The sequence below is a fragment of the Runella sp. CRIBMP genome (assembly GCF_009905605.1).
Classification (GTDB): Bacteria; Bacteroidota; Bacteroidia; order Cytophagales; family Spirosomataceae; genus Runella.
Map to the genome: position 1 here is coordinate 1 of NZ_JAAAKZ010000016.1, position 57,671 is coordinate 57,671.

The 57,671-nt window shown below is 47.3% G+C and carries 24 protein-coding genes and 1 tRNA gene (1 of these 25 running past the window's edge); 2 read left to right on the forward strand and 23 right to left on the reverse strand.

From position 1 onward, the window contains the following. The 16 genes from GVN20_RS24495 to GVN20_RS24570 all read right to left on the reverse strand — a co-directional run. Positions 1 to 12,446, reverse strand: a 12,446-nt coding sequence (locus tag GVN20_RS24495; RefSeq protein ID WP_166560880.1) for a choice-of-anchor D domain-containing protein, incomplete at its 3' end; no start/stop codon positions are given. A gap of 12 nt (positions 12,447 to 12,458) precedes the next feature. Continuing rightward, positions 12,459 to 12,905 (reverse strand): LytTR family DNA-binding domain-containing protein, encoded by a 447-nt coding sequence (locus GVN20_RS24500; RefSeq protein ID WP_229599178.1) that lies wholly within the window; start codon positions 12,903 to 12,905, stop codon positions 12,459 to 12,461. Positions 12,906 to 12,938: 33 nt separating this feature from the next. Next, positions 12,939 to 17,552: an immunoglobulin domain-containing protein gene (locus tag GVN20_RS24505; RefSeq protein WP_166560881.1), complete on the reverse strand. Its 4,614-nt coding sequence runs from the start codon at positions 17,550 to 17,552 to the stop codon at positions 12,939 to 12,941. Between the two features lie 150 nt (positions 17,553 to 17,702). Next, positions 17,703 to 18,665, reverse strand: coding sequence for a cytochrome c (locus tag GVN20_RS24510; RefSeq protein ID WP_166560882.1), 963 nt, complete (start codon positions 18,663 to 18,665; stop codon positions 17,703 to 17,705). Positions 18,666 to 19,163: 498 nt separating this feature from the next. Further along, positions 19,164 to 21,971, reverse strand: coding sequence for an ATP-binding protein (locus tag GVN20_RS24515; protein WP_166560883.1), 2,808 nt, complete (start codon positions 21,969 to 21,971; stop codon positions 19,164 to 19,166). Positions 21,972 to 21,997: 26 nt separating this feature from the next. Then, positions 21,998 to 25,000, reverse strand: a complete 3,003-nt coding sequence (locus GVN20_RS24520) for an ATP-binding protein (protein WP_166560884.1) — start codon at positions 24,998 to 25,000, stop codon at positions 21,998 to 22,000. Between the two features lie 368 nt (positions 25,001 to 25,368). Then, complete coding sequence (locus GVN20_RS24525) at positions 25,369 to 28,140, reverse strand: ATP-binding protein (RefSeq protein ID WP_166560885.1); 2,772 nt, start codon at positions 28,138 to 28,140, stop codon at positions 25,369 to 25,371. Positions 28,141 to 28,354: 214 nt separating this feature from the next. Then, positions 28,355 to 28,729, reverse strand: coding sequence for a LytTR family transcriptional regulator DNA-binding domain-containing protein (locus GVN20_RS24530; protein ID WP_166560886.1), 375 nt, complete (start codon positions 28,727 to 28,729; stop codon positions 28,355 to 28,357). An 11-nt stretch (positions 28,730 to 28,740) separates the two neighbouring features. Further along, positions 28,741 to 35,016 carry a 3-coathanger stack domain-containing protein gene (locus GVN20_RS24535; RefSeq protein ID WP_166560887.1) on the reverse strand — a complete coding sequence of 2,092 codons (6,276 nt, stop codon included), beginning with the start codon at positions 35,014 to 35,016 and terminating at the stop codon, positions 28,741 to 28,743. 30 nt (positions 35,017 to 35,046) lie between these two features. Beyond that, the gene (locus GVN20_RS24540; RefSeq protein WP_166560888.1) at positions 35,047 to 36,468 is read right to left on the reverse strand and encodes a glycosyltransferase; all 1,422 of its coding nucleotides are present in this window, start codon (positions 36,466 to 36,468) and stop codon (positions 35,047 to 35,049) included. Positions 36,469 to 36,718: 250 nt separating this feature from the next. Beyond that, positions 36,719 to 37,183: a hypothetical protein gene (locus GVN20_RS24545; RefSeq protein WP_166560889.1), complete on the reverse strand. Its 465-nt coding sequence runs from the start codon at positions 37,181 to 37,183 to the stop codon at positions 36,719 to 36,721. A 294-nt stretch (positions 37,184 to 37,477) separates the two neighbouring features. Then, positions 37,478 to 40,243, reverse strand: a complete 2,766-nt coding sequence (locus GVN20_RS24550; protein ID WP_166560890.1) for a M14 metallopeptidase family protein — start codon at positions 40,241 to 40,243, stop codon at positions 37,478 to 37,480. Positions 40,244 to 40,421: 178 nt separating this feature from the next. Then, a complete protein-coding gene (locus GVN20_RS24555) occupies positions 40,422 to 40,784 on the reverse strand; it encodes a hypothetical protein (RefSeq protein WP_166560891.1) in 363 nt (120 codons plus the stop codon). Positions 40,785 to 40,912: 128 nt separating this feature from the next. Next, positions 40,913 to 42,565 carry a hypothetical protein gene (locus GVN20_RS24560; protein WP_166560973.1) on the reverse strand — a complete coding sequence of 551 codons (1,653 nt, stop codon included), beginning with the start codon at positions 42,563 to 42,565 and terminating at the stop codon, positions 40,913 to 40,915. A gap of 107 nt (positions 42,566 to 42,672) precedes the next feature. Then, complete coding sequence (locus tag GVN20_RS24565) at positions 42,673 to 44,220, reverse strand: arylsulfatase (RefSeq protein WP_166560892.1); 1,548 nt, start codon at positions 44,218 to 44,220, stop codon at positions 42,673 to 42,675. A 40-nt stretch (positions 44,221 to 44,260) separates the two neighbouring features. Continuing rightward, positions 44,261 to 45,043 (reverse strand): sugar phosphate isomerase/epimerase, encoded by a 783-nt coding sequence (locus tag GVN20_RS24570; RefSeq protein ID WP_229599179.1) that lies wholly within the window; start codon positions 45,041 to 45,043, stop codon positions 44,261 to 44,263. Between the two features lie 225 nt (positions 45,044 to 45,268). Between GVN20_RS24570 and GVN20_RS24575 the strand changes: the two genes are divergently transcribed. Both GVN20_RS24575 and GVN20_RS24580 read left to right on the forward strand, forming a co-directional pair. Further along, positions 45,269 to 45,355 (forward strand) — tRNA-Ser (locus GVN20_RS24575). 207 nt (positions 45,356 to 45,562) lie between these two features. Continuing rightward, a complete protein-coding gene (locus GVN20_RS24580; protein ID WP_166560893.1) occupies positions 45,563 to 46,843 on the forward strand; it encodes a phage integrase SAM-like domain-containing protein in 1,281 nt (426 codons plus the stop codon). A 127-nt stretch (positions 46,844 to 46,970) separates the two neighbouring features. On the opposite strand, the gene GVN20_RS24585 is transcribed toward GVN20_RS24580, so the two are convergent. The 7 genes from GVN20_RS24585 to GVN20_RS24615 all read right to left on the reverse strand — a co-directional run. Further along, positions 46,971 to 47,441 carry a hypothetical protein gene (locus GVN20_RS24585; protein WP_166560894.1) on the reverse strand — a complete coding sequence of 157 codons (471 nt, stop codon included), beginning with the start codon at positions 47,439 to 47,441 and terminating at the stop codon, positions 46,971 to 46,973. A gap of 190 nt (positions 47,442 to 47,631) precedes the next feature. Beyond that, the gene (locus GVN20_RS24590; RefSeq protein ID WP_166560895.1) at positions 47,632 to 49,212 is read right to left on the reverse strand and encodes an SBBP repeat-containing protein; all 1,581 of its coding nucleotides are present in this window, start codon (positions 49,210 to 49,212) and stop codon (positions 47,632 to 47,634) included. Positions 49,213 to 49,290: 78 nt separating this feature from the next. Continuing rightward, positions 49,291 to 50,703, reverse strand: a complete 1,413-nt coding sequence (locus GVN20_RS24595) for a hypothetical protein (protein ID WP_166560896.1) — start codon at positions 50,701 to 50,703, stop codon at positions 49,291 to 49,293. 2 nt (positions 50,704 to 50,705) lie between these two features. Beyond that, positions 50,706 to 54,557, reverse strand: a complete 3,852-nt coding sequence (locus GVN20_RS24600; RefSeq protein WP_166560897.1) for a tape measure protein — start codon at positions 54,555 to 54,557, stop codon at positions 50,706 to 50,708. A gap of 79 nt (positions 54,558 to 54,636) precedes the next feature. Next, positions 54,637 to 55,845, reverse strand: coding sequence for a tail fiber domain-containing protein (locus GVN20_RS24605; protein ID WP_166560898.1), 1,209 nt, complete (start codon positions 55,843 to 55,845; stop codon positions 54,637 to 54,639). A 133-nt stretch (positions 55,846 to 55,978) separates the two neighbouring features. Then, positions 55,979 to 56,503, reverse strand: coding sequence for a hypothetical protein (locus GVN20_RS24610; RefSeq protein ID WP_166560899.1), 525 nt, complete (start codon positions 56,501 to 56,503; stop codon positions 55,979 to 55,981). Further along, on the reverse strand, positions 56,500 to 57,671 hold the 3' portion of the coding sequence (locus tag GVN20_RS24615; RefSeq protein ID WP_166560900.1) for a DUF5977 domain-containing protein. Its footprint extends 826 nt past the window's final position; 1,172 of the gene's 1,998 nt are visible here — the last part of the coding sequence; its start codon lies off the right edge, out of view; the stop codon is at positions 56,500 to 56,502. The genes GVN20_RS24610 and GVN20_RS24615 overlap by 4 nt, the downstream gene beginning before the upstream one ends.

The window sequence follows — 57,671 nt, forward strand, 5'->3', positions numbered from 1 at the left end:
TTGCTTTGCAAACGGACGCTGAAAGTGTAGTTGGCAGGGGACAACAATGAAAATGTATTGCTCGTCTGCCAGTTCATGCCATCTTTCGAGTATTCCAAAGTGCCCGAACCCGTGGCGTTGACCACCGCCGTACCCGTCGGAACCCCGCAGGTCGGCTGAGTCAATGTCACATCCGTCAGCGTTGGTGCACCAGGTACGACATTGATCGTCTGAGAGGTAGACGTCGCTACGCAGGTAGGATTGCTTTGCAAACGGACGCTGAAAGTGTAGTTGGCAGGGGACAACAATGAAAATGTATTGCTCAATTGCCAGTTCATGCCATCTTTCGAGTATTCCAAAGTGCCCGAGCCCGTGGCGTTGACCACCGCCGTACCCGTCGGAACCCCGCAGGTCGGCTGCGTCAACGTAACCCCTGTCAGCGTTGGTGCACCAGGTACGACATTGACAACTAAACTCAAGGCTTCTGAAATACAACCTGAAGCAGTGTTTTTGGCCGTTACCGAATAGGTATTTGGTGCCAATCCACTGAAAGTACCACTAGATTGATACGTCCCACCTACGCTATATTGGATATTTCCACCAGTTGGAGCAGTTACCACAATCGTTCCCGTTGGCGTAGTACAATCAGGTTGAGCTGTAACCGAAGCCGTCGGTGCCGCAAAAGCAGGACAGACAACGGTAATAACCACATCATTTCCCGTTCCTCCCGTATAAGAAATTGTCGCATTCAAACCGCTTCCTAAGAAATTCGCAAGGGTGGCGCCTTCTGCCAAGCCGTTGAATGTACCTATGATGGCATCACTGCCATCGTTGTTGACAATCGTAAATGTTGCCCCACCTAGCGGAATAAACGCATTGATTGTACTAAGTACCAAATCTAAGCCAGTCAGATTCACACTGCCCGCTACGTTCAATTGGCGATAATCTGTATCTGCCGTGGTACCGTTAATAACAATATTGAGGTCATTCCCTGCGGTAAAGGCAACCGTTCCGGCACTGGCATCAATCCCGGCAGCAGTGGGACTAATCCCTCCGACTGCATTGATATTTAAAATTCCACCGTTGATATTGAGTGATGAAGCATTCAGATTAACTGTGCCGCCAGAAGTTAGATTGAAGGTAGTATTAACGGCGCGGCTGATGGCCGCGCTGACGGTAATTACTCCGCTGTTGGTATTACCTACGTTGATGGTTCCTGCGGTGATTCTGTCTAGTTCAGCATCAGTAAGACTAAGTGGACCGCCGAGGGTATTGCTGGATGCTCCAAGGTCAACGCCCACTCCGTTGGTATAAGGCCGCAGGGTTACGCTGCTCGCTGTATTGGTGCTGATGGCAGAAGTGCCTGACATATCGAGGCTATTGGTAATGAGGGTAATATTTCCACCGTTGGTGAGGGTAGAGATAGATCCTTCTGATTCCATTAATATGCCAGTACCGCTGCCTCCTTCGATTCCTGTCACCTGAATAGTACCGCCCGTAGTACTGCTGAGCGCGTCGGCCACGCCGATAAACACTCCGGCATTGAAAAGCCCCGTAGAACTTCCAGCCGTTCCTTGAACGATAATGGATTTACCGTTTCCTGCCGTAACCGTGCCAACAATTTCTACCCCATAACTGCCAAATTGGGCAGTAGCATCAGCACCGCCAACACCTATCAGCGTGATGTTGCCGTCATTGGTAGTAACAGGGCTTTCAATAATCACCCCATGACTGAACGGTTTGCTAGCTCCTGTGCCCTGTAAATGGATAGTACCCGTTCCACCGGCAGTGATGGGCCCCTCCACATTTATACCTGAATCTCCAGTAGCTGTTCCCGTACCGTTTCCACCCACCCCAACAAGCTGAATATTCCCGTTATTGGTGATAATTTGAGAATTACTGCCTTCTATATTAATTCCGTAATTAAACCCATCAGCGCTGCCCGAACCTGTTCCCTCCATGTATATACTGCCCGTACCACCCGCAGAAATACGACTTGCAAAGTCCAAAAGGATGCCTTCGTTGCTACCGGATTCACTCTCACCTCCTGCTTGCCCAGTCAGGCTGATATTGCCATTGGTAGAAGTAACAGAGCTTGCCGCTAAATAAATGCCGAAGTTATATCCTCCGCTGCCATTACCTCCCGTTCCCTGCACTGTGACGGTGCCGGTACCTCCGGCTGAAATTAAACCTGACGATGCTAAGTACACCCCATAATTATTAAAAGCGTTGCCGTTGCCGCCACCTTGGCCAGTTACGCTCACGTTTCCTCCCGACGAAGTGATTTTGGAGTTAGGGTCGGTTACTAACACGCCATAATTGTTACTGACAATGCCCCCGCCACCCGTTCCTTGGACGGTTAGAGAATTATTTCCTGCCTCAATCAGCCCTCCATTTTGCACCACAATGCCGTATCGGTCAGAATTAGTGGTACCTCCTTTCCCTTTTACAAGTGTAAGGCCACTGCCCGTTACTTTGAGTGTGCCACCATTGACATCAACTCCAACAAAATCCCCTGTCGTTGGCGTTGTCTGCTGATTGGCTTCTACGATAAGGTTGCCGTTTTGGGTAATCAGGCTAGCGCCGGTATTGACCGTCAGGTTTTTGCTCGCTTTCACCGTGGCCGTACCCGTGCCGGAGAGGGTCACGACGGCATTGGAAGCAATCAATACGGCGTCGGTGCCAGGGTTAGCGTCGTCGTTTTGTAGATCTAAGTCCAAGTTAGCATTGGCGGCCAAGGTAAGGTTGCCGTTGAAGTTCACGGCATCGTCGCCCGTACCGCCGTTGATGGTGAGCGATGGGAGATTGCTCGAAAACGCTCCTACGTTGATGATATCGTTACCGACTGCGGTATTGACCGTAATGCTTGTTTTCCCCGCAAGGGCTACGTCGGCGGGGAAGTTGGTGGCGATGCCGCCATTCAAACTAAACTTACGCCCAGTGACGTTGAAGCGAATATTGGTACTGTTTTGACTGATGTCCAATGTCTCTCCATTGCCCGATATGTCGGTGATGATGAGGTTGTTGCTGGTAGTGGTGATGGTATAGTCAGGATTAACAACCGCTACACTAATCACCACGTCATTTCCATCCCCTCCCGTATACGAAATCGTAGCGTTGAGGCCACTACCCAAGAAATTACTGATAGTAGCTCCCTGGGCCAAACCGTTGAAGGTACCCGTAATGGCGTCGCTGCCGTCGTTATCAACAATAGTGAAGGTTTCGCTGCCAGTAGGTGTATAAGAACCTGAAAAAACCAAATTTACGCCCGTAAGATTTACGGCCCCTACTATTTTGAGTTGAGAGTAGGTGCTGCTGGTACCATCCCCCGCCGTTGCGCCATTGATGGCGATGCTTAAATCACCCGCAAAAGAAAGGGTACTTACCGTTACGTCGGTGCCGTTAAAAGTAGGTTTCACTGCTTTGGGAGAGGTGCCCGGGTCGAGCAATAAGGTGCCTCCATTGGTATTAATATTTCCTCCACTAATGACTATATCACCACCACTCACGAACTGTATGTTAGTGACGGACGGGCGAGTGATTCCAATCGAAGACGTAATGTCGCCCGAGGTGGCATCACCGATGACAAGGGTTCCGGTGGTAATTCTGTCAAGTTCAAGATCTGAGAGCATGAGAGGGTCGGAGACCCCATCAAAACCCCCAAAAATACTGATCTCTTTGCCAGCGGTGAAAGGTTTGATGGTCACGCTGCCGGCAGCAGTGGTTCTGATGTCAGGTGCATCTACAATGTAAAAACTGTTGGTAATGATGGAGATATTGCCGCCGTGAACATTGGTTAGAATGCTTGATACGGGAGCCGACATTTGTTTGGACATGTATATACCATAGGTACCCAGGCTTCCGCCACCGAGCTTTCCGGTCAATGTAATATTTCCGCCTTTCGAAGTGACTAAGCCTTCAAGGGCTAATCCATTGTTGGAAATTCCGGTCCCCGCACCGCCTTGACCGGTGATATCGACCGTTCCGGAGCCACCAGCGGACAGTTCACCGTCCGCTAAAAAAATGCCTGCATTTAATGCACTTGCCCCCGAGCCTCCTCCTGTGCCGGTAATCGTTACATTGCCACCCGTATCATTGGAAGTAATTTTGCCTGAAGCCTGCACCGAAATTCCCGAATTGGAATTGCCAGTAGCATTTAATCCACCCTGTCCGACAACAGTAACGTTGCCCCCGGCAGAGGTAATCTCACCGGAGCTTGTCACTCGTACCCCCACATTCCCGCCGCTCGTTCCTGAGCCGCCACCGGTACCAGTTACGTTGACCGGTCCACCCAACGAAAATATACGGGAATTGGCATCGGTTAACCAAACACCATAATTACTGCTGCCGCTGGAGGCTCCACCGGTTCCCACGACCATAACGGCATTGGCCCCTTCACCGCCGAGAATTTTCCCTCCCGCCGCCAGTTTGACTCCCTGTTGGCTTCCTGACGCATCATCTCCGCCTTTGCCTTTCACCGTGAGGGTGCCGTTAATAGACGTTTGGAGTTGGGTATTTGTGCCCGTGATGAGCACTCCGATAAAATTACCAGCGGTAGGTATAGCCTGCTGATTGGCCTCGACAGTGAGATTACCGTTGACCGTAATAAGCGTACTTCCTGTATTGAAAGTGGTGTTTTTGCTTACTTTGACCGTAGCGGTCCCCGTACCTGAAAGTACCAAATTGGTACCAGACGCAAACGTGACGGCATCAGTGCCGGGGGTTGCATCATCATTTTGCAGATCAAGATCCAAGTTGGCGTTGACGGCAAAAGTAATGTCTCCGTTCATAAACACTTGGTCATCGCCAGTACCCCCATTGATTGTGAGCGATGGTAGATTGCTCGAAAACGCTCCTACGTTGATGATATCGTTACCGACTGCAGTATTGACCGTAATGCTTGTTTTGCCCGCAAGGGCTACCTCGGCGGGCGTAGTGAAGACCGTGGTAGGCCCTCCGTCGATGCTGTACGTTTTACCCGCGACGTTGAATCGAATGTTACCGCTGCTTTCACTGACGGCAAGGGTTTCACCCGTGCCGGTCACATCGGTAATGACTACGTTGCCGCCCGTGGTGGTGATGGTGTAGTCTGCTGATTGCACATTCAGCGTGATGGGAACCACGGTGGCGGTCGTGCATACATCCGAAGCAACGACCGTGATGGTGTAAATGCCAACCGGAATAGTGTTAGGAACAGACACTGCACCAGTTAAATTATTCACCGTAATGGTGGCCGGAGATGGGGAAGGAGAAACACTCTGCAGGCCAATATTAACCTCGCCATTATCAACCGGGCCAGTAGCCGGAAGAATAGTGCCGCCTACTCCCGGGCTAAAGAAAGCATTGTTGTAGGTCAACGTTGGTGCCGTATTTGCCGTCACATTGACCGTAAAGTTGGCCGTGGCCGTACCGCCGTTGGCATCGGTCACCGTCAGCACCACCGTTTTACTGCCAATTCCAGCGAAGCAATTAGCCGCTACGGTGGCGGTGACAGTACCAGAAACATTAGTGATGTTCGTAATAGTAATACCCTGCGGTAAAGTGGTGACCGTAACGGTCAGACTTCCGGCGGGAGTTTCCGCGTCGTTGACCGTGGCGATGGTAGCGCTTGAACCAGGACTACCCTCTTGACGGGTAACGGCGGCGGCTATAATGGTGGGGTTGGTATTATTGATCGCAATGACTACATCATTGCCCGAGCCACCAGTATAAGAAATCGTTGCGTTTCGGCCACTTCCCCTGAAATTGCTGAGGGTGGCTCCCTCCGCCAGACCAGTAAATGTTCCCGTAATGACATCGGAGCCATCATTGTCTACGATGGTGAACGTATTGCCCGCCACTGGTACATAAGTGCCTTCAAAAAGCAAATTTACGCCCGTCAAGTTCACCGAGCCTATCACTTTGAGTTGTGAATGGGTACCGCCAGTACCATCACCTGCCGTTGCTCCATTGATGGCAATTTGTAAATCGCTGGCAAAAGAAAGGGTACTTGCCGTGACGTCGGTGCCGTTAAAAGTAGGTTTCACGGCTTTGGGAGAGGTGCCAGGGTCGAGCAATAAAGTCCCACCGCCCGTATTGAATCCGCCGCCGCTGATGAGGACATCGCCACCGCTGACGAGCTGTACATTGGTGCTGGCGGGGCGGGTAATATCTGCTAAAACCGTGAGATCACCGCTGTTGCTATTGCCAAAGATGAGGGTTCCTGTGGTGACCTGATCCAACTCTGTATCGCTGAGACCAAGCGGCCCACTGATGGTATTTGAACTCGTACCCAAGTTGATTGGCACGTTGTTGGTGTACGGGCGCAAGGTGGTGTTGCCAAGCAATTGGGTGCTGACAGTGCCACCCAAATCCATGCTGTTGGAGATGAGGGTGATGTTACCACCATTCGTCGCAGTGGTGAGCGCAGCCGGAAGTGTATGACTGATGCCAATGCTGCCTGACCCGCTGCCTTCGATGCCTGTTACGGTTATATTGCCCCCACTTGAAGTGATTTGAGCGCCGGAACTTGCTGTTTTAACCCCAAAATTGCTGCCACCGGTAGTTCCGCCCCCCTGTCCGCTTACCGTTACTGTACTGGTGCCACCGGCGGTAATGGTGCCACCCAATTCCATCCAAATACCGTAATTATTGTTACCGGAGCCGGTTCCACCACCCACTCCGGTTACACTCACATTTCCACCAGAGGATGTAATAAAAGTATTTGCCGAACCTGCTACATAAACCCCTGCGTTAAAGTTACCCGTGCCTGCACCGCCCGTACCACTCACAGTCACAGTGCCGCTGCCCCCCGCAGTGATGGTGCCATTTGTGGTTACGGCTACACCCCGGCTGGTAGAACTGGCGCCCGTACTTCCTCCGAGGCCCACAACCGAGACATTCCCCCCCAAAGAGGTGATGCGTGCATTGGTACCTGTGACATATACACCAATGTTGCCATTGGCTGATCCAGCACCCGCTGAGCCTTCTATGGTGGCCGTGGCGTTAGTACCACCACTGATTAATCCTCCATTTTGTACCAAAATACCAAATTGGTTGATTACCGAGTCGTTGCCACTTTTACCTTTGACCGTCAGGGTTCCTGTGCCATTGACCCTTACCGTAGCACCACTGACTGCTATTCCGATGAAGTTGCCCGTAGTGGCCGTGGCCTGTTGATTGGCTTCTAGGGTTAGGTTGCCGTTGGTCGTTTCGAGTGAAGCTGTGCCATTGCTAAAGTTAATGTTGCGGCTCACTTTTATTACAGCGGCACCAGTGCCAGAGAGCACCAGATTGGCATTATTGGTAAAGGAAACCTGATCGGTGCCAGGGGTGGCATCATCGTTTTGCATGTCCACATCCAGGTTGGCATTAGCAGCGAAGGTGATGTCGCCATTGAAATTCACCTGGTCATCGCCCGTGCCGCCGTTGATGGTCAGGCCGGGTAGGTTGGCGCTAAACGCTGCCACATTGATGATGTCATTGCCATTGCCTCCATTGATGGTAATGCCAGTTTTGCCGGCAAGGGCAATATCGGCAGGCGTGGTAAAGGCCGTGGTAGTGCCCCCGTCGATGCTGTAGGTTTTACCCGTTACGTTAAAACGAATATTACTTCCACTTTCACTGATGTCCAGCGTTTCGCCTGTGCCGGTCACGTCGGTGATGACTACATTGTTGCCCGTGGTGGTGATGGTGTAGTCGGCAGGTGCAGCACCCGTCCCCTGAATACTGAAATTGTAAGGGTTTTCATCGCTGTCATTATTGGCAATGCTCACGGTAGCCGTTCTTAAACCACTTGCCGACGGATCAAAGGTGATTTGGAAAGTGGTGGTGCCATTGGTGGCTGCCACGGGCGTGGTTGGTAGTTGAGTCACCGTAAAATCTCCCGCATTTGTGCCACCAATACTCACCAAGGGACTACCCGAAAGATTCAATGTCCCGGAACCCGTGTTTTCAATGGTGAAAGTACGAACAACCGTGCCCGAAGCAACCAACTGCGCACCAAAATCTGTATTGTCGGCCGTCCTTGGGGAACTGTCATTGTCATTGATGCTGACACCGTTGCCTTTGACGTTCATTTCGGGAAAGGTGTTATTGTACGTAAACGGCACTACATAAAAGCAAGCCCCGCCACTCGGCGTGATTTTGGCGTAAAGCGTTTGCAAACCAGCCGGCAGCGAAACATCCGGCACGAAAGTAATTGGTGCTGTAAATGTACCTGCTGAAGCAGTTGCTGTGGAATTGGTAAAAATACCATTGACGGTGCTGCTGCCGGTACCATTGTATGTACCACCATAAGTAAAAATTGGGGTTGGGGTATTATTGACTACGATTGAAGCATTACCCGAATTGGTTAAAATTGACGAAACATTCAAAGCCCCGTATTTCAGAACAGCATTGTTGGTAAAAGTACCTCCTGACGGACTATGCAACGTGCCGCCTATTAATATGAAACCATTATTTATAGTAGTGGCCAAAAGTCCATTGAAATAGTCCGCCGTAAGCTTAATCGTACCGCAGGCATTGTTATTGATTTGTGCTCCGCTATTGGCTTCTATTTGGCCGGTTGCCTCTATTAAACCGGAATTACTCACTGAGCCGTTGTATTGAATAGCCGAGTTAGTTCCTGAGATTGAAATGGTTGCACCGGAATCATTAATGAATGGCCCTTCACCTCTAATTCCGCCACGGGCCGCTATTGAAATCAATCCACCTGTATAATTATGAACTGTACTGCCATTGCCTACCTCTAATCCTGTATTTTGCGAAGATGTTAAATTTACAGTGCCATAATTGTCAAAGGTTGTATTGCTGCCTAAACCCAAAGCGTAGGTACTAACAAAGTTTGGATTGCTATTGGTTGCATTTATAGTACCCCTGTTGGTTAAAAGTCCATTATTGCTCAAAGTCAATGCCCCTTCCGTAGATGAAACCGTAAGGCTGGCACCGTTATTGACGGTGAGGCTCGCTCCCGAGCCGGTTATTTGTAAATGCTTCGCCACCATAGACCCCGATAATATAATTGGGTCGTTGGTCGCAGCAGGAATGGTTACTGCATTGGTAGCACTTGGCACACCATTCGGCGACCAGTTACAAGGGTTCGCCCAGTCGGTACTTACTGAGCCTGTCCAAGTCATGGTTTCGGTGGAGGTGGCTACTTGGCTACAGCCGTTTTGGTACGTGAACGGCACAACATAATTACAAGCTCCACCGCTAGGCGTGATTTTAGCGTACAGCGTTTGTGACCCTGCCGGTAACGCTCCCGAAGGATTAAATGTATTGGTAGCTTGGGTATAAGTACCCGCAGAGGTAGTAGCAGCCTCATTCGTAAAAATGCCATTTACGGTGCCCGTATAAGTGCCGGTATAAGTAAAAACATTCGTGTTGGCTGGGTTATTATTTACCCGCACCGAACCCCCACTGGAGGTGATTGGATTGTTAGGGAGCGTGCCTCCAACAAATACCACGCCCCCGCTTTGATTCGTAAACGGTCCTACTATCGCCAAATTTCCCGATGTTCTGAAAAGCCCCGCATTGTTAAAAATAGAGGCCCCAATGGAATTCAGCAACATCTGCCCTGCATAATTGACAAAAGTAGCACACGCGTAGTTGTTGAAGGTAGCGCTAGGACCATTGACGCCATTATTGCCGATTTGAATAGGGGTTGAATTAGTAGAATTGATCACAACTGCCCCGTAGTTATGGAAAATGTTGTCGTCGAAACCCATCTCAAATGTACTATTGACACCACCGCCGCCACTTTGTTCAAAAATGAGTAAGCCATTGTTGGTTACAGTGGCATACTGCACCATATTAAACTTAGTCGCCGTAGATTCTGTACTGCCCATACGCAGTTCGGAACCTTGACTGATAGTCAGCGAAGCTTTATTGCCGAAACCGCCATTGAGGCTGATTGATTTGGCCGCGGCATTTGTCCCAGAAGGAATGACGACGGGTACGGCATTAGAAATCACCACGGGATTGGTTTGAGTGGGCACACCATTGGGCGTCCAGTTGCAGGGGTTTGTCCAGTCATTGCTGACAGAGCCATTCCAAGACATTGATTGAGTAGTGGTGGCTACTTGGGAGCACGTAGTTGACCCCGTTCCCTGTATAGAAAACGTATAGGGATTTTCATCAGTGTCATCATTGGCAATGCTTACGGTGGCGGTTCGCAGTCCACCGGCTGAAGGGTCAAAGGTGATTTGGAAAGTGGTGAAGCCGTTGGTGGCCGCCACGGGTGTGGTTGGTAGTTGAGTCACAATAAAATCTCCCGCATTGATGCCGCTCATACTCACCAAAGGGCTACCCGACAGCGTTAACGCCCCCGTACCCGTATTTTCAATCGTAAAAGTTCTTACAACCGTTCCCGAAGCCACCGACTGTGTACCAAAATCGGTGTGGTCGGTGGTGGTGGGGCTGGTATCACCGTCAACAATGTTGACACCATTGCCTTTGAGGTTCATTTCGGGGATTACAATCGTTACCGAAACAGTGGCCGTCACCGCATTGCAACTCCCTGAAGCTGCCACGAGATAAGTAACTGTATAGGTACCCGGCGTACTCAAACTTGGGGTGATCAGACCGGTATCTCCGTTCAGATTCAATCCCGCCGGACTTGACGTAAATGTGCCCGTAGGTGTACCGGTACGATTGACACTGACTGTACTGCCGTTTGTTGAAAATGGAGAACCTGAATAGGATATACCAGCAGTAGGTATCTGACAGCAGCTAAGGCTCGCCGACGAAACTGTGTTTGCGGTGGTGCTATACGGGGTAAAGTCAAAATCACCGGTCGAATAAACAACCCCACTGATAGCTACCGTTTCTTTTCGCAGAGCAACCCCAGTCCCACTCGGATTCGTTGTGTACATCGGTCCATTTGCTGCTCCCCAATAGTTATTTTCAAAATTATAAAAAGTCAGGTTATCAGCCGTACCGTAAGGACCGTTTGGCGATATTCCGGCTTTGTGCGTAACCCCAAAGCTGCCGCTCGTCAGGTTATAAAAATTATTATAGTTTACATAAGTTGGGTTAGCGGCAGACGCGCTTTCCCACCCTGCAATATCTATGGCTAAGCCATTGAAAGAAGTCGATACATCATTATACGTGATATTTTTACCTTTGACATTACTCGAAAGCACCGTAATAGCCCCACTGCCCAAACTTTGTCCGGTATTGGCGTTGGTGATGGTATTGTGCGTAATGTAGGCATTGGTCGGATAGTAACCCGGCGTTCCGGAGGAGAAACCAATTTGAATCCCCGCATCTACGGTACGGTTAATTCTGTTGCCTGAGATAGTTACGGCACCATCCAAATTTGGAAAACTACTCATGGATTGATAGCCACCGTAGCCATCACACAAAATACCCGCCCATTTGGTATTATCAATAATATTATTCGAAATCAAAAAACTATTCCCGGCTTCACCTAACCAAATGGCAGTGACCGGAGAAGGAGTCGGGCAGTCACCCATTGCATTATAAAAACCGATATTTTCAAAATAGTTACCCGTAATATCCCAGGCACCTCTGTTAATGGGGACGCCCGTGGGGCCACCGGTATCCGTTTTTATACCATGTCCTCTTGTATTGGAAATTTTATTGTTTCTTATTTTTAGATTCCCCGACTGAGAATAGGGACTTCCCGTAGCAAAATTGGTGTCCCAAAAACCATTTACCCGCACACTGTCAAGATGTAAGCCCTGAATCAATGTGTTTGAGGCATTATCGGTAAATATTCCATACCCAACCAAACGGGCATCGGAAGTACAGTGATTTCCTGTTTCCGAGGTTAAGGTAATCCCTTTGTTTTCGATGGTCAGATACAGATTAAACTGCTGGCCTGTTCCTGAGAATACACAGCTATTGGATGTAGCTTCGTTGGGGTTTCGGTATAAACCGTTTGTTATATACACAATATCATCCGTTACGGCGGCATTGATGGCACTCTGTATATCGGTGTAGGTGTTAGCAAAAACAGGATAGGTTACGCCATCTAAAGTAACGGTTGATGGGCGGCTTGCTCCCTGATTATTTACCCATCGAACCTGTGTGACAGATTGCCCTATTCCCGAAATACTGAAAGTATAAGCACCCTCGCTGCTATCGTTATTATTGACAGTCACTGTTGCCGTTCGTGTACCAGTAGCAGAGGGGTCAAACCTTATAGAAAATGTAGTACTTCCCCCCGCAGGGATACTCAGAGAGGGGCTTGTAGTAACTGTAAAATCACCTGAATTTGTACCTGTAACAGCAGGATTTCCAGTCAAGGTTAAAGTAGTGGTACCGATGTTTTCTATTGTAAAAGTTTGCGTTACAGTTGCTCCAGAAGTATACTGTCGGTTAAATGACGTATTATCGTCCGTCGAAGGGCTTGTATCTCCGCTCAAAATAGTCACATTTCGACCTTTTATGTTTATTTCTGGTTGAGCAAAGAGGGAATGGCTCAGCATCAAAGCCATAAAGAGATAAAAGAGTTTTTTCATTGGTAGAAAAGTTTAAACGTTGGTAGAAAAGTTGGGGATGGTGGGAGAAAGCGATTTTTGTGAGAAATTCCCCGATTGACTAATTATCCTTTTTTTGAGCCCCACGTGGCGCCGTCGCGCCACTTCTATTATCCTACCGTTGGGCAAGCGCAGCTCCCGATTGGGGTTCAGGCGGCACTGGCCGAGGTGATAACCGTTGATTAAATGGGATTTATGTACCCTGATAAAACCGTAGTCTTCCAGCAGTGAGGCATAGCTACTCAGCGACAACGACGTCAGGACCTGCTCGCCGTCGTCTAGGTAAAACAGCGTATAATTCAACTGTGCACTCAGGTACACAATCCGGCACGGGTCGATGGCCCGCTCGCCTTCTTTGGTTTGAAAGCGCGGCAAATACACCGCACTTTCAATGGTTGGAATAAATGATTGTACACTCATGATCTTTACTATTGCGGTCATTCTCAAATAAAGGGGGGGTATGAAACCTCAAGACTAATTACAGCCTCCTATTTGGGAGAGAAAGATTACCCCGTTGTCTGCCACAAAACCTGGGCTAAGCATGATGGCATTGCCCGCCTGATAAATTACGCTGGCGGGTGCCGTTAGTTTGTTGGTGGCCGTGATGGTTTGCGCGGCCTGTTTGGTGCCTGCGTTGGTGTTGATGTCGTCGGTAGGGCTCACCAGCGTCAGGGTGGCTGGAATTACAGACAGCGTTGCCACGTTTGAGTTCGTACTGCCTCCTGCTCCCGTAGCCACACAGCGGTATTGGTTGCCATTAAGCCCAGTTACGTTGCTGATGTTGAGGGTTGTGGTTGTGACGTTGGTGTAAATTCCCGATGCAGCAACGTTTGCCCAATTATTGCCTCCGTTGGTACTTATTTGCCACTGATACGAGGAGGCATTGGCAGCGGCTACGGTAAACGAAGTTGCTACTCCAGCACATTTGTTTGCGCTACTCGGGTGAACGCTGAAAACTGGGGCAGGGATGGTCACTACATACGTAAATGGAACTACGTAAAAACAGGAACCGCCACTCGGGGTAACTTTGGCGTAGAGGGTTTGTGAGCCCCCCGGCAACGCTCCCGAGGGCGTAAAGGTATTGGGAGAGGTAAACATCCCAGCCGAAGCGGTAGCATTGGGGTCGGTAAAAATGCCGTCAATGATGCCGTTGTACGTACCACCATAGCTAAAAATGGTGGTGTTGGTGGGGTTGTTATTGACAATCAACGAAGGATTGGTTGCGTTGATAATGGTGCCAGAAAAAGACCCTTTTATCAAAACACCGTTGTTGGTAAAGGTACCACTCGCCGATACGTTACCTCCCACAAAGGCATACCCCAAGTTGGTAAAATTTGCTCCTACGTCATTGTTTAACGCATTCAATACGTTTAATCTGCCGCAACTTTGATTGTTAAACGTGACGGAATTTCTCAGGCCAGTAGGTGAAGAGGTCAAGGTGATGAGCCCAGCATTGTTTACGGTGCCGCTCCTGTTGTAAATTCCTGTGCTTGTATTCGTGATGGAGGTTTCTCCCGTAGCAGTATTGGTAAATGTCGCATCAACCAGCATCCCAGAACTTCCTATAGCGGCTATCGAGCCCAAGGTTATTTTTCCCGCATTGGTAAATGTCCCTGATCTTACAAACAACCCAGAGCCGCTTGATCTGTCGAGCGTAATTTCTCCGCCCAAATTGTTGTTAAAAGTAGCATCATTTAAAAAGCCATTATTAGTCAATGCAGCATTGGCCCCTATGATTATTTTTCCGTAGTTGTTAGTCGTTCCAGCACCATTGGCAAACCCACTATTGGTCGTTCGATCTATTCTTATTTCCCCAGTAGCTTGATTATTAAACGTGCTTGAATTACTCACTCCGCTACTTCCCGTACTTACGTTGAAGCCTACAATGATTTTGGCCACATTGTTAAACGTTCCCGTGTTATTATTTAAACCCGCCGAAGTGGCATTATCTATTCTCAATTCAGCGGCGGCATTGTTGTTAAAGGTGCCCTTATTTAACAAACCGTTGGTTCCTGAGCTGGTCGTAGTACCGATACTGATTATCCCGTTGTTTTCGGTTGTACCGATGTTATGAAACGCCGCTACGATACTTGACACCGTTTTGGAGCCATTTACGGTAATGCTGCCGTTGGCGGCAACAGTCAACAAAGCTCCAGCCTGAACTTCTACCGACTTAGCCAACGCATTTATTGATGCCCCAATGATGGGGTCGTTGGTTGTATTGGGAATGACTACGTCATTGCCTACTGCGGGCACACTGGCTGGCGACCAATTACAGGCCTGACTCCAATCTGTCCCGAAAGTGCCAGTCCAAGTAAGCGTGCCAGTCGGCGTATTTACGCCCGTTATTACCGTCAAAAGGGCGGCATTGGAATTGGCAGAGCCGCCAGTGTTTGTTGCTACGCACCGGTACTGATAGGTGTTTAAGCCTGCCGTATTGCTGATATTCAGTGTGGTAGTAGTCACATTGGTATAGATAGCGTTGGCCGTGATGTTGGTCCAATTGGTACCGTTATCCGTGCTTACTTGCCACTGGTAAGAAGTAGCTTGATTTGCTGAAACCGTAAAAAATGCCGCCTCTGGCGAACATTTTGTGGCATTGGAAGGTTGAGCGGTAAAGGTTGGCAAAACCACATACACAAACGGGACAATGTAAAAACAGGCACCACCGCTGGGTGTGATTTTGGCATAAAGCGTTTGAGAACCGATGGGCAAGCCTGCATCTGGCACAAAAGAATTTAGAGGTGTGAATGTACCCGCCAAATTTGTTGCTGCTGCATCAGTATAAATGCCATTGATGGTACCGTTGTAGGAAGCGCCTCCATATGTAAAAATAGGCGTGGGACTATCTTTAACAATGATTGCCGACGTACTCGTGTTTGAAATATTGGTTGTCCCCGCAACGGTTCCGTATTTCAGTATTCCTGTATTACTAAACGTTGAGGTTGTGTATATTTCGTTGATTACATGGATAAAACCCGCATTAGTGGTAGGTCCAGCATTGGTATAATTCCCCGCATTTACGACTATTTTACCGCAGGCATTGTTGGTCAATGATTTACCACTCGCAACCGTAATCCCTCCAGTGTTTATATTTACAATGCCATTGTTTATGAAAGAATAGAATCCACTTATGGAGCTACAGTTGCTGTTGATAGTGCCATTATTTGTTATCCCGATTCTATTGGTAGATACTCCAATGGAAGTAAACCCATTACCGTTGATGACATTCAACACCCCTCCGCTGTTGTTAGTTACATTAAACGTTCCTCCACCATTTGAAAAAGGAGCTCCATCCGAATTAACAGTGAGCGTTCCGCTGTTGTTTACTGCAGAACCCGTTTGTGAATAAATCCCTCCTGATGCAAAGGGTAAACCTCCAGGGCGTTGAATATCCGTCGTACCGTTGTTGGTAAAGGTGGCAGCAACAAGCCTCATTCCATCGTTAGTGTTGCCCCTCACGTTCAAAACCCCTCCGCTGTTCACCGTTAATACAGCTCCCGTACTTAGGGTGATGTAGCCTGTATTGGCCGTGGTCCCTGAGGCTACCACGGGGTCATTCGCAACGTTATTGATAAGCACTTCATTGTCAACCGTGGGCACACTACCTGGCGACCAGTTGCAGGGCGTATTCCAATCGGTACTGACCGCTCCCGTCCAGGTAATTGTCCCCGTCGAAGGCGGAGTAGTGGCTGGATTGAGGGTGATAGAGGCCGAGTTTGAGTTGGTGGTTCCACCAGCACCCGTGGCCACGCACCGATAGATAGTGCTGCCCAACCCAGTTGAGCTGCTGATATTCAGCGTCACGGTCGTTACATTCGCGTACGTTGCATTATTAGAAAGATTGCTCCAGTTGCTGCCGTTGTTGGTACTGATTTGCCATTGATACGAAACGGCATCGGTAGCAGCCACCGTAAACGAGGTAGGAGACCCGCTGCATACCGCAACGTTGCTCGGCTGGGTAGTAAAAAAAGGAGGTGGCGTATAGTCAAACGTAAAAGGGACGATGTATTGGCAGGCGCCTCCCGAAGGCGTGATTTGGGCATAAAGTGTTTGGGAACCCAGCGGCAGGGTATTATCCCCTACAAAGGTATTAGGGGCTGTAAACGTTCCAGCCGAAGTGGCGGCTGCTGGATCTTTAAAAATCCCATTGATGATTCCGTTGAAAGTGCCGCCGTAGGTAAAAATAGGCGTGGGCGTATCATTCACTCTTACCGAAGCGTTGCCCGAATTGGGGATCGTTCCCGACGCAGACTTCACCACTCCCGTATTGGTTGCTGTGCCATTGTTGGATAATGACCCCGTAACGTGTAAAAAACCTGCGTTGGAGAGGGAACTGCCCGACTGGTTGAAGAAAGCGCCAGTTACTTTGAACTTCCCACATGCCGAATTAGTAAAAACTGCTAAATTATAGAGTTCTATTGAACCAGTAATATCCATTGTTCCTGCATTCGTAATTGAGCCAGGCTGGGCAAAAATCCCCGAATTAGTACCCGTTCCCGCAAAAGTCGCTCCTGCGGCGTTGGTAAAACTCGTACCCGAACCACTCATGCGCATCACGTCACGCCCGTTTGAGGTAATATTTCCGCCCGATTGATTAGTAAACGTACTTCCTGCAATGTTGAGGGCCACATTCTCTCCTCCGTTGAGGGTCAATACCCCACTATTGGTTACCGTTCCGCTGGTGGTCAAAGACATCGCTTCCAGACCAGAAGCAAAAGGGGCAGTGTTGGTAACCGAAAGGGTACCGTTGTTAGTCAGCGTGCCCCTTATTACACTGACCGCATCGCCCCCGTTCGTAGAAACCGTCAATGTTGCGCCGTTGTTGATGGTCAACGAACTACCTACTACATCAATATTGATGGATTTGGCCACGGCATTTCCCGAAGCAATGATGGGGTCCGGACTGGCAAGAGTGATAAACACGTTGTCGGTTGCCGTAGGAACACCAGCCGTTGCACCAGCGGAGGGAGTCCAGTTGGCGGCGTTGTACCAATCAGTACTTACGGAGCCATTCCATGTTTTGATTTGGGCGCAAAGTTGTTGACTCGTGAGCAAAGTCACGACGAAGTAAAAGAGTTTTTTCATTTAGTAGAAAGAAAATGCTAAGGGTGATATAGGATCATTAACTTCGGGAAAAAACTGAAAAGCGGGGTTTGAGATTAGGCCATAATATCGCCCCCCGACTTTCCCTCTTTCTACCACGAAAGGTTGTTAATAGGCTCCGAAAAGGTGCACCTAGGGTACATTGACATTATTCTTGATTTTAGGGACTGTTTTAAGGTAGGCGAAAATGGCCTTGACTTCGTAGTCAGTTAGGGTAATGTGAGGCTGCATGGGGTAGCGCAGAATGCCCCCGTCAGGTTTTTTGCAAAATCTAACGGCGTGCACAAACTGCTCCTCGTTGTATTTTTTGGCGATACCCGTCTCTTCATCAAAGGTCAAATTGGCGGTAGGAATAATTTTACCTTCCAAATCGGGCATTTTGATACCCCCTCCGTAGAAGCCAAACGATTTTTCGGGATGAAGCGGGTCTGCCTTGGCCAAATCGCCCGAATGGCAGGCGTAACACGCAATGAGGTCGTTGGCGATATACTTCCCAAACGCCACCTTATCGGTAGAATCAGGCACCAAAATCGGTTCTGTCACTGGCTCAATGGGTTTCATTACGGTATGGGTCAGTACTTTAAGCAACAAACTGGGCTCCTGCTCATGCCCCTCCCCTTTGGTAGCTTGCACAGGAAAGCGGTCTGAATGCAAGTAGGCAATGATTGACTTCAAGTCTTCGTCGGCCATGCGCGGAAACTTGGGCATAATGGGTGCGTACTGCCCGTTGCGTTTGATTCCCGTTTTGAGAAAATACATGATTTCTCCATCGGTCCAGCTCCCAATACCATCTTCGCCATCCTGAGTGATGTTGAGCGAATAAGCCTTACCAAACTCCGCTGGCAAATCAGCAATGTGCTTACCTACCAGTCGGTTATCTTGGTTGGCGTGGCAGGCATTGCACATCACTAGGGCTATTTTCTCGCCACGTGCCACCCGCTCGGGGGTGATTTCTACGTTGATATTTTTGATATTTTCGGGTATATTGACTTCGTAAGAAGGTACACCTCGGAAGTTGACAAACAGCAAGACAAGGCCAACGACGGCCACCAAAACGCCCACTGCTTTGAGTAGAAGAGTTACAATTTTTTTCATGTTTTGTCGTAATTGAACGCATGGTCTACTGCATCGTCAGGCGATTTCGGCTCGCCATAATGAAGAGCGACTCAATACGTAGTCTTCATAAATTGAGTATGGTTCTAAAAATGGTCTAGGAAAACACGTCACTCTTTGGGTGAGTGAGCGAGACAAAATTGGCCGATTTTGCCCGCCAAGTGTTAGCACAAACTGGACTTTCTCTTCCTCATTCTGAACCCCCCAAAAAAAGACAGAGAGACTCTCAAAACAGAAATTGATTTCTCTTCCTCATTTTGAACTTTCTTTTACTCGTTTTGGACAAAAAGCCTTTATTTGAAGAATTAAGGCTTTTTTTAGTACTGGAAGGGCAACATTTAAGCCTTGGTTTGAGCGCTTAAGTAGGTCTACAAAAAACGATTTAAACGCACATTTTCAATAAAAAGGGTTGTCTCAAAAGTCTGAGACAACCCTTTTTATGCTTCCTAATTTTCCAGTTTTCGCTACACAATGGCATTTTTAATGCCACTCCGAAGGCGCTTTCCCAAACCTTTCTTGGAATACTTTGGAGAAATACGGCAGGCTTTCAAAACCTACTTGGTAGGCAATGTCGGATACCGTTCCTGCTCGACTGCGCAGCAAATCTGCCGCTTTTTCCAGGCGATAATTTCGCACAAACACCGTCACGGTTTGGCCCGTCAAGGCTTTTAGTTTACGCCTTAGCTGCACCGAGGTCATTCTCATGGCCTCGGCAAAAGTCTCTACATCAAAACTGCTGTCGGCGCTATTACTTTCTACTACTCCTAGCGCTTTTTCTAAAAATACATCATCCATCGATGGCTCTTTTTCGGCAACGGGCAGCGGGTTAGTTAACACTCCGTTTTGGCTGTATTTTTGTTGCAAGACCCGCCGTTGTTGCAGCAAGTTTTGCACCCGTATTTGGAGTTCATTTGAGCTAAACGGTTTGGCCAGATAATCATCGGCCCCGAGTGCTAATCCTTCCAGACGGTCTTCGAGCGTTGCTTTGGCGGTCAGCATTACCACCGGAATATGATTGGTACGCGGGTCTGTTTTTAGCGCTTGACAAAACCCGAAACCATTGAGGCGCGGCATCATCAAATCACAAATCACAATATCGGGCACCAACTCAAAAGCTATTCTTAATCCCTCTTCTCCATCCTGCGCTTCTTCTACCTGATAGCGCTCGCCAAAAATACCGCGCACGTATTGGCGTAAGTCAGGGTTATCTTCCACAATCAACAAAATGGGTAAATCAAGCCCAACCTGCCCCATAACCACACCCTCCAATACGGAAGAATCGGTTGGGTATTCAATGGCTTCTTCAAAAATGGTCGTTTTTGCAACCGCTCCGACAAAGTCATTTTTGTTTAAAGATTGTTGTCCCCAAGTAGCGGCATCGCAGGGCAATGTTACCACAAAGGTGCTCCCTATCCCCAATTCACTTTTCACCTCAATTCGGCCACGCAAAACATGCACCAATTCTTTCACCAGCGCCAAACCAATGCCTGTTCCTTCAAAATTTCGATTACTACCTTGGTCGGCCTGATAAAATCGGTCAAAAATGACGGGAAGGCGTTCGGCCGCAATTCCGATGCCGCTGTCCTTGATTTTAATGATACAGTCGTGTTCGGTATAATCTACCCGCACTTCGATTCGACCCTTTTCGGGGGTAAACTTAAAAGCATTTGAAAGCAGATTGGTGACGATTTTTTCGAGTTTATCGGCGTCAAAATAGTCGATTCGGGTAGGCTGACTTTGTTCGTATTGAAAAACGATGCCTTTACTCTGCGCCAACGACTCAAACGAAGCGAGCAGCTGCCGCAAAAACCGCGACAAATCAGCCCGTTGTATCTCTACCGTCATTTTGCCTGCTTCTAATTTGCTCAAATCAAGCAATTGGTTAATCAAAGCCAACAGTCGCTCGGCATTTTGCTGCATGATGCGAAATATTTCACGCTTAGGAAACTCCCTTTGCAGGTCGTTCAGCGGCGACAAAATGAGCGTCAGCGGGGTACGAAACTCATGAGAAATATTGGCAAAAAAAGTGGTTTTGAGGGTATCAAGCTCTTTGAGACGGGCCGACTGTTCGAGGTTAAACGTTAATTGTTGTTCTGCTAGGCGTTTATTTTGTTCGGTATTTCTAAAGATTCTTCCCAAAAAAATAACGAAAACGAAAATTTCTCCCAAAAATAAAAGGTAGGCAATTGAATACAGCGGCTCGTATTCAATCCATCCTAAAAGCCTGATGTAGAGCAAAGCATAGCTGAGTAAACCCAAAATAAAAGGGATAGCATAGTATTTTTCGACTGTGATTTTATTGGCTATGCTATATAGATATATAGTCGAGAAATAGAACGCCGAAACGATAATGCTATAGACACCTAGCTTAAGCCAATACCATTGATAATCAATAAAAATGGCGATACTCTCAAAGATTGTTGCAAGGATAATTAGGGTGGTAAAAATGTTGTGAATTTTGGGGAGCCTTCCACGAATTTGTGTAAAGTAAACAAAGATACCAGCCCCGATGGTCACCGAATTGTAGAAAAGAAAATCTATTTTCTTTGCCAAGTCGGGGTCGTCCGTAAACCACGGCCCTGCGATGTTCAAATAGCCCCAAAATGCGAAAGTCTTGATGACTGTATGCAGAGAATAAAGTCGAAAAGGTAAGTCTTTGATGACGAATAGACTCAGCGAAACCACCAAAAAAAGGCGAAAAATAACCAAGCCATTAAAAAAACTCTGACCCGCGTAATCATCCAATCTGGATTTATAATAAGACTCCTCGGAGTGTATTCTCAAATTACCATAATGCCCGCGCTTGCTGGTGAGCTTGATATAGACCGTTTTGGTTTGTTGCGGGCCTAGCTCAAAAGCAAATTTGGGTTCTTGGTCAATCATTTTTCGCTCTTTTTCACGGGTCAGAATTTTTTGTTGCTTGTGCAAGAAACGCTGGTTTGTACTATCTGAGATATAAAAATCAAGCTGCTCAACCAAGGGATTCCCCCACACCAAAAACCAGTTTTTGGTGTGAGAATTGGTGTTTTTAAGTTTAAATCTTACCCAAAAAGCATCGTTGGTATAAGGGAAAATAAAGTGGTCTTTGGTAGACTTCTGGTAGTTTTTGGTGATTGCTTGCGCTAAACTCAGCCGTGCAGAGGAGTCTTTAAAAACCTCTATGGAAGGTGTAATATTGATAGGCAACTTTTGGTCAGATGATAAGATAATCTCTTGCGGGTAGCCTTCGTAGGTAATAAAACAAAAGAGCGCAAAAAGAATTATCCTTGACCACTTGTACTTATTCATAATCATTTTGTTTTCAATCGCCTTCTCTAATGCCACTCCGACGGCGCTTTCCCAAACCTTTCCTGAAATACTTTGGAGAAATACGGCAGGCTTTCAAAACCTACTCGGTACGCGATGTCTGATACCATTCCCGCCCGGCTTCGCAGCAATTCTGCCGCTTTTTCCAAGCGATAATTTCTCACAAACACCGTCACGGTTTGGCCAGTCAGGGCTTTTAGCTTACGCCTTAGCTGCACCGAGGTCATATTCATGGCCTCGGCAAAAGCCTCTACATCAAAACTACTGTCGGCGCTATTATGTTCTACGACTCCCAGTGCTTTTTCCAAAAACAGTTCATCCATTGAAGGCACCACTTCGGCCATTGGGAGTGACTCGGCCACTAAGGCCGTTTGGCTGTATTTTTGTTGTAAAACCAACCGCTGTTGTAGTAAGTTTTGGACCCGTATTTGGAGTTCATCCGTACTAAATGGCTTCGCCAAATAATCATCCGCGCCAAGCGCCAATCCTTCCAAACGATCTTCGAGCGTTGCTTTGGCGGTCAGCATCACCACTGGAATGTGGTTGATGCGCAAATCTGTTTTCAGCGCTTTGCAAAAACCCAGGCCATCGAGGCGCGGCATCATCAAATCACAAATCACAATATCGGGCACCAATTCAATGGCCTTTTTCAAGCCGTCTTCTCCATCCTGCGCTTCTTCTATCTGATAGCGGCCACCAAAAACACCGCGTACGTATTGGCGTAAGTCCGGGTTATCTTCAACAATCAATAAAATGGGCAAATCGGCCGTAGCAGCGGCGAGAGGCAATATTTTGGATTCTTCAACCAAAGACACAACGGGGCTTTTTTGACGTACTTGATTGGCCTCGGCATTGAGCACTCGGTCTCCCCAGTGGGCTTGGTCGCAGGGTAAGTTAACGACAAATACCGTCCCTTTTCCCAAAGTACTTTTTACCTCAATCGTCCCACAAAGCGCATTTACTAGCTCTTTCACCAACGCTAGCCCGATACCAGTGCCCTCGTAATCCCGTCGTTGGCTATCGTCAACCTGATAAAAACGGTCAAAGATGCGGGGCAGCCGTTGGGGGTCAATACCGATGCCACTGTCGGCCACGGTGATGGTAATCAATGCCCCCCCAAAAGCTTCAGCAGATGATACATAAGCAATTTCGACGGTTACGCGGCCGTTTTCTGGCGTAAATTTAAAGGCGTTGGAAAGCAGATTCGTGACAATTTTTTCCAATTTATCCTCGTCAAAATAAGCCATTTGATATTCATGGCTCTGTGAGCGTTGAAACATAATCTTTCTGCTCTGGGCCAGCGACTCAAACGAGGCAAACAAATACTGAAAAAAATGCGGCAAATCGCCGTATTGAATCTGCGGCTCCATCTTACCCGCTTCGAGTTTCGACAAATCAAGCAGTTGATTAATCAGGGCTTGCAACCGGCCCAAATTTCGCTGCATGACCGGAATCATGGCTTCGGCGGGGTATTTTTTCTGAAAATCTGCCAACGGCCCCACCAAGAGCGTCAGCGGGGTTCGAAATTCGTGAGAGATATTGGCAAAAAAACGGGTTTTAAGCAAGTCCAACTCCGCCAAACGTTCGGCTTCCTTTTGTTCAAAAGACAGGCGTTGGGCGAGCTCCTCTTTCTTGGCGCGTTGACGAAAATACAAGAAATATCCCCCAATCAGCGCTACCAACAGTAGCAAGGAAATGACAAACACCCAGAAGCGCGAATTTTTGGCTTGCTGGTTGGCAAGCTCGGCCCGGAGCCTGCTTTTTTCAACGTCAAACTTAATGGAGGCTTCCGAAGTAGCCACTCTCAAGTTATGACGCAAGCTAGCCATCAACTCTTCATAGTATAATTTTTCGTGACGAAAGGCACTCTTATAATCCCCCAAAAGCGTATCGGCCGCCATTCGATTTCGGTAGATAGACATCAGGATACTATGCCGGTCAACCGTGTCTTCATACATTTCAATGGTTTTGAGTGCTTTATTAAAATAGCTTAACACTTCTTCTGGGTTTTTCTTGAGCCCAGCCACCTGACACAAATTTCCGTACACCTTGGCAATGTCGTCTATTCCATGGGGTTTATAGCGCTGTCGATACAACAATTCTTTGTGAAAATAAGGCTCCGCTTCAATAGGGTTGGCAAATTCATTGAGGATAATTTCCCCGATATTGCCACTGATGGTACCGACTTTAAGACTGTCTCTTTTCAGCCGAATCTGCGCCATCGCCAATTTATTGTACTTAATAGCCTTGTCGTACTGCTTCAGTCTGGCAAAACAATTTGCGTAATCTTTGTAAAAAGCAATCCGGTACTTGTCGATAGGATCTTTATAAATATACGATTCAGCCTCTTTAAAATACCCCATGGCTGTTTTATAGTCACCCACTTCTACCTGATAATAAAGACCCAGATGAGCAAGTAATCGGTCGGCAAATTGGATGTTTTCGTACCCTATTTTTCGATAGGTCAAATCTGCGGAAAGAAGATGCGTAATTCCCTTAACCGTATTAGTACGTTCGATGTATAAAATTGCCCCCAAAAAATGCTCAATATCCGCATTCAGGCGCTCCGTAAGCGCGTTTGGTTTTTGTGTGTTCAATCTTGCCTGAATAGCCTTGAGGTAAGGGTAAACGATTTTCAAGTTTCGTTCTATCCCCCTGAGATGGTACCGCGCTTTTAAATATTCTGAATAGACGGCGAGCAATTCATCTCTGGTTTTATCAGCGTAGGTTCTGACAGAGTTGATTTCTTTAAAAGCCGTAGTGCTGTCCATATCTTCCCACACCGACACGTAGTATAGCTCTAGGCTATCCAAACGGGGCTGTCCTTTAAGGGTTAAAAACCTGTCAACTTTTTTTTGGCCAAGCGCCGCCCTTGAAGATAACCCGATGGTGAGCACAAAAAAAACAAAAAACCAAAGAAGGCGAGGATAATTAGCTACCAAAAACGCAATAACCCATTGACTGTCAGTGGCAGATTTATTCGTGTGTAGTGTGATAGAAAATAAACGCATAATGATCTAATCTTAACTATTTTGGGGTCGTTGCTCCGTCAAAATACCTCATAAAATATACCAACACTACGATAACCAACATCTATCTAAAAACACTTTTTAGGGATACAAAAAAACTTTTAAAATTTACCTGAAAGCTAATCTTGATGATTCATCAGAGTAAAAAAATGGCCTTTTTTAAGACATAACGACGCATAATTGACGCATAATTAAGGTAGCGCCAACGAATTGGCCAAAAATAGCCTATAAAGCCATAATACACAATAAACATACCCCAATTAGAATATCACTCTAAAACACCTAAAATTGCCTACTAACCCTCGAACTATCTTACAACGCACGCGAGAAAGGAGCTACTTAAAAGATTTTTAACGCCCTTGCCACTCCGACGGCGGCTTGCCGTATTTATCCTGAAACGATTTGGAGAAATAAGGTAAACTCTCAAAACCCACCTGATAGGCAATCTCCGACACAGTATGGGTACGCTGGAGCAGCAGTTGCGCCGCCCGTTGCAGGCGTATTGTGCGGATAAATTCAGTCGTAGAGGTATCGGTCAGCGCCTTCAATTTACGGTGCAAATTGGTCCTGCTCATGCCTATTTCCTTGCAAAATTCTTCGACATCAAAGCTACTATCACCCAAATGCGCCTCTACAATTTCGCGGGCTTTCTTAATGAATTGATTGTCCAGACTTTCGGGTATCCCAGCGGTTTGACTCGGAGCGAGCGGCCCCATGAGGCTGAATTTCTGCCGAAGAATAGCCCGCTGTTGAATTAAATTCCTGACCCGGACCAACAGTTCTTCTTTGTTAAACGGTTTTTGCAAGTAGTCATCCGCCCCTAGTTCGAAGCCTTCCAAGCGGTCAGACAAGGTGGCCTTGGCCGTCAGCAACACCACCGGGATATGGCTGGTGCGTTGGTCAGATTTTAGTCGTTGACATAAACCAAAGCCATCGAGCAGCGGCATCATCAGGTCGGTAACTACCACATCAGGTACCAGCTCAAAAGCCAAGTCCAAGCCATTTTGACCGTTTATGGCTTGTACAATTTGATAATGTGGCTCAAATAAACCGTACAGGTATTGCCTTAAATCGGGATTATCTTCAACAATTAGCAACATCGGCTTGGTAGCATCCATAGCCAAACCAACTACCGGTGTGCGATCAGACGGCCACCGCTCCATGGAGGTGGTTGGGTAGGCAGGGGTGGTTGGAATCGTAAACTCCTTGTCTAGGCCATTTTTAGGTTTTGGCAACGGTAACTCCACCCGAAAGACCGTGCTTTGGTTCACTTCACTTTTGACCGTGATTTTTCCTTTGAACAAGTCCACTAGTTCTTTAACCAAAGCTAATCCGATGCCCGTTCCCTCGTAGTTGCGTTGGGCGGTATCGTCAACTTGATAAAAACGGTCAAATATTCGAGGCAGTCGCTCGGCATCAATCCCAATACCGTTATCCTCCACTTCCAACAAAAGCCAATCTTCGGCGTCAATGGTCTGATAAAACACCCGTATCTCAATCCGACCGTTGACAGGGGTAAATTTAAAGGCGTTTGAAAGGAGATTAGTGATGATTTTTTCGAGTTTGTCGGCATCAAAATACGTCTCAAAAGAACGACGGCTTTGGCTCACATTGAAATGAATATTTTGGTGCTGGGCCAAGGACTCAAAAGAGGAAAAAATGTACCCAAAAAACGCCGCAATATCGCCGTACTGCGTTTCAACCTTAAACTCTCCCGCCTCTAATTTAGACAAATCAAGCAATTGATTGATAAGTGATTGCAGGCGTTTTACGTTGCGTTGCATCATCGGTATCATCCCTTCTTTCGGGTACTTTTGCCGGATTTCTTCCAATGGCCCAGTCAAAAGGCTGAGCGGCGTACGAAACTCGTGAGAAATATTGGTAAAAAACCGCGTTTTCAAACGATCTAATTCCTGTACCCTTAACGTTTGTTCTTTGATAAAAGCCAATTCTTGGACCGACAGCGCCCGGTTGCGCTCATAATCAATGATAATTTTTCCCAAAAAATACCCGAATACCAAAAATTCAAGAATAAAAAACAGCAATGCTACGGGCGATATCCACGGGAAGCTCACCCATCCAACCAAGCGCATTTGAACAAAAATATAGCTACCGATGCCGAGCAAATACGCCACCGAGTAATTCCAATTGATGGGGTATTTTTTGATAATGGCAAAAACGTACATGGCCAAAATAAACACTTGTGTGGCAATCATTAAGTAGGTGCTTGCCAAAATCCACTGCCAACGATACCCAAATAAGATAATGACCGCCAAAAGAATATTCACGACCATAATGAATTTTAGGACGCTTTCGACCCATTTAGGAAATCGTTTGCCCGGAAATATGACCCTAAACGCAACAATCAACCCCAGCGGCAGGATATGCGACGACAGAAAACTAACCATTAGCGCGGTCGAAGGGTTCGTGAAAAAATTGCTCAAAATACCGTGCAGCCCCCAAAATGCAATCGAACGAACCACCAAAAGCACCGAATACTGCCGAAAATCCTTGTCTTTGACGGCAAACAACGCCAATAAAAACACGTAGAATAAACGAACCGCGATGGCCCCCGACATGAAGCCGTAGACATTGGTTTGAATCAAATCGTGGCGACTGTAGGCCTGTGTGGAGTAGAGATTGACGGAGGCAAAATGCGCCCGCTGCCCTTTTACGCGGATGTAAATGGTTTTAGTTTCGTGGAAGCCCAAATCAAACTCTACAAAAGGTCGGTTTTCGGCCATTAAAATCCGATTTTCGGTATTGACCATCCCCATTTTTTTAATCTGATAGGGACCGTTGGGAGAGGAAATATAAAAATCTACGGATTCGCCCATGGGGTTGTTCCACTCCAACACCCATTGCTTACGTACTGGGTTGCGATTGGTCAATACTATTTTAAGCCACGAAGCCGCATCATTGAAAGGAAACAGAAGCCCGTATTTACGCGTTATTTCAAATTTTTGCTTTTGGATTTGCCCAAATGGAAGCTGTCCGGAACTATCTCTGTACAAACCCGCCGCAGGAGTAATCGGGTAGGTGTCGGTATTGGGAACAAGATCAAGCGTCTGAGCGCTTCCCCATAACGGTAGCAAAAAAACAAGAAAGGCGAGGTTTTTCATATACTTGTACTTGCCTCAAGCTTGCGCGTATTTTATTGTTTCACAAGTTGAGTTTAACGTCAAATATATGATTATTACTACTAAAACCACAGATAGGTCTACTGCATCGCGGGTTTATTATTTTTAATTATGTTTGCCGATGACCTCCAATGTCATTCTTCTATATCTTTTAATTAGGCACTTTTAGCAACCCTTCAACCAGAATAAAACTAAATCATTTCGTACGGTTCTCGTTTGCTATTTTCTTTAACGAACTTCGCTTCCGACGTGCCACTCCGATGATTTTGCCATTGGGCAACATCAACTCGCCACTCCGTACTAATCGACACTTACCCAAATAGTGTCCGTTCAAGAGGTTCGACTTATGAATCCTGATAAAACCCCGAGCTTCTAACAGCGAAGCATAACTACTCAACGACAGCGTGGTGAGAACCTGCTCTCCCGTGATTAAATGAAAAATGGTATAATTGCTCTGCGCACTCAAGTACACAATTTGCTTCAAGTCGATTGCTCGCTCTCCTCTCTTGGTTTGAAAGCGTGGCAAATGCACCACGCTTTCTCCTACCGCTAATCCTACCGTAGCCGTCATTTTTCTACGAATTATTTCTGTGAATTATTCTCACTAGCTGTAGGAACAACCGTATCGCAACCGCCAATTACGGCCTCAAATACGCTTCCTGCAACGCCAAAACCAGGCAACAGCACTACTGACTGCCTCCCTCTATACTCCACTGTAGCGCCCGATACCTGATTCGTTGCCGTGATTCGGCCACCTGTTTTCAGCACCGTGCCACCCGTTATTGGCTCATTCACATTCAATACCGCAGGACCGCCACCGCCAGTACTTTGGCTTTCATAACACCCCAAATCAACAATTGACAAGCCAGTAGCAAAGGGACGCACGTTGCCGTCCAAATCCAGATTCAACGTACTCGCCGCGTTGTCGCCCGCGTTGATTGCTGGCGAGCATACCTGCAAACGATAATCCCCCAAATTGACCGTGGGTGACAATCCCAGCGGGGTGGCCTTCACAAACAACGGATCTCGATTCATATTGCCAGTGCCCGCAAATCCGCCTTGCACAATGCTATATCGGATACTGATGTCCGACGTCGTTTGAGAACCACTATTATCCCATAAGATACTGTTTTGTAAAGTCGCAGATGAATTGGTGTTGAAAATACCGCCAGGTGTACTATTAGCACTTTGATTGGATGCAATCGTACAATGCGTCAGTATGGGTGCGCTGTAGTTGAGGTACAGACCACCCCCTACTCCCTTGTTGGACACAATCAGAAGGTTTTCCAAATGCGGCTGTCTTGCTCTTTCCATGTAGATGCCCCCCCCGAATGTAGCTTCGTTGCCTACGATAATGCTGTTCGTAATACTTACCTCACTGCTATCTCTGAGCAAAATACCGCCACCGCCAATTGCTCGATTGTTGGTAATCACACAATTTGTAATCAAACCTCGGCTCCGATTAAGCACCAGTACTCCGCCCCCCGAGGAAAGTAAGGTCGGGTTGGATAAGTCTGCCCCTTGCGTGGGCACAAAATAATCGGCGTAGCCTTTCTCAACCACAAAACCATCCAAACGGGTCTGCTCATTGGTATTGCTCAATACCACCACGTGGTTGACATTGTCGCTCAAGACCGACGTGCCGATTTCTCCGCTCAAAATCGTCTTTTGCGTGCGCCAATTCCTTTGATTCAACTCACTTTCACTGCCCGCAAAACCGCCGTATACCCGTACCCCCGAAGGAATCTCAAACACATCTTTGCGCAACGTGCCCGGCTTATAGGTTCCTGCGGCCACCCACACCTGAATATCTTCCCCTGTCAATGCCGCTGCCGCACTCAAACCCGCCTGTAAACTTGCAAAAGCGTTGCTCCAACTGCTGCCATCCTGACCCAGAGACGTGTTTGAACTATTGACGTAAATAATTTGGCCCACATTAAGGGCCACGATAGACACCCATGCCGTATCGGTTACGGCCGGGCAACTGCCACCCGCCGCCGCTATCGTATAGGTAATAACGTAACTTTGAGGCGTGGAAGCCGCCAGATTTATTTCTCCCGTAGTAGGATTGAGCGATAGCCCAGAAGGGGTTGCACTGAAGGCTCCGCCCAGGGCTCCCGTGAGCGTAACGGTAGCCGTGCCAGAATTGGCAAAAGGAGAACCGACATACGCAATGGTGGCAGAACCCACGACTGCGCCGCTGTTAGTGCCCGTCACGGTGAATGCGTCGGTATCTTCATTGACGATGGTGCCTGAGTTAGTACTTATATTGCTGACTGCCATAAGGTTATCAGAACGCTTGGTAATGACACCCGCGTTACTGAACGTCCCTGCGGCATTGAGAATGACGGGCGTAGACTCGATGTAGGCGCAGGATTGGTTGGTCACCGTTCCTCCCTGATTGGTGATACCCGAGCCTTCGGCGCTTTGGAGAACTATCCGGCTATCGGTGGTATTGGTCAGCGTACCCGTATTATAGATTCCGTGCATTTTAATTTTACCCACGCCGCCAATGCGCATGAGCTTGTTGTTTTGGAACGTACCCGCATTGTTGATACCCGACAGCGCAACGGTGTCAGTTTGGGCAATCATCATTTCCCCGTTGTTGACAAAACTGCCTGCGGTGTTGTTGATACCGTTGCCAAACACAAAATCAATGTTGATTTGGCCAGTAGCGGTATTGGTGAAGCTACTGCCGCTACCTTTCTGCAAGACCGCATCCCGAAACACGGAGTCGATTTCCATAACGCCCGCGTTTTCGATGGTGCCGCCGTTGTTGTGAATGCTTTTGTCACTGTTGCCCGTTTCAAAACGCCCTTTATTGACAAACGTGCCCGAGTTATCAATACCATAGCCCCCGAAGCGGGTAAAGTGTAGACTACCTTCGTTGGTGAGGTTACCGGTATTGGTAATAGGCGTACCCATATCCACCCCACTGATAGAGGACTGACTGCCAATGATTATCTTCCCCGCATTATCTATTATCGTTGTATTTCTAATCGTAAAATCAGCCTCTGAATGTACATAACCCATACTTGTGTTGGTGAGAGGAATACCGTGCCCACCACTGGGGGTAGAGGTAATGCTCGCCTGTGGGCCCAAAATCAACGTATCACTGTTTATAAATAATTTATTCGTTGACCCCATAACCATGGGTATGTTGATGTGGGCATAGTTTTCGTTTTCAAAAAAACGTTCATTGCCTCCCACATTAATGCTGCCATTCAAGTGGGTATATCTGCCTTGATTCTTGATAAAAGGACTGCCGGCTCCATTAAAAGATATGGTACAGTTATTCACAAATACACCCGTAGAGGTATTCAATATGTGACTTCCTCCTAATGCAGCTCCCCCTATAATACATCCAGTACTGCTCAAAAAAGTACCCGCATTGACTAAACCTGCTTTATCAGTACCTGACAGCGATAGCAAAGTACTGCCTTGAGTAAATTCCCCTAAATTATAGAAGAGAATTTGATTTGATCCCACAATCTCCCAACTGCCCTGATTAAGAATTTCGCCCGTTGAGGTGTTGTACAGACAGGAATCTTTACTGTCTTTTATACTGAATGTATGGTAATTCTCAATGTATCCGCTGTTTGTAAAAATCCTCTTTTCCGTATTGGAAACCTTAAACACAGCCCCTGCCTTGTTTCGCAGCGTTGCCCCTGCTTGATTATCAAAACCCCTATCTCCTCCATTTTTAACATTAAAAGTCCCCTCATTTTCCACTAATTTCTGATTGTCGAAAAGGAGTGCTTTGTGGTTATTTATCGTCATCGTAGCCCCAGAGCGGTTGGTAACGGTCTCTTGATTAATGAACAATGTCCCCGAAACGCCCCCGCTTACTGTCCATTGCCCTGAATTATCAATTGTACCTTGGTTAAGGATGCCACCTGTTGCCCCGCCACTCACCCCAAAAGTTAAAGTATTGGTAATGGTAGCCGCAGGGTGGTTGAGGATGGCAGTACCAAGGCCGCCGCCTACGGTAAATGTACCGCTGTTGTTGAGGCTGCCGTAGTTTTCGAGGCGGTTGCCCGTTCCTTTTTGAATCGTCAGGGCATTGGTGTTGATGAGTGAAGCACCCGTTTGGTTTACAAATCCGTCGTTGTACGAAGAGTCGATCAGTACCGTTCCGTTGTTGGTAAATGTACCCGCATTGGTTACGCCGTCGGTATCGCTACCCACAATTTTTAAATTACCCATGCTTTTAATGGTCAAACTTGCATTGGCCGCAATAGTGACCGAACGAGCCCCCGAAGCGGCGGTTACCTCGGGGTAATTACCATTGGCAACAACGGGAATAAGCGTACGATGTCCCGTTTGTGAACCAAAAGTTGGAGCAACGGCAGGGATACCGCCCCCTACCAGCCAGTTGTCAGGCGTATTCCAGTCTTTAGACAATGCACCCGTCCAAGTATAATCCCCTGCGGCAATCGCAAAACTAAATGGCACTACATAACTGCACGCACCGCCCTGGGGCGTGATTTTGGCATACAGCGTTTGCGTACCTGTTGGCAAGCCCAAAGGCTCAAAGGTATTGGGCGCGGTAAACATACCCGCCGAGAGGGTCGTTAGTGAATCTTTAAAAATACCGTTAATAACCCCATCGTAGGTACCTCCGTAGGTAAAAATAGGCGTAGGGGTGTTGTTGACGATGAGCGATGAGTTTGTCGCGTTGGTCACCGTCCCCGTGAGCGAGCCGTATTTTAGTACGCCGTTGTTGGTGAAGGTAGCACTAGACACTTTCTGTAATAAACCGCTTATTTGAATCAACCCTTGGTTGGTTGTTGCGGAGTTATTCTGATTATAATAACTACCTTTCACTTTCAGCCTACCACAAGCATTATTAACGATTTGTTCAGTTCCCAAAACTTCCACCTGCCCACTTAGGTCTATCAAACCTGAATTATTGATACTTCCACTTCCTCCACTCAAAATCATGGATGAATTAGAACCAGTACTGAAAAAAGACGCGCCACTTTCGTTGGTAAGCGTACCAGAAACCACATAAGTACCAACTCTCCCATTCGCATTAATGGTTCCTCCCGTCTTATTGTTAATAGTACCACTGTTCAATCCAATACCTTCATTGAGAAGATTCGTCACATTCAAAACGCCGTAGTTTACAATGCTTCCATCATTTACTTCTAATCCAGACTGTGCGCTGGAGCCGCTTATGGTTAAGTTTATCGTGCCTTTATTGACCAATTCCGCTGCATTATTCACCCGAATTGAAAATGTGGTAGATGAAATTGTTAATGTAGCACCCGCATTTACGGTTAAACTCGCCCCTGAACCAGTTATCGTTATATTTTGAGCCACACTCATTCCTGAACCAATGATGGGTTCATTCGTGGTGGCAGGAATCACCACGTCGTTGGTGGCAGTGGGCACGCTCGAAGGCGTCCAGTTGCAGGCCGTGTTCCAATCCGTATCCACTAAGCCTGTCCATGTAAGCGTACCCGTGGGGTTTCCTCCTGTACCGATGGTTAGGGTGGCCGCCGTAGAGGCTAACGTCGCCCCGCCTATGCTGCTCGCTACGCATCGGTATTGGTAACCGTCTAAGCCCGTCACATTGCTAATATTGAGCGTGGCCGTGGTCGTGTTGGAGTAAGGACTTATCGCGGGGACGTTGTTCCAACCACTACCCGTATTGAGTTGCCACTGATAATCAGCCGCGTTGGCAATGGCAACCGTAAACACCGCCGCCCCTCCTGCGCAGACAACTTGATTACTAGGCTGAGAGGTAAAGGTAGAAGCAGTAGTTACCTCAAACGTAAATGGTACAATTTGCGGACAACTACCGCCCATACGGGTAATTTTGGCATAGAGCGTTTGTGAACCAACCGACAAGCCAAAGTGCGTAAAGGTATTGCTCGCCTGATTGTAATCTCCTGCCAAAGCCGTAGCGGCATTATCTTTATAAATACCCGATACTGTCAGGTCGTTGGAGGCTCCAAATTCAAAAATACCGGTTGATAGAGCATCGTTGAAAATCCTGATTTTGTTGTTGGTATAAGAAGCCGCGCCGCCCACGTACACGATGCCATTGTTGATAAAATCTGCCGCAGGGCCATTCAGATTAGCCGCAGCACTGAAAAAACCTTCATTGATGATTTGTCCGCCATTGTTATACACTTCGCCTGCGAGAAGGCTTACCACCCCACAAGGGTAATTGTGGAACGTGCCCGCGTACTTTTCTATCTGTCCTGCCAAGGTTAGCTTTCCGTGATTTTGTACACTTTCCGGAGAAGCACTACCTGACAAAAACATTGAACCCGAGAACCCGGCAAAGCTAATTGTACCACCGACTTGGTTTTGCAATACTGAATTGCCTTCTACTCGGATACCATAAAAACCTATAGTGGCGGCTGACAGGATAGCCCCAGTATTATTCTTAAACTGCCCGTCCCCTGACAACTGCATCGCATTGGCGGTATTGGAAGTAATCTGGTTAACGGTAATGGTTCCGTTGTTTTCGACCGTCCCCAAAACAATCAGCCTAACATCATTCCCAATGCCCGCAATGGTCAACTCCTTGCTGGCATTGACGGTAAGCGTTGCTCCTGCTTCTACGTTCAAGGTTTGAATGGAGACGTTGGTGTTCAGCACCGGATAATGCGCCAAACTTCCTGGAATAATGACATTATCGGTATTGGTAGGTACCACATTGGTAGACCAGTTGGAAGGTGTGTTCCAATCGTGGGCAAAACCCGCCGTTCCGCCCACCCACGTAACGGTAGCTACGGCTACTGAAAGATGTTTGTTTGGGTTTAGGGTGGGTGTGGCGATGACGGATAAAATCCCTAAGTACATCAGCCCCATAACGTTTAGTAAATGTCTATAAAATACCATAATTGCAAGGTTTAAGAGAAGGAAATAAAACTAGGATAAGGAAAATTGAGCTTCGGGTGAAGGAGCAGTGTGATTGGATTTTTCTGACTCGGTGTGGTCGGTTTTGTGCCAATGCATCGGGGCCAAAAAATATTCGCCGTAGGCTTTAAAGCCCGCCCCGAGGTGCAAAAACAAATACCTAAAAGTATCCCAAAAGATGCCTAAAGCCGATTGTTTTATACCAAGTTCGCGGTAGGTTTTGAAGTTAATCACCCACGAACACCCCAAATTAAAGGCCAATAATAGCCATAAACTGATGCTCATTACCGTTGTTGTGGCATACGACAAATCACTCATTATCATGTAGATGGGAATGTAAATATTAAAAAATGGAGTAAGGGACGAACTGATCATTGGCAACCAAAAACTTGACCAACCTTCAAGACCAAAACCCCGACTGAAGAGCGTGCGACGTAAATGCACCAATTGGGTGATAAACAGTCCCTTGTTCCAACGCGTCCGCTGGTTAATCCAATTGGTAGCGGAATCAGGGCAACTTTCGGTCGTTATGCTTTCCAAAAGCTGGAGTTTTACGCCCTGCTCAATGAGCCGCACGCTCAAATCCGCATCTTCCGTCACGTTGAAGGGGTCCCAGGCACCCGCTTTTTCTAACGCATTCTTGGACAAAAAGAAGGAATTACCGCCCAACCCAAAAGGCAAGCCCTGCGCCGACAACGCGCGCATGTGGCGCTCGTACCATTCGTAATATTCACCCGCAAAATGACGACTTATCCAGCTTGACGAACGGTTGAAAATGCTGATTTTGGCTTGAAAACAAGTCGTTTCTTTCGCCTCAGCCAAGGCCCATGCCGCTTTTCTGAGCTGACTAGGTTCGGGGCGGCTTTCAGCATCGTACACCGTAATATATTCTCCAGTCGCAATGGGTAAGGCGTGCAAAAGCGCCCGACCTTTGGTGTAAGGCGGCAGCGCTGGAATCAACAACACTTTAAAAAAACTGGGTAATGTAACGCTGCGAAGACTCCGACGGGTCAGTTGGTCGGTTTCTTCTACCACAATGATGACTTGCATCAAGTATTGGGGGTAGTCGAGCGCTTCAATTGAGCGTAACGTGGCGTGAATGACTTCGTCTTCGTTTTTGAGAGGCACCAAAATGGAAAAACTCGGCCACGAGGACAAGTGACCAATGAAGGCATTATCTGTTGTTGTTGGCTTCTTAAAAAAATTATTGCTGATGCGAAAGCTCAACAATAGCACATAATTTAGAAATCCTACGCCGAAAAGAGCTAATCCTACGGTAATAGGGTAATAAATTCCGGCAAATAAAAGCCCAATCCAACCCAAAAAGGCAAAGAGCCGCGTAGGCCACTGAATCCGATAAAGGGCTGATTTGGCACCAAGACGCCCAAGTTGCGTTTGGGCAAATGAATCCCTTGTTGTGTAATTTTTCTTCATCTTTTTTTTGAAGCGTTTCGTAAGTGTTTCAAATATTCGGAGGGAGCGTACAAGTCTTTCTCTGATCTCTTTATTTTTTTTAAGCCAAAGAATAAACCCATCACCACACCGAGAAAAACGGCCCCTATTATCATGTATCAGAAGTGTTTAAGCGTTTATCCTTTCCTCCATTGTTCCATCAACTGATTGTCAAGCCATTACAAAGCCTTTTGGCTTGTCTTTACCAGCAAAACCAAGGAGGAATAAATACTTAAGGAGTAAAAAGTATGGGAAGTGAAAAATGGAGCTGGCCCGCCACGGGCAGCGCAAGGGGTTTAAGTTTTGAACCCGAAACGCGACCTACCGCGTCGATGATGGATTGCTCAAAATCTCGCCCCAAAGATTGGCCAAAGGAAAGAACGTTCACCCTTCCGTTTGAATCAATGCCAAGATTTACAAACATTTTTCCCGCAATGTTGTAGGCTTTTCCCCGGGCAGGGTATGCAATACGCCCCATCAATGCTTCCGAAAATTGCCGTAGCCAGGCCTTATCGGGATAAATATCGGCAGCAGTAGCGTCGGGATTGGTGCGGGATTGGTGAGACGGCTCATAGGCCGTAAAAGCGATGATGCCGTTGGGAGGGAGGGAAGTGTATTTAATTGATTTTACTTCTTGAGAATAGACGGACAGGCAGGAGCTAACCCCTGCAAAAATTGCAAAAATGAAAGTTTTCATATGCGAGAACCGATGAGTTTAAGAATACTCAAAGGTCAGCACGCGCATCAGACGGGTGTTAGCACGGATGTTCTATTTTTTTACTCGTATGTTCCAGCTCTAAAAAATCATTTACTCTTATGTTCCAAACCTTTACTATTATGTTCCATTTGCTCATTATCAACACATTAAGTAGGCTAACAAAACTTTAAATGTTTTACCAAACAATACTTAAAGCAGGGGTGCCTAAAAAAAAGCGCTAAGCAGATATAAACTGCTTAGCGCCCAACAAGCTTAGATGATGTTTAGTTGTGGCTATGGATTCGTTGAATACAGCTGATTAAAGAGCAACTTAAACGTACCCTGCGCCTGCGCCCGGAACGTAATTTCGGGGCCAAATACGGTCAATTTCCCCGCTCCTACTGGCGCTTCAAAAGCCGTAATTCCGTCTTGTAAGTACGGCTGTCCCCACGCCCATCCGCTACGAAGCGGCTTGTTGGTTGAGAACCAAAGCAACGGCTTAACTTGTCCTTTGGCGATAGCATCAGGCGCTAATTTGAATACTGGACTTGAATCAAAATACACGTCACTTTGTGAGGCCATTCCCCAAGTAGCGCTCTGGGTTGAGTCAAGCGTTACGCGCAAAATACTGCCCGGAATATAATATTTTTCGGCAGGCAATGGGCGCTCCGTTCCAGCATTGGTCATTTCAACAAGGGCATTCCGAACGGGGAGCCCGAGGTGATACGCTAAGTTGGCACTGCTCCCGATGGTTACTACCTTGCCGCCCTCTTCCAAAAACTTCTTAATCTGGGGAATAGATTTATCGGCCGTAATTCGACCCAACCACGGGCGGAACGAATCAGGAATTTCTTCTACTTTCGGCTCTCTGCCTCCAAATCCACCATACTCACCTTCTGCACGCCCCGTAGTTGCGGCAGGGATGGCCCGAGTTACAAAGATAATCACGTCGTATTTTTTCTTTAAGTCGCCCGCGTCAATGGCCTGAGAGTAGAGGACATCGATTGGAAAATGGTACTGCTCCATCAACAACCGCACCCAGCCCGAAGGCATCGAGCCGCCGTAGGTATCCCAAAGCGCAATGCGCATCGGCGCTACTTTCACCATGGTGCCTGTAGGTTTTTTGGCCACGCCCGTGGCTATAATGCCCAAGTCTTTAGCGGCTTTTTCCAACAAAGATTTTGCTTTTGCAGAGGCTGGTACGTAAAAAGCCCCCGCCTCTGCGGTACCGATTCCTTGCGGTATTCTAAAGACTGGAATGCCCGCGCCCAACAAATCATTGACCGCGATAAAAGAGTTATTGGCGCGGCTACTCAACGTATATCCTGCGGGAGCCGAGGCGTCGATTTTACCCGACGGAGTTTGTAATTCACCATAAGGGATACGCTCAAACGGGCCGTCGAAAGCATTCAGTAAGCGGTCAAACTGCACGCCCATTTGGTAGGCCAATGTCCAGCCAGCCGCATCATAAGGCCGCGTTGGAGGGCCACCCGGATATGGGAAGTCATTGGGGTGATCTTGTGGCTCAAACATATCCAATACGTGTGGACGGAACGACTGGGCCGTTTTGACGATAAACGAACCTGCGGGGTATTTTTTGCCGGCAACCGTAAATTCAGCCGTGGCTTTGTGTACCAAAATTCCCGTACGAATCAGCGCGTTCACAAACTTCGTAGCGGTGGCAAAATCTGGCTGGTTGGCCGAGATAATATAGCCGCGCGCGTCACGTCCGTTGGTATCTTTCAACACCATATCGTAGTATTTTGTCGGAATTCCGCCTCTCATACCAAATGGGTCCGGGGCTGGCGTACCTGATTCAGGCTGAGCACTTTTGTCATTTTTTTGCGCGGCAACAATCGCATCTGAGCGTTTGGGAGAAAGCGTCCAATAATCTTTGCTTCCGCGCTCAATGGAGTTTTTACCCATAACGTAAATATTATACAACAACTCATCATGGTGACGAGCGGCATAGTCTAGCACGGCGTAATTACACGATACCGAGTAGTCGATTGACTGCTTAAAATACCATTTTTGAGGGGTAACTGGAAAAGGAGTATTTCCGTTGGGAATCAAACGATTGGGCACCAAAGGAACGGTTTCGGGCGTAGGCCCACCGATAATTTCGGTCAACAATCCGATTTGGTTGTGGAAGTGTGTAGTGGTACGCAAACCACCGTTATACCAAGTCGAGAACACCGAGCCGCCCAAACGCGTAAACCCGGGTTTTTCTTCGGCAATGAGGCGGTTGATCATGGCCGCTCCGAGGGCGTCAATGCCCGTAATCATCAACGGGTGAAATACGTAGTTGAATGGGTCACGGTACGGAGGTCCCGCCAAAACCGACCCTGCTGGACCGCGTTGGTGATGGTTGTACATAATCTGCGGAATCCAGTCTATAAACAACTGACGACCTACATTTTGGGTTTCTTTCAATTGCAGCATGAAGAAATCGCGGTTGTTGTCGTGACCAGCATATTTCTGATACAACTTAGGCAAATGGTCTAATGTGCGTTTTTCAGCGGTTGGATTACGCATGTACCAGTTGGCCACCAATTCCTGCCCATCGGGGTTGATGTGCGTCAGGAGAATGACCACGTTGTCCAAAATACGCGTTACTTCGGCGTCTTTGCGGCTCACAAGCTGATAAGCGGTTTCGATGAGTTGCATCCACGCCACGGTTTCGTTGGAGTGAATACCGCCGTCAATCCACACCACGGCCTTACCTTCTTCGGCCATGGCTTTGGCCTGCGCGTCGGTGAGTCCTTCAGCCCGGGCGAGTTTGGTCGAAATCTCCTGATAACGAGCCAGTTTTTTGTGGTTATCGGGCGAGGTAATAATCATCATCGGCTGGTCACGGCCTTCTTCGGTCTTGCCGATTGAAAGCAGTTTTACCCGGTCAGAGGTCGCCAATTTCTTGAAATACTCTTCAGTTTGGGTAAAATTGGCGAGCATGTAATCATCGCCGACATTAAACCCAAAATGCTCCTTAGGGGAAGGAATTTGTGCCCATACGATGTTGCACAAAAGTAAGATGATAAAAAGTGGGAGTAGTTTTCTCATTCAGGTTTCAGTTTGTTGTGACAGTAGTTAACGTATTATCTAATTTACCGTACAAAGTAAAAAGAAAATGGGGGAAATTGAATGCTATCGGGGGCGTGTGGAGGTCTTTTGATGATAAAAAGCGGTTATTTTGCGATAAAATTGGGGAGTTTTTTTTAGTTATTATGAGAAATAGATTCTACCAACTACCTTCTTTCTTCATAGCCAAGTAAGTCCAAACCCCACCCAAAAAATCAAAGGCTGCAAAGGTGAGCATTACTGGTTCCATCATTTGTAGATAAACAAATCCAGAAAAGAAAAAAATAATACTGCAACGAATGCATACCGTGACTTTGAAAATAACAGGCAGATTGTGTTTTGCGGCAACGATATAATACACTGATAACGCCATTAATAAAATCCCAGATAATCGTATCCAAACTTCACTGGTATTAGCCACACCAATTACGGTAAGAAAAAGATTAGGTATAATCAAGAGCGTTGCGCCTACGAGCGTAAGGTAAACACCAAATACCAGCACACTTTTAGCGGAATGAGTCATTTGATTTATTTGTTTGGTCTGAATAATCATTAGGTAAACCTACATAAGATAAAAAAATATTCTGGTAGTATTCAATGAGTGGGGGGGTAAAATACTATAAACTATTTGCAAACATCTACTGCATAATATCACTGACCGGTGTTAACCTTTACATCCCGGAACATAAACGGATTATCACTGATTCGTAGTGCTTTTCCACTAACAGCCGTTATATTCTTGATAATGACCTCCTTCGTTTTAACATAAGGAAATTTTTCTTGGTAGGAATTGTCCGTCATTTGTGGGTTAAAATTTGCAAAAATGGCAGGCCCTTGGTAATTTTCTGGATGCTGGGAGTCGTCGATACGCAGATTTTCAATGGTGATTTTTTCGGGCATGTAGCACGTGTAGCCGAAATCATGCTGACCAGAATAGGAACCACTTATTAGGCTGGCACTTATTGATTTTCCTCCCGCTGGCACAAAAACACAGTTGCGAATGATCAACTCTCCCTGCCATGTACTGCCGTAGTCGGGGCGCAGGTTAACAACGCTTCTGCCACGAATGGTAGAATTTTCCACCAATAAAACACCACTACCGATGGCATTGATTCCCATGTGTCCCAGGGTCGAGTTGCGGATGGTGGCATTGGCCACACCCTGATGGGCATCGAACCGGGAGAGGATACAATGATCATAAAGAAGATTTTTACAGAAGTTAGAACCCAAAATACCCCAGTAGGTATTGTCGTTGATGTCGTTGGTCTGACTGCAATTGACGAAGGATACGTTAAGCGCACGATTGACCGAAAGATCGTAAGAGCCCATGGACACCGGCTTTCCAGCCGCGCCAATGGTGCTATAGGTTCGGTGTCCAGTCAGGATTGTATTTTTTACGGTTACATAAGCACATTCACCGATGTTAATGAAGCCCCCGTAGGGCGCACCGTGGTCTTCTTCGCCCTTTATATAGTGTTCCAGCCCTTCTACAAGCACATTAGAGCGCCGGATGGCGAGGTTTCGGTTATAATAGGTGTATTTGGATTCGGCTTTATTAGCGATAGTAGTAAAACGTCCCCCTGTAATCTTCAACGGAGTCTCATCTATGGGTAACGCAGTGATGTCGGTGATTTGGTCAAAATCCCAAATAATCGGCGCGTTCATATCTACGTTGCCATTTTTGTCAACGACAAAGATATCGGTCTGCGAAGACCCATTGTTTTGATTGAGCCCAAACCGGATGTATTGCTTTACGTTAGCATTTGTAACCGTGATTAGGCAGGGGCTAGGTAAAGGCACATCAATTTTTTTCTGGTTCCTCTTAAGGGAAGGTATCATTTCTGGTTTAAACGGTTTGAGGGCTGAGCTTACCGTAAAAACAGCGACATTGCGATTTTGTACCTCGGTGTCGTCAATAATGAAGGCTGCCGTGCCAAAATCAGTATCCGTCTGGATGACCGCGGTGCGCTCCTTGCCTCCAATGTAATAGGTGGCTCCATTGTCGGCTTTAACCAAAAGGCCGTGCAGGTTAGCAAATGCGTGAGTCGCAGCGATGACGTCTATGTCATCTGCTTTGCCATCGCCTCTGGCGCCTAAATCACTGTAACGCACCAATTTAGCGGCTTTAAATCTACCGACATCCTTTGGGGCTACGTTTACCTGCAATTCACCTTTTTCGTTGGTAAATACCTGAGTTTTCTTCTTTTGGGATGTGATTATTACATTTTCAAACGGGCTTTTGTTCTGCCCCTGTGTCACAAATGCACAGATTAAAAAGAGGAATGTCAAGAGTATGTGCTTCATCATATGAGTGAGTGGCGTAATGCCTTTAGGGGTAATCGTTACGTTTTTGGTGTGTGAAAATTGGCTAATAAAGTCAACATAAGCTACGGAGGGTGTTTTTTCTTGCTTTACTTTTTTGCACCATTTCGGGTATAGCCGTTTTGTTGTTGTTGCCTTAATAAAGTTTGCAGATTAGCAGCAATTTTTGGATGTGTATTCATTAAATTATTAGTTTCTCCAGGGTCTTTTTCAAGGTCATACAGTTGAGCAGGCAAAGCAGGCTTTCTATCATTAGCTGGCCCTTTTGACCAGCCACCGCTGCCTGCGCCGTCAATATATTTCCATTTTCCCGACCTAATGGCAAACATTCCATCAATTGAATGATGAATAATACTGGGTCGTACGGGCTTTTTGGTGGGTGAGGTTGTCAGGAGTTTGGAGAAATCAAAACTGTCTTGGCCTGCATTTGAGGGTAGCGTCTGGTTGGTGAGGGAAGCAAAAGTAGCCATCAAATCGGTGAGGCAGAGGGTATGGGCAAGGGTACGGGTATTATGGATTGCTCGGGGCCAACTGACCAGAAATGGAACCCGATGACCGCCTTCCCAGACATCCGATTTTTGGCCTCGGTACCCATAGTTTGCCCGATGTTTAGGGAATTTCTCCTTATCTCCTGGCTTCCAGTCTGCTCCGTTGTCGGATGTGAAGATGACAAGGGTATTTTCTTTTAACCCCAACGCTTCCAGTTTCGCCAACACCTCTCCAACCACAAAATCGGTGTGCATCACAAAGTCTCCGTAAATACCTGCGTTGGATTTTGCCCGAAACTCCTTTGACGGAACCCAAGGGGTATGCGGGCTCGTCAGTGGCAAATACAGAAAAAAGGGCTTTTTCTGCTTACTCATTTCGGTCATGTATTGCTGCGCTTTTTGCCCCAAAATATCCAACGTATTTTCTACTTTAAAGCCTTCACCTGCGGGGCCCGTCCTCCAAAACACGCCCCTCGGTTCGTTATTTCCCGCCAATTCCACGATTTCTCGTTCGGTGGGTTTGCCATTTTCGAGGTATAGATAAGGCGGTATATCCAAGGATGACGGGATAATATAGCTATAATCAAACCCCAAATCGTTGGGTCCTTGTGTCAAATCCGCCTGAATATTCAGCCCGTCTCCCGTAGGCCACGCATCGGGCTCTGAGCGCGACGGTGGCGTTGCTCCATTATGCAGAGGCCACTCAAGGCCCAAATGCCATTTACCAATCACGGCGGTTTGATAACCCGCATTTTTGAGCAAATCGGCAATGGTAAATCGTTCGTTTTCAATCAATGGTGGAGAAAATCCCCCCAATACGCCTTTCTTTAAAGGCGACCGAAAAGCGTAGCGGCCCGTCAAAAGCCCATAACGAGTCGGGGTGCACACCGACGAGCCCGAATGAGCATCGGTAAACCGGAGGCCTATCTGACTCAATTGGTTAAGATGAGGTGTCGGTATTTGCGAATCAGGGTTGTAGCACTGCAAATCACCGTAGCCCAAATCGTCGGCCAAAATAACAATGATATTTGGTGGAGGAGAAGTCGAAACCTCACCTTTTTTGATTTCATTACCCGAAAAGTAAGACTTAAAACCCAAAAGGCCTATCAAAACCCAACTGCTAATAAAAAGGGATGTTCTGAGTTTCATCTTGAAATTAGAGTATTAATGTGAATAAATTTAGCCTGTTTCAGGCGTCTGCCCAAGTCTGGCGGGCAAAGGTTACGCTTGCTTGGATGCCTTCTTTGCCTTTGTTGGCCCACTCTTCCAAACAAAGCCATCCGTCAAAATTTTTGGATTTTAGGTAACGAAATATCTCCTCAAAAGGAACGATTCCAGTCCCTAGCGCAACGGGTTGCAATTGTCCAAATGTGGCAGTTTCGGCTACATGAATGGTCAATACTTTATCAAAAACGGCGTCGAGGATTTCGATGGTATCTGCGTACCCTGCGGCTAAAATATTGGCGGTATCAAAATTAATCCCGACCGACGTTTCGCGCAGGCCTTCGGCAATCTGCAAAAAAATGGCGGGAGGATGGCTAAAGTCGATATACTCCCACACGCCGGGCTTTGCGTGGTTTTCGTACACGAGCCTGATGCCGTATTTGTCGGCCACGGGTGCGGCCTTTTTTAGGTATTCGATGACCCACCGTATGCCCTCATCCTCGCGGGTACTGGGATGCGCCTGCCCGGCGGTTACGCGTACGAATTTTGCCCCTAAGGCCGAGGCCAACGCGATGTCGTGCACCAAAAAATCAAACTCCCGCTCTCGTTGCAAATACTCCGGGTGCGTAAAATCGGGGTAAGTCGTCACCATGATCAGCGGGATACCTTCCTGAGCAATCTCATTTTTTAGCTGAGCAATATACTTGGGCGTATGGTTTTTGATTAAAGTACTACCCAAATCAAAACCGTCAAGGCCCAGATTTTTGCAGAGGTGGGCATATTCTGAGATGGTCATTTCATTATTCATGATAGCCGCGAATAATGACACCGATAAGCAGCTCATTTTCATTCCAATACGTTCATTAAAAAAGTGAATTCAACAAAGAAATCCAATTCACGCGCCTAAATACTCATTGAAACACAAATCATTTGCTTTCAGCAGTGTTGATTCTTTTAGCAGATGCCCTTAAATTCTGTCGGTAATAGTTGTGTGTCCGCCTACTTTGGATTAGTTTTGCAGCCTGAACTAAACAGAGAGGTGTCCGAGTGGTTGAAGGAGCACGCCTGGAAAGTGTGTATACGGGCAACCGTATCGAGAGTTCGAATCTCTTCCTCTCTGCTGGAACCCATTGAATACGAGGCCATCGCTTAATTTAAAGCGGTGGTTTTCTGTTTGTTATGGATTGTAGGACAATCTACTGACGTAGGGTTACGTTTACGATTACGGCAAAACTTGGCGATTACGCCACTCTTCTACGCCGTATAATTAGCATAGTTATTGTTTAGTCTCTTCACCAATGGGTAGTGTGGCGCAAGCTCACTACTTATGTACAATATTCAACAGATGTATATTTTGTTTTGGTTTCGTAAATCGGAAGCCAAGGTTGAAGTAATGCAAAGAAAACAGGATCCTCAGTATGATACCAAGGGCAATATTTCTTGCCGGGTAACTCTCGAAGGTGAAAGTGTAGAAATCGGCAATGTTCACATTGAATGCAGAAAGTCCAGTTGGGATGCCGAAAATCAAAGATTAATTGGCTCTGACGCCAAAACCAAAAGCCATAATAGACAGATTAATGACCTAAAAACGAAAATTGAGCGCACGTTTGGTCTACTCCAAATTGAATTTGAGTATGTATCAGCGGCGCTCGTAAAGGAGTACGTAACTGAAAAAAAGCTGTTTCGATATACCATCAGCCAATTAATCGGGGAGTATTTTAAAGATAGGCAGCTGGACGTAAAAAACAAATTGATAGTCCAAGTGACGATTGATGTTCAGGAGAATTATTCAAGAAACTTTTTGGACTACCTCGGCCATGAAAAATGGTTAAATCTGTCGCTTAGGTCGTTTGATGAAAAAGTCTTGACAGGCTTTAAAACCTACCTCCTGGTTGAGAATGGCTTTAGTTTCCCCCATACGTATAAACATTTGGTGTGGGTTAAATCTTTGTTTAAGCATTCATTAAAAAAGAGACGAATTAAGCACAATCCATTGGCTGATTGTGAAATCGGGAGCGATAATACCAAACCTGACACCACCCATTTAACAGTTGACCAACTTTCAAAGTTGGCTTGCTTTGATTTTTATGGCCTTGTAAAAAAGGGATTTATCACAGAACAAACTGCGAAAAAATGTGACCTCGAAAGGGATGCGTTTGTTTTCAATTGTTTCTCTGGAATGCACCACGTTGACTACACCAATAAAACCTTCAGGATTGAAAAATACAGAGATGACATTTTCTTAAAGGGGAGACGACAAAAGACCGACAATGATTTCATGGTTAAGTTGCTCGAACCAGCAGTAAATATTTTAGCCAAGTACGGTGGTGAGATTAAGAATCTACCCGTCAAGTCTAACCAAAAAAGGAATGACACCTTAAAACAGATTGCCGTATTTGTGGGAATCCCAGTTGTGCTTTCGACGAAAATTGCACGAAAGACATTTACAGACATCGCACTGAACGAATTGATGATGGAAATCAAGGATGTAACGGCGTGTTTGGGTCTGAAAAATGACCGATATCTGGAACATTACGGAAGAATTCGAGAAAAAAGACTTGCTGCCAAAATGATGAAGTCATGGAACGACATTATGAAATCAGCCTAAACCATCCAAAAATCAGTTAATCATTGCCACACTACCCGTGGCTACATGCGTTACCACACTTTGAAAATAGAAAACCCCCGTCGGCAGCGCCAACGGGGGTTTTTGTCAACAGCTATGAGAAAACAAATTAAACTCGAAAGACAGAACGGAGCTTTGGAAGGGATTTGGGGCGCTTTTTGAGGTATTGCACCTGAAGTATTCGCCCTTGGCTGGTACGCATCAGGGTGCTTAGCTTATCCGTTTTTCGACAATATCGCCATACACTTCGCCCTGCTCCCTCTCCTATCAGAAAAACAATATCGGGTTTGAAGTCCCGGTTAATCGCTTTGACGGGGTAAATGTGGGCAATGTCACCGTCGCTTTTGACGGACAGACTTTTGGCGGTCAGCGTAAAAACTTTGTCAATGTGAGCGGTGTGGGTCAACATAAACACTTCCAACGTGGTGTCAACGGCCACGGATGCGATGCAGAACGTAGACTCATACTTGAGTAATTCTTTTTCGGTGGTCTGATTTTCCTCTAAAGAAGGGGTTTGGGATTGGGCCAGCGGTGCTGATAACAGCAGCGCAATGGCGAAACCTGCTAAGATTCTTTTCATGATTGAATAAGTTGGTTAAAAAATGTGAACCAAACCTATTCTGAAAAGCATCCTAAAAACAGGACACAAATTTAAACATTTGCAACTGTGTGGTACCTCCAACGGCAGTATTTAAATTACTGAGCTGTATTTTGACTCAGCCTACCATGATGAAAACGACGCGCTGGGGGACATGGTGTTTGGGAAGTAATTAAAACTCGCTGTCAAGTTTTATAACATAAAAGTTGTTATATCCTGATGTCGAATAAAAAGTACTCCCAAAAGCAGCTTTGCCAGAGTAAGTTCCTGTTACAAACACATTTCCGTTCTTACTTACATCGACTCCATAAGCTTCATCACTCAACTTTCCGCCGATAGACTGTACCCATTCAAATTCCCCAATACTGCTACATTTAGCTACGAAGGCATCAAAAGCTCCTGAAGAGATTTTAGATATACTGCCAAATTTGACAGTGTTCATAAAAATACCTGCAATATATATATTCCCTGTAGTGTCTAATTTCATGCGATAGGTGTGTTCACTTTTAGCGCCACCTGCAGTTTGTACCCATGAAAGTAGATAGTTAGCCATATCGTATTTGGCAATAAATATATCATTTTCCCCGCTGGAAGATTTTGAAACTATTCCGGATACAGGTTTTGAAATTGGGCCGAATACCGGGTTTCCAAAGGAAACAGTACCTGAAAAACTACCTGATATATAAATGATATAATTTCCGTCTACTTGTATATTATATCCAACATCATCGCCTGCTCCACCGGCAAATTGTAATAACCCCATGATTCCGTTCGGAGAATATCTGGCAAAAAAAATATCTCTGTAACCTGATGAAATAATGGAATTGCCTCCAATATTGGTAGTGCCATCAAAACTGCCAACGATATATACATTCTCGTTACTATCCAATGTAATTCCATGGCCATAATCATTTCCTGCTCCACCCCCAGATTTTACCCAAAGTAAATTACCATTGGTATCGTACTTGGCTAAAAAGAAGTCACTTTGGCCGGATGATGTAATCGTTGAGGTTTCAAAAGTAGCGGTAGTATAATAATTCCCTGTAAGGTAGACATTACCTTGACTGTCTGCTACTATACTTCGGCTGTAATCATATCCAGTTGTACTGTTTGAACCAGCAGAACGTACCCATTGAAATTGTCCGTTGTTGGTATACTTGGCAATAAAAATATCATGCCCTCCTAATGACGTCACTGTGGCAGTACCAAAACTGGCGTTTCCACCATAGGTTCCCACAATATATATGTTGCCATTTTTATCCAACGTTAGTTGAGATCCTGAAATAGTAGCGTTTGCTTTGGCCATTTTTACCCACTTTACACGGCTGTTTTTACCGTATTTTGCGATAAACATCCCGGTGCTGTCGGTGCCATTTCCTGATGAAATGGTAATTGTATCGAAGGTCGCATTTCCTTTGAAAAAGCCTGTGACGTAAACATTGCTGCTATCATCCAATGCAATCCCATACCCTATACTTTGTCCTGTTCCATTGATAAAAGCGAAACCTGAAATATTTGGAGTTAGATCACCGGGTTGTTTGTAACTGCAATTCCATTTACCTGCGGTATAAACCCGTAGGCAGTTAAATGTAGTATCATAGACCATATCTCCAGTTTGGGGGCTGGGGATAGACAAAATAGCATCATAGCTTTGCCGTGGGGGTGAAAAAACAGAGGGAGAAATAGTGGTGTTTTGTGCTTTTACACTTCCAAATAACATGAACACCAAAACAAAATGCAGGGTAGCTTTCATTGATGTAATTTAATACTCGTTCAATATTAGAACTTAATAAGGGTTTTACCAATTTGCGCTAATAATTTAATTAGGCATTTACCGCATCCACATCTCTAATTCCGTTGGCCCGGCCAAAGGCAGATTGATGCGCTGATTGCCGATGAGGTAGTCGCGTCCCTGCACGTGTACGGTCATGGTTTGGCCTGCTCGTTGGTGCATATCAATCAGGGCAATGTCGGTGGCGGTGAGATTGCCGGGCAATACGCGCCTCGAGGTTCGGCCTCGGAAGGTCTCAAACTGTTTCCAATAATGATCCACGAGGTTGTTGGTGCCGTGCCAGGCTAGGCGTCGGGGACCGATGTAATTGGACGCAAACGGAATACCGCCAACCATGCCGTGCCAAAACAGCAATCGGGGCGCAAATTTGTTATTGCGTTGGTTGTTGATGGTCGTGATGCCAGGCTGCTCCACGATGGGCAGGCCTGCGCCCGTGACGTCGGTGGTGCTAAAACGCGTTTTGACGGGGAAGAGCAGCTCACTGCCGGGCGTGTTGTATTTTTCATAATCGGCGGGCCGTACCTTCATGCGCCCGTCGCCTGAATCCACCTCCCAATCCAGCTCCAGCCGCGTGGCCATCTCGGGGGAGCGGGCCGCAATGACCCCAAATTTTTTGGACCAATTCAATACCGTCGGCTGCTGCAGTAATTCATCCGCATAGCGCATGGTGAGCGTACGCGTGCGCACGTCGAAAAACAGCCCAAGGTTAAACAGCTTGCGGAGTTCTTTGAGCAGGTCGGGAATGGTGATAGCGGGCAGGTGGTTGCGGTACTGAATGACGGTATCGGTCGGCTCCACGGCAAAGGTATTGTAAAGCACGAGCCGTTGCATAATCACATCATCCACAAACTCACCCTTTATCGTGAAATTGCATATATCTTCAATTTTCCCTAACAACCACCGCAGGTACATCATCGGCACTTTGGGGGTGCTGGCCGTATAGCCCGATGTATATTCATTCATGTATCCACCAAAACCCACGGGCGGAGCGGTACCGTAGTAGCCCGCATTCTGAACCATGGGCAGGCAGTAGGCATCGGTGAGGTGATTGGCCGCTGCCGTAAAAGTGACGGGCTTGGCCACGCTGCCGAAATCAATATCCGACAAAAGTACTTTCTGATAATCGCCAAAGACTTCGCCCAAGTTTTGGGTGTACATTACTTTGTAGCCATCGGCGGCCACTTCCCTCAGGGTGATGTAGCCACGCTCGATGAGCTCACCGTCGGCGTACTGTTCGCAGTACAAATCTTCGGTCGGGAAAGCGGCCTGAGGCTTATAATACCAGTTAAAAAACTTGTTGTTTTTGGGCGAAAATGGCACCACAAAATCCAATACCCTAGCCCCCTGAATCACGTCAAAATCCAGTACAGGATTGAAGCGGTTGAGGGTGATGGTTTTGTTGGGTTGCAGGTCAATGGCCTGCCCTTCGAGACGAATTTGAAAGCTACTCATAATTACAAATCAGATTTGGCAATGGCGGCGGCGGCCGACGAAAACGCGCCTTGGATTTCGTGCAGGCTGGGGCCGCTTGGTTTGTTTTTGATGTCGTTCAATAATCCCGAATGCGTTCGCAGTTCGCTGCCGTTTTGGCTCGTGGCTGCAAGGAGCAGGGAGAGTTTGCCGTTAGATTTTTTCAATTCTTCCAACATATCCTTTTGCATCTGCGTGTTTTCGGCAATCATGGCCTTGGTATCGCCCTGGTCGGGTACGCTCTCCACGTCGCCATCGGCGGGGGCGGGTGCAGGCTCATCGTAGGTGGGGCGCTGCGGCTCGGAGTAGCCGCCGCCGTTGTTATCGTCCATGCCTCCGTACTGAAACATCCGCCCGCCATTGCGAAACATGAACGGCGTTTGGGCTACCGACACCACGCCACCGTCGCGCAGGGTGATGGGCGCGCCGTTTTTGTGCAGGCTGGAGTGCAGCAGTCGGTCAATGACGGGTCGGTTGTTTTTGTAGGTATTCCTGGACAAAATCATAAACGGCTCTCCGCCTTCCATTTCGCCAATTTCGCGGCCCGAGCTGCGATCGATCAGAGAGATACCAGAGTCGCCGTACTTGAGTCCGTGCCTTGGGCCTTGGGGGACACCCGCATTGCGCACGTAGCCGTTGGCGGCCTGAAACACCCCACCCTTTTCGCCCGAGAACTGCTGGCGTTTTATAGCGGCTATCTGCAAGCCCGTGGCCACGGCCGTAGCAGCCGCAAAAACGAGGTTGACGGGGAAGAAACCCGAGGCCAACGCTTTCACAAAGGCCATCCCACCGCTGATGAGCGCCATCGCAATCTGCAACTTTTTATCCCGCTCGAAGGCCGCTTTTTGGGCTTCCTTCAGTTTATTGTCGGCATTTTTGTTGATGCTCGTTACGCCTTTTTCGTACTCATCTTTGGAGATAAGGCCCTTCTTGTATTTTTCCTCCCATGCCTTGAGCTGCGTATCCTTCTCCTTTTTGATGTTGGCTTCCTGCTTTTTTAGGTAGCCTTCATTGAGCTTCTGGAGGGCGGCTACACCCTGCTGGGCAATCTGCCCCACCTGCTCGGTGGTTTTGGAAAATTGTTGAAAACGCTCCGAATTAAATACCGTATCGTTCTTGGTTTTTTGGGCCAAAAACTGCGTAAAGGCCGTAAAATCGCCTTTCATAATGCCGCGCAGGGCATCCGAAAATTTGACGTTATCGGCCTGCCGGGCGGTGTTGGCGGTCTGCTCCTCCCGTACTTTATCGTTGAGGTACTTTTGAAAACCCGCGTAGTCGCCATCTTGGGCTTTTTTCATCCAGCCCAAAAACTCCTCATTGTCCTTTTTGCGTTTGGCGGTGGCCTCTTCCTGCAGCTTTACTTTGTCGGCTTGCAGCTTGGCTTCGTTTTGCTGAAGCTGAGACGTGAGCGACGCATCAATGGCCTTGATGGCCGTGGCGCGTTTGTCGGTATCCTGAATGCTCTCGGTGATACGTTTCTTTTCGGCTTCCGCTTCATTTTTGAGCTTCTGGTCCTTGTACCTGTTCTCGGCTTCGAGCAGTTGGAGTTTGGCGTCGTGCTGGGCCTGCGCGTTGTTTTTAGTGAGCGAAAGCGAAAGTTTGGCGTTTTCGATTTCGGCCTTAAATCCTACATCCAAGAGTAGTTGATCCTCTTTCCGTTTTTTATCGCGGGCCGCCGCTTCATCCGCCTCTTTTTTCTTGGCGGCGGCGGCTTCGTCGGCCTCCTTTTTCTTGGCGGCCGCTTCCTCTTTTTTGGTGGCATCGTCCTTGATTTTGTCAATTTTGGCCTGATGCGTCTGCTCCAGTACTTCGAGCTGTTGTTTTTTGAGGGTCTCGGCGGCCTTGGTATCGTTGATGCGCTGCACCTCCCGTTTGTACTTCAGCTCCTCAGCGGCCAGGGCGCGTTCCAAGTCATTTTTGATGAGCGACACCCGCCCGTCTTCGATGGCTTTGTTGGCATTGGCATCAGCGGTTTCGCGGTCTTTGGCGTCTTTTTCGACGGCTTTTTTGGCCGATGCCGACACTTTCCCCTGATTGGCCGTTTTGTGTTTTACGACCTCATCGTCAGATTTTTTGTCCAAATCGCGCAGCTCGGTGCGGGTTTTGAGATTGAGGGCCTTGAGCTGTTTGTCGCGCTCGGTTTCATCCTTGATATTTTCCAGAATGTAGGCTTTGCGCGCGGTGTGCTCGGCTTTGATGGCATCGCCTTTGGTCTTGGTGACGGCTGCCGTGTGGGTGGTTTCGAGCTTGGCCAGCTCGGCCGCTTTGGCGGTGGCATCCTTAAAAGTCTTATCAATGCGGGCTTTTTCGGCGGCGTATTTGGCGTTTTCGGAGGCAATGGACCTATCTTGTACGTCTTTGATTTTGTTGATTTGAACCTCGGCCACGTTTTTGGTCCAGCTGTTGCCGATCGATTTGAAGTTTTTGTCGGCATTGGCCAACATATTATCGAAGGTCGCCGCAGGGTTGATTTTAAAATCTGCCCCGAAGAAGTTAAGCACTTCTTTGCCTTTGTTGACCAAGGCCGCCAAACCATCGTAGGCAAAGCCAACAACGGTAACTAAGGTTCGGAATGGAATGGTGGCGGCATTGATTACCAGCCCCAATGCGGTCATTACATCACGGACACTGACGCTAACGTCGTTAAATTCAAACAGTACCGAGATGGCTCGTTTATAGCTTTCCCACACACTGCCGAGGATTTCGGCGATATTTTCAAAGACAATGGCGACTGGCTCGGAGTTTTCGACCACCGATTTGATGATTTCAATGCCCGAATTCATGGCATCCATCACGCCCAGGAATACGGGCTTGAGCACGTCGCCCAGGATGATTTTGAGCGCGTCGTAATTATCTCCAAGGTTAGATAGTTTTCCCTCCAGTGTGCCAGAGATAGCGGCCATCCCGCCCATGATCCCCTGCAATTCGCCAAAGCTGAGCAGGGCTTCTTGGATGGCTTCGGGGGTATTGGCGATGGTTTTCTGTACGCCTTTGAAAGACAGCTCTACCTGCTCACCGTTTTTGGAGGCTTGGATACCAAATTCTTTGAGGCGCTCAAATTCGCCAGTGGTAGCATCCAGAATGGCCTCCGTGAGTTGGTCGAAGGATTTGCCTTGAGAGGCGGCAATATCGCCCATCTTGGTCATTTCGGCCATGGTAGGCTGCAAGCCCCGGTTGACGTACTTGACGTAGCTTTCGGTCAGCTCATCGACGGTAAAGGGCGTAGTGGCGGCGAGGGTTTTGATATCGTCCATGGCCTTGGTAGCCGCTTCTTGTGTACCCAAGGCATTTTTCAGCACCGCTTCGTAGCGTTCAAATTTCCCTGCCGTTTCAAAGATTTCTTTCCCGAAATCAATCATGCTGCCGATGGCACCCGTGATGGCTTCGACGGTGAAAGCGGCGGCAAAGTTGGCTTTGAAAGACGTCCAGAAGCCGTTTTGCTCTTCGCCTTCGCCCTTGATGCGCTTCATGGCCTCGCGGGTACCGTCGATTTTTTCATCGACTTCACTGAAGTCTTTCAGCTTGTCAATCCATTCTTCACTGCCTACTTTGAGGTTTCCGAGTTCGCGGTTGAGCTGACGGCTACGGGCGGTGAGCTCGTTCATCGACGCATCGTTGAGGTCGATGTTGCGGGTCATCTCCTTGATTTCGTCGTTGACGTCCTTCTGAAGGCGTTTTAATTCCTTCCACGTCTCACTCCCTTTTTCTCCGTTTAGCTCCAAAAGGCGCATTTCGGAGTTGATTTCTTTCAGGCCTTTTTGGAGGCCGTCGATGGTTTCGGCCGACTCATCCCCCAGGATTTCGAGCCTGAGCCGGGCTACTTCTTCTAATGTCATGGCTGTATACGCAAAAAAGGTACGATGCCAATTTGCACCGTACCTTTCAGGTATAACAGGACAGGAAAAAGGGGAAATGCTACCTCTTAGCGGCCTCGGAATCGTTCATTTTTGCTTCGGTTTTGGCGGTTTCCATTTCCGTCATTCGTTGGGCCAGCGCAGCCAGCTGTTTTTTCAAATCGTTGATTTCAGACTGCTGTTCATCATTCTGCTGTTTTAATTCCTTGGCGGCATTGACCAATGGCATCACAAAATCAGAGTAGGCCAGTGAATACATGCCATCATCGGATTTCTTTAAGCCACTGAAGGGCACATTCAACTCTTTCATAACGGCTTCAATATCTTGTGCAACAAAACCATCATGACGCACATGGGTATTATCTGACTTGTAACTGTAAGAAACGGTTTGGAGTTTGTTGATAAAGTCTAACCCCAAACGAGAAGTATAAATGATATTTTCTTTTAAACGACGGTCAGAGGGATAAGTATAAGCCACTTGCCCTTCAATAACAGTTACTTGGGCATTTCCAAGGCGTATTTTATTAGAAGCGTTAACGGAGGCTAGGTATCCAAGGGCTGTTGCATTGTTTAGATTAGAAGAATTGGCATTAGCCTGAGTACCAATGAATGTATTATTCCTTCCAGTAGAATTTGAGAGTCCAGCGCTAATTCCCAAAGCAGTATTACTGTAGCCTGTCGTGTTGTTAATTAGCGAGGTAGCTCCAATGGCCGTGTTTTGAGTCCCCGTCGTGTTGTTGTACAGTGCATAGTTTCCATAGGCAGTGTTTTCATAGCCTATCGTGTTGCTTTGCAGCGCTTCGGCACCATAGGCTGTGTTATAATAGCCCGTCGTATTGCTTTGCAGAGCTTTGGATCCATTCGCGGTGTTTTCATAGCCCGTCGTATTGCTTTGTAGCGCATAAATTCCAGTCGCCGTATTGTAAACTCCACTCGTGTTGCTTACTAGGGCAGATTCTCCGTGGCCCGTGTTGTAACTGCCTGTCGTATTGTTTCTCAGTACAGAGGCCCCTGTAGCTGTATTTTTAACGCCTATCGTGTTGAAAACAAGCGCTCCGGATCCAATGGCGGTATTACTATTACCTGTTGTATTGGCTTTAAGAGTAGATGGCCCTAAAGCAACGTTCGTTGTATCCGCCGAGGGATTACTTTTGCTCTGTAACCCCTTAGGTGTAATAAGTATTGAACCATGGGCATTGGATTGGGTAGAAATTTGACCCATGCTGTACAAACTGCACATTAACATAGATAAAATAAGACTCTTTTTCATGGTTTACTAAGTTCCTGCTCCCTACCAAGGAATAATTAGTTGGGGTATGGCTATGCCCTGAGGGAGTCACAAGGCATGGTGGAAAGTCACGAATATAATGCAAGAGTTAGGGATTGCAAAGTACGATTCAATTTTATGTAACGGCCTCCTTCATGGCTTTGAGCACAATGCCCTGAGCGCGGTCGAGCATACGGCGACGCATGACATTCAAAAAATTGGCCTTGGTGGAATTGTACCAGGCAGAGCGGCTTTTGCGGCGTACGGTGGGCACCCGTTTTCGGCTCATGGCCACGGACCATGCCACACGTTTGGCGGCATTTTTGATGTTGCTCACATCGACCGAACTATACCCGGGCACGTAGGCAAATTTTTCTAACCCTACTTTTTCGACAAAATCTTCCATGGCCTCAATGGGTGGCATGAGCGCATAGGTCAATACGCGCATATCCTTGAAGCGGCCATAGCCTTTGAAGTGAATTACTCCCGCCACCGAAAGCCTGCCGGCGGTTTGGATGATTTCATGTTCAAAACTGTTTTTTAAATCTCCGGAAAGAATGATGCCTGCGCGCTCAATGGCTTTTTCAAAATAACCCACGGCATCGCGGGTTATTTCTTCGGCCAACTCCGTGGCCTCTCGTTGAAGTTCTTCGCTTATCATGCTGGTTCGCAAATTATAACAAGATTAGGGTCGCCCCAATTGACCGCAATGTTGGCAATTCGGTAGGTCTGATTGCCTGCCAATACCGCACTGGTGAAGCCCTTGGAAGGAATCCGAATCCTGAAATTGGCAAACGGCGACGCGGAATATTGCACCCGAATATCAATATTGTAGATGCCTTGATTCAGGCCAGCGGCGGCATATCGAACGCTTGGGCTGTTGTAACTTGTGTTGGTAATTATCTCTACCCCGCCCACGATAACGGCAAAAATAGGCTGCGTCGAGGCCGTGGGGCAGGCGTTGGTGATACCAATCGGAATGGGCGTTGGCACAATACAAGTACCGTAAGCGTTGGCGTTTTCCTGCGTATCCATGGCATTGGCGGCGGCGGCCGCTTTGCCGTCGGCGTCGCCTTGGCTTACTTCGGAGCCGTAAGCACCAGCCGCTACCGTGATGGTCCAGTTGCCACCCACCTGCCCAACGGCGCAGTTGTTGCGTTTATAGACCGACGTTTGGTTCAATACCGTATTTTGGTAAGGAGTGGTGATGGCTTCGCAATCGGCGCTGTCCCACGACGGAATGTACCCTTCGGTACCTACGACGTTGGGTTTTTGGGTACGGGGTTTGACATCTTCACCGTTGTCGATGTAGTATTTTACGAGCAATCCGTACCGCTTTTTACCGTTGCGGAGTCCCGTTGACTGATTCAGCTCACAGGCCTGTGCGTCGCCGCGCCAACCCGTAGGCCGCGCAGGAGCCGAGGCCAGTGCGGGCAGGCGGCTATAAGAAGTTTCTTTGTTGGTGTACCTGAAGGTGAGCGTACGGCCAACGGTCTTTTCGCGGTCATCATCGGCCAAGTAACTATCTGAAATGAGCGTGAGCGGGATATGCTCGCGGTCGGTAATCAAATAGACCTGCTCGGCAAAAAACAGTTCCTGCCAATAATCGCGCATTCCTTTGCCCTGGTATTGGTAACCCGTGGAGACGGTAAGCTCACGCTCCCCCGTGACCCGGTTGATGACTCGCTCCGAAACATCGGGCAAATACTCATACCCCCTGAACTGTTCGGCGGTTTGGCGCTGTACTTTTAGATTTTCGCTGGCGTCGCCATAGCAAGCCAGGGTATCAAACAGGCCGAGGCTGTTTTGGAAAAGAATATAACGTAACG

Bases quoted from the DNA above. Each gene is read 5' to 3' on its own strand.
- GVN20_RS24500 (WP_229599178.1), bottom strand. From the start codon at position 12,905: ATGACCGCAATAGTAAAGATCATGAGTGTACAATCATTTATTCCAACC.
- GVN20_RS24505 (WP_166560881.1), bottom strand. From the start codon at position 17,552: ATGAAAAAACTCTTTTACTTCGTCGTGACTTTGCTCACGAGTCAACAA.
- GVN20_RS24510 (WP_166560882.1), bottom strand. From the start codon at position 18,665: ATGAAAAAAATTGTAACTCTTCTACTCAAAGCAGTGGGCGTTTTGGTG.
- GVN20_RS24515 (WP_166560883.1), bottom strand. From the start codon at position 21,971: ATGAATAAGTACAAGTGGTCAAGGATAATTCTTTTTGCGCTCTTTTGT.
- GVN20_RS24520 (WP_166560884.1), bottom strand. From the start codon at position 25,000: ATGCGTTTATTTTCTATCACACTACACACGAATAAATCTGCCACTGAC.
- GVN20_RS24525 (WP_166560885.1), bottom strand. From the start codon at position 28,140: ATGAAAAACCTCGCCTTTCTTGTTTTTTTGCTACCGTTATGGGGAAGC.
- GVN20_RS24530 (WP_166560886.1), bottom strand. From the start codon at position 28,729: ATGACGGCTACGGTAGGATTAGCGGTAGGAGAAAGCGTGGTGCATTTG.
- GVN20_RS24535 (WP_166560887.1), bottom strand. From the start codon at position 35,016: ATGGTATTTTATAGACATTTACTAAACGTTATGGGGCTGATGTACTTA.
- GVN20_RS24540 (WP_166560888.1), bottom strand. From the start codon at position 36,468: ATGAAGAAAAATTACACAACAAGGGATTCATTTGCCCAAACGCAACTT.
- GVN20_RS24545 (WP_166560889.1), bottom strand. From the start codon at position 37,183: ATGAAAACTTTCATTTTTGCAATTTTTGCAGGGGTTAGCTCCTGCCTG.
- GVN20_RS24550 (WP_166560890.1), bottom strand. From the start codon at position 40,243: ATGAGAAAACTACTCCCACTTTTTATCATCTTACTTTTGTGCAACATC.
- GVN20_RS24555 (WP_166560891.1), bottom strand. From the start codon at position 40,784: ATGACTCATTCCGCTAAAAGTGTGCTGGTATTTGGTGTTTACCTTACG.
- GVN20_RS24560 (WP_166560973.1), bottom strand. From the start codon at position 42,565: ATGAAGCACATACTCTTGACATTCCTCTTTTTAATCTGTGCATTTGTG.
- GVN20_RS24565 (WP_166560892.1), bottom strand. From the start codon at position 44,220: ATGAAACTCAGAACATCCCTTTTTATTAGCAGTTGGGTTTTGATAGGC.
- GVN20_RS24570 (WP_229599179.1), bottom strand. From the start codon at position 45,043: ATGAATAATGAAATGACCATCTCAGAATATGCCCACCTCTGCAAAAAT.
- GVN20_RS24580 (WP_166560893.1), top strand. From the start codon at position 45,563: ATGTACAATATTCAACAGATGTATATTTTGTTTTGGTTTCGTAAATCG.
- GVN20_RS24585 (WP_166560894.1), bottom strand. From the start codon at position 47,441: ATGAAAAGAATCTTAGCAGGTTTCGCCATTGCGCTGCTGTTATCAGCA.
- GVN20_RS24590 (WP_166560895.1), bottom strand. From the start codon at position 49,212: ATGAAAGCTACCCTGCATTTTGTTTTGGTGTTCATGTTATTTGGAAGT.
- GVN20_RS24595 (WP_166560896.1), bottom strand. From the start codon at position 50,703: ATGAGTAGCTTTCAAATTCGTCTCGAAGGGCAGGCCATTGACCTGCAA.
- GVN20_RS24600 (WP_166560897.1), bottom strand. From the start codon at position 54,557: ATGACATTAGAAGAAGTAGCCCGGCTCAGGCTCGAAATCCTGGGGGAT.
- GVN20_RS24605 (WP_166560898.1), bottom strand. From the start codon at position 55,845: ATGAAAAAGAGTCTTATTTTATCTATGTTAATGTGCAGTTTGTACAGC.
- GVN20_RS24610 (WP_166560899.1), bottom strand. From the start codon at position 56,503: ATGATAAGCGAAGAACTTCAACGAGAGGCCACGGAGTTGGCCGAAGAA.